The organism is Shinella sp. M31 (assembly GCF_049199205.1).
Lineage (GTDB): Bacteria > Pseudomonadota > Alphaproteobacteria > Rhizobiales > Rhizobiaceae > Shinella.
The window spans coordinates 1-57,671 of record NZ_JBLZPH010000095.1 but is presented as its reverse complement, the minus strand read 5'-3'; the positions used below and the strand labels follow the sequence as shown (position 1 = coordinate 57,671).

At 62.8% G+C, this 57,671-nt stretch carries 46 protein-coding genes and 1 pseudogene (1 of these 47 running past the window's edge); 18 read left to right on the top strand and 29 right to left on the bottom strand.

Features of this window, described 5'->3' with window-relative positions:
- Positions 1–1,534, bottom strand: partial view of a DNA gyrase subunit A gene (gyrA, locus tag ACOZKU_RS16250; protein ID WP_421579725.1) — the 5' portion only. Its footprint begins 1,253 nt before the window's first position; only the first 1,534 of its 2,787 coding nucleotides appear in the window; its start codon is at positions 1,532–1,534; its stop codon lies off the left edge, out of view.
- A 228-nt stretch (positions 1,535–1,762) separates the two neighbouring features.
- On the opposite strand from gyrA, the gene ACOZKU_RS16245 reads away from it, so the two are divergent.
- The gene (locus ACOZKU_RS16245; RefSeq protein WP_421579724.1) at positions 1,763–2,392 is read left to right on the top strand and encodes a MarC family protein; all 630 of its coding nucleotides are present in this window, start codon (positions 1,763–1,765) and stop codon (positions 2,390–2,392) included.
- A gap of 5 nt (positions 2,393–2,397) precedes the next feature.
- Here ACOZKU_RS16245 and ACOZKU_RS16240 read toward each other — a convergent pair whose 3' ends face one another.
- The 3 genes from ACOZKU_RS16240 to ACOZKU_RS16230 all read right to left on the bottom strand — a co-directional run bounded on the left by ACOZKU_RS16240 (position 2,398) and on the right by ACOZKU_RS16230 (position 4,243).
- Positions 2,398–2,931, bottom strand: coding sequence for an RNA 2'-phosphotransferase (locus ACOZKU_RS16240; protein ID WP_421579723.1), 534 nt, complete (start codon positions 2,929–2,931; stop codon positions 2,398–2,400).
- A 297-nt stretch (positions 2,932–3,228) separates the two neighbouring features.
- Complete coding sequence (locus ACOZKU_RS16235) at positions 3,229–3,630, bottom strand: cupin domain-containing protein (protein WP_421579722.1); 402 nt, start codon at positions 3,628–3,630, stop codon at positions 3,229–3,231.
- An 82-nt stretch (positions 3,631–3,712) separates the two neighbouring features.
- Positions 3,713–4,243, bottom strand: coding sequence for a single-stranded DNA-binding protein (locus ACOZKU_RS16230; RefSeq protein ID WP_421579721.1), 531 nt, complete (start codon positions 4,241–4,243; stop codon positions 3,713–3,715).
- Positions 4,244–4,535: 292 nt separating this feature from the next.
- On the opposite strand from ACOZKU_RS16230, the gene uvrA reads away from it, so the two are divergent.
- Genes uvrA through ACOZKU_RS16215 form a run of 3 tightly spaced genes read left to right on the top strand, consistent with a single transcriptional unit; the run spans position 4,536 to position 8,916 of the window.
- A complete protein-coding gene (uvrA, locus tag ACOZKU_RS16225) occupies positions 4,536–7,454 on the top strand; it encodes an excinuclease ABC subunit UvrA (RefSeq protein ID WP_421579720.1) in 2,919 nt (972 codons plus the stop codon).
- 3 nt (positions 7,455–7,457) lie between these two features.
- Positions 7,458–8,081 carry a glutathione S-transferase family protein gene (locus tag ACOZKU_RS16220; RefSeq protein ID WP_421579719.1) on the top strand — a complete coding sequence of 208 codons (624 nt, stop codon included), beginning with the start codon at positions 7,458–7,460 and terminating at the stop codon, positions 8,079–8,081.
- A gap of 31 nt (positions 8,082–8,112) precedes the next feature.
- Positions 8,113–8,916, top strand: a complete 804-nt coding sequence (locus ACOZKU_RS16215) for a DUF72 domain-containing protein (protein ID WP_421579718.1) — start codon at positions 8,113–8,115, stop codon at positions 8,914–8,916.
- A gap of 161 nt (positions 8,917–9,077) precedes the next feature.
- Here ACOZKU_RS16215 and ACOZKU_RS16210 read toward each other — a convergent pair whose 3' ends face one another.
- Complete coding sequence (locus ACOZKU_RS16210; protein WP_421579717.1) at positions 9,078–10,565, bottom strand: NAD(P)H-hydrate dehydratase; 1,488 nt, start codon at positions 10,563–10,565, stop codon at positions 9,078–9,080.
- A gap of 362 nt (positions 10,566–10,927) precedes the next feature.
- Between ACOZKU_RS16210 and ACOZKU_RS16205 the strand changes: the two genes are divergently transcribed.
- Complete coding sequence (locus ACOZKU_RS16205; RefSeq protein WP_003515720.1) at positions 10,928–11,266, top strand: P-II family nitrogen regulator; 339 nt, start codon at positions 10,928–10,930, stop codon at positions 11,264–11,266.
- 59 nt (positions 11,267–11,325) lie between these two features.
- On the top strand, positions 11,326–12,735 hold the full coding sequence (gene glnA, locus ACOZKU_RS16200) for a type I glutamate--ammonia ligase (RefSeq protein WP_244758879.1): 1,410 nt from the start codon (positions 11,326–11,328) through the stop codon (positions 12,733–12,735).
- Positions 12,736–12,837: 102 nt separating this feature from the next.
- On the opposite strand, the gene ACOZKU_RS16195 is transcribed toward glnA, so the two are convergent.
- Together ACOZKU_RS16195 and ACOZKU_RS16190 are read right to left on the bottom strand one after the other, a co-directional pair.
- Positions 12,838–13,872 carry a TAXI family TRAP transporter solute-binding subunit gene (locus ACOZKU_RS16195; protein ID WP_421579716.1) on the bottom strand — a complete coding sequence of 345 codons (1,035 nt, stop codon included), beginning with the start codon at positions 13,870–13,872 and terminating at the stop codon, positions 12,838–12,840.
- Between the two features lie 38 nt (positions 13,873–13,910).
- Positions 13,911–14,942: a hypothetical protein gene (locus ACOZKU_RS16190; protein WP_421579715.1), complete on the bottom strand. Its 1,032-nt coding sequence runs from the start codon at positions 14,940–14,942 to the stop codon at positions 13,911–13,913.
- Between the two features lie 155 nt (positions 14,943–15,097).
- On the opposite strand from ACOZKU_RS16190, the gene hspQ reads away from it, so the two are divergent.
- On the top strand, positions 15,098–15,430 hold the full coding sequence (hspQ, locus tag ACOZKU_RS16185) for a heat shock protein HspQ (protein ID WP_117371124.1): 333 nt from the start codon (positions 15,098–15,100) through the stop codon (positions 15,428–15,430).
- 75 nt (positions 15,431–15,505) lie between these two features.
- Here the strand turns inward: hspQ and ACOZKU_RS16180 are convergent, their stop codons facing one another.
- Positions 15,506–16,129 (bottom strand): invasion associated locus B family protein, encoded by a 624-nt coding sequence (locus ACOZKU_RS16180; RefSeq protein ID WP_313530373.1) that lies wholly within the window; start codon positions 16,127–16,129, stop codon positions 15,506–15,508.
- A gap of 280 nt (positions 16,130–16,409) precedes the next feature.
- Here ACOZKU_RS16180 and ACOZKU_RS16175 point away from each other — a divergent pair, with 280 nt between their 5' ends.
- Positions 16,410–18,212 (top strand): extracellular solute-binding protein, encoded by a 1,803-nt coding sequence (locus tag ACOZKU_RS16175; RefSeq protein ID WP_421579781.1) that lies wholly within the window; start codon positions 16,410–16,412, stop codon positions 18,210–18,212.
- A gap of 155 nt (positions 18,213–18,367) precedes the next feature.
- Positions 18,368–19,039, top strand: a complete 672-nt coding sequence (locus ACOZKU_RS16170) for a DsbA family oxidoreductase (protein WP_421579714.1) — start codon at positions 18,368–18,370, stop codon at positions 19,037–19,039.
- Between the two features lie 6 nt (positions 19,040–19,045).
- Here the strand turns inward: ACOZKU_RS16170 and ACOZKU_RS16165 are convergent.
- The 3 genes and pseudogenes from ACOZKU_RS16165 to ACOZKU_RS16155 all read right to left on the bottom strand — a co-directional run bounded on the left by ACOZKU_RS16165 (position 19,046) and on the right by ACOZKU_RS16155 (position 23,530).
- Positions 19,046–19,676: pseudogene (locus ACOZKU_RS16165) on the bottom strand (glutathione S-transferase family protein).
- Between the two features lie 36 nt (positions 19,677–19,712).
- On the bottom strand, positions 19,713–23,225 hold the full coding sequence (gene mfd, locus ACOZKU_RS16160; RefSeq protein ID WP_421579713.1) for a transcription-repair coupling factor: 3,513 nt from the start codon (positions 23,223–23,225) through the stop codon (positions 19,713–19,715).
- Positions 23,222–23,530 (bottom strand): succinate dehydrogenase assembly factor 2, encoded by a 309-nt coding sequence (locus ACOZKU_RS16155; protein WP_421579712.1) that lies wholly within the window; start codon positions 23,528–23,530, stop codon positions 23,222–23,224. Before ACOZKU_RS16155 ends, mfd begins: the two co-directional genes overlap by 4 nt.
- A 103-nt stretch (positions 23,531–23,633) precedes the next feature.
- Between ACOZKU_RS16155 and recG the strand changes: the two genes are divergently transcribed.
- The gene (recG, locus tag ACOZKU_RS16150; RefSeq protein ID WP_421579711.1) at positions 23,634–25,739 is read left to right on the top strand and encodes an ATP-dependent DNA helicase RecG; all 2,106 of its coding nucleotides are present in this window, start codon (positions 23,634–23,636) and stop codon (positions 25,737–25,739) included.
- Between the two features lie 88 nt (positions 25,740–25,827).
- A complete protein-coding gene (locus ACOZKU_RS16145; RefSeq protein ID WP_421579710.1) occupies positions 25,828–26,043 on the top strand; it encodes a hypothetical protein in 216 nt (71 codons plus the stop codon).
- A gap of 126 nt (positions 26,044–26,169) precedes the next feature.
- Here ACOZKU_RS16145 and ACOZKU_RS16140 read toward each other — a convergent pair whose 3' ends face one another.
- From ACOZKU_RS16140 to ACOZKU_RS16120, 5 genes are all read right to left on the bottom strand, one after another.
- Positions 26,170–26,874, bottom strand: coding sequence for a DUF502 domain-containing protein (locus ACOZKU_RS16140; protein ID WP_314095264.1), 705 nt, complete (start codon positions 26,872–26,874; stop codon positions 26,170–26,172).
- Positions 26,875–26,908: 34 nt separating this feature from the next.
- Complete coding sequence (locus ACOZKU_RS16135) at positions 26,909–27,403, bottom strand: GNAT family N-acetyltransferase (RefSeq protein WP_421579709.1); 495 nt, start codon at positions 27,401–27,403, stop codon at positions 26,909–26,911.
- The gene (gene glmS, locus ACOZKU_RS16130; RefSeq protein WP_421579708.1) at positions 27,400–29,226 is read right to left on the bottom strand and encodes a glutamine--fructose-6-phosphate transaminase (isomerizing); all 1,827 of its coding nucleotides are present in this window, start codon (positions 29,224–29,226) and stop codon (positions 27,400–27,402) included. The genes ACOZKU_RS16135 and glmS overlap by 4 nt, the downstream gene beginning before the upstream one ends.
- Positions 29,227–29,349: 123 nt before the next feature.
- The gene (gene glmU / locus ACOZKU_RS16125) at positions 29,350–30,714 is read right to left on the bottom strand and encodes a bifunctional UDP-N-acetylglucosamine diphosphorylase/glucosamine-1-phosphate N-acetyltransferase GlmU (RefSeq protein WP_421579780.1); all 1,365 of its coding nucleotides are present in this window, start codon (positions 30,712–30,714) and stop codon (positions 29,350–29,352) included.
- Between the two features lie 86 nt (positions 30,715–30,800).
- Positions 30,801–32,447: a Na/Pi cotransporter family protein gene (locus ACOZKU_RS16120; RefSeq protein WP_421579707.1), complete on the bottom strand. Its 1,647-nt coding sequence runs from the start codon at positions 32,445–32,447 to the stop codon at positions 30,801–30,803.
- Between the two features lie 281 nt (positions 32,448–32,728).
- Between ACOZKU_RS16120 and ACOZKU_RS16115 the strand changes: the two genes are divergently transcribed.
- From ACOZKU_RS16115 to glp, 5 genes are all read left to right on the top strand, one after another.
- Positions 32,729–34,618, top strand: coding sequence for a SurA N-terminal domain-containing protein (locus ACOZKU_RS16115; protein WP_421579706.1), 1,890 nt, complete (start codon positions 32,729–32,731; stop codon positions 34,616–34,618).
- A 115-nt stretch (positions 34,619–34,733) separates the two neighbouring features.
- Positions 34,734–35,756, top strand: coding sequence for an anthranilate phosphoribosyltransferase (gene trpD, locus ACOZKU_RS16110; RefSeq protein WP_421579705.1), 1,023 nt, complete (start codon positions 34,734–34,736; stop codon positions 35,754–35,756).
- 8 nt (positions 35,757–35,764) lie between these two features.
- Positions 35,765–36,580, top strand: a complete 816-nt coding sequence (trpC, locus tag ACOZKU_RS16105; protein ID WP_421579704.1) for an indole-3-glycerol phosphate synthase TrpC — start codon at positions 35,765–35,767, stop codon at positions 36,578–36,580.
- A gap of 13 nt (positions 36,581–36,593) precedes the next feature.
- Positions 36,594–37,088, top strand: coding sequence for a cyclic pyranopterin monophosphate synthase MoaC (gene moaC / locus ACOZKU_RS16100; protein ID WP_421579703.1), 495 nt, complete (start codon positions 36,594–36,596; stop codon positions 37,086–37,088).
- Positions 37,088–38,305 carry a gephyrin-like molybdotransferase Glp gene (gene glp, locus ACOZKU_RS16095; RefSeq protein WP_421579702.1) on the top strand — a complete coding sequence of 406 codons (1,218 nt, stop codon included), beginning with the start codon at positions 37,088–37,090 and terminating at the stop codon, positions 38,303–38,305. Before moaC ends, glp begins: the two co-directional genes overlap by 1 nt.
- Positions 38,306–38,467: 162 nt before the next feature.
- Here the strand turns inward: glp and ACOZKU_RS16090 are convergent, their stop codons facing one another.
- Positions 38,468–41,305 (bottom strand): beta strand repeat-containing protein, encoded by a 2,838-nt coding sequence (locus tag ACOZKU_RS16090; protein WP_421579701.1) that lies wholly within the window; start codon positions 41,303–41,305, stop codon positions 38,468–38,470.
- Positions 41,306–41,870: 565 nt separating this feature from the next.
- Here ACOZKU_RS16090 and lexA point away from each other — a divergent pair.
- Positions 41,871–42,599: a transcriptional repressor LexA gene (lexA, locus tag ACOZKU_RS16085; RefSeq protein WP_421579700.1), complete on the top strand. Its 729-nt coding sequence runs from the start codon at positions 41,871–41,873 to the stop codon at positions 42,597–42,599.
- Positions 42,600–42,741: 142 nt separating this feature from the next.
- Here lexA and ACOZKU_RS16080 read toward each other — a convergent pair whose 3' ends face one another.
- Entirely contained in the window at positions 42,742–45,270 is a 2,529-nt protein-coding gene (locus ACOZKU_RS16080) for a ComEC/Rec2 family competence protein (protein WP_421579699.1), read from the bottom strand.
- Positions 45,271–45,575: 305 nt separating this feature from the next.
- On the opposite strand from ACOZKU_RS16080, the gene gltA reads away from it, so the two are divergent.
- Positions 45,576–46,865 carry a citrate synthase gene (gltA, locus tag ACOZKU_RS16075; protein ID WP_421579698.1) on the top strand — a complete coding sequence of 430 codons (1,290 nt, stop codon included), beginning with the start codon at positions 45,576–45,578 and terminating at the stop codon, positions 46,863–46,865.
- 32 nt (positions 46,866–46,897) lie between these two features.
- Here gltA and lpxB read toward each other — a convergent pair whose 3' ends face one another.
- From lpxB to ACOZKU_RS16020, 11 genes are all read right to left on the bottom strand, one after another.
- Positions 46,898–48,076, bottom strand: coding sequence for a lipid-A-disaccharide synthase (gene lpxB, locus ACOZKU_RS16070; RefSeq protein WP_421579697.1), 1,179 nt, complete (start codon positions 48,074–48,076; stop codon positions 46,898–46,900).
- Between the two features lie 3 nt (positions 48,077–48,079).
- The gene (locus ACOZKU_RS16065; protein ID WP_421579696.1) at positions 48,080–48,931 is read right to left on the bottom strand and encodes an LpxI family protein; all 852 of its coding nucleotides are present in this window, start codon (positions 48,929–48,931) and stop codon (positions 48,080–48,082) included.
- 5 nt (positions 48,932–48,936) lie between these two features.
- Positions 48,937–49,752: an acyl-ACP--UDP-N-acetylglucosamine O-acyltransferase gene (lpxA, locus tag ACOZKU_RS16060; protein WP_421579779.1), complete on the bottom strand. Its 816-nt coding sequence runs from the start codon at positions 49,750–49,752 to the stop codon at positions 48,937–48,939.
- Positions 49,749–50,216, bottom strand: coding sequence for a 3-hydroxyacyl-ACP dehydratase FabZ (fabZ, locus tag ACOZKU_RS16055; protein ID WP_257950766.1), 468 nt, complete (start codon positions 50,214–50,216; stop codon positions 49,749–49,751). The genes lpxA and fabZ overlap by 4 nt, the downstream gene beginning before the upstream one ends.
- Complete coding sequence (gene lpxD, locus ACOZKU_RS16050; RefSeq protein ID WP_421579695.1) at positions 50,209–51,276, bottom strand: UDP-3-O-(3-hydroxymyristoyl)glucosamine N-acyltransferase; 1,068 nt, start codon at positions 51,274–51,276, stop codon at positions 50,209–50,211. The genes fabZ and lpxD overlap by 8 nt, the downstream gene beginning before the upstream one ends.
- 50 nt (positions 51,277–51,326) lie before the next feature.
- The gene (gene bamA / locus ACOZKU_RS16045; protein ID WP_421579694.1) at positions 51,327–53,678 is read right to left on the bottom strand and encodes an outer membrane protein assembly factor BamA; all 2,352 of its coding nucleotides are present in this window, start codon (positions 53,676–53,678) and stop codon (positions 51,327–51,329) included.
- Positions 53,679–53,917: 239 nt separating this feature from the next.
- Entirely contained in the window at positions 53,918–55,051 is a 1,134-nt protein-coding gene (gene rseP, locus ACOZKU_RS16040) for an RIP metalloprotease RseP (protein WP_421579693.1), read from the bottom strand.
- A 37-nt stretch (positions 55,052–55,088) separates the two neighbouring features.
- Positions 55,089–55,922: a phosphatidate cytidylyltransferase gene (locus ACOZKU_RS16035; protein WP_421579692.1), complete on the bottom strand. Its 834-nt coding sequence runs from the start codon at positions 55,920–55,922 to the stop codon at positions 55,089–55,091.
- Complete coding sequence (locus ACOZKU_RS16030; protein WP_421579691.1) at positions 55,922–56,668, bottom strand: isoprenyl transferase; 747 nt, start codon at positions 56,666–56,668, stop codon at positions 55,922–55,924. The genes ACOZKU_RS16035 and ACOZKU_RS16030 overlap by 1 nt, the downstream gene beginning before the upstream one ends.
- Positions 56,669–56,709: 41 nt before the next feature.
- Complete coding sequence (gene frr, locus ACOZKU_RS16025; RefSeq protein WP_117371152.1) at positions 56,710–57,270, bottom strand: ribosome recycling factor; 561 nt, start codon at positions 57,268–57,270, stop codon at positions 56,710–56,712.
- A gap of 60 nt (positions 57,271–57,330) precedes the next feature.
- On the bottom strand, positions 57,331–57,671 hold a 341-nt coding region (locus tag ACOZKU_RS16020; protein ID WP_421579690.1), incomplete at its 5' end, for a uridine monophosphate kinase.

Here is a 57,671-nt window from a genome sequence, read left to right as displayed (position 1 = left end):
TACCGAATTCGTCGCGCACGGCGATCAGTTCGTCCTTGACGATGGTCATGATGCGCAGGCGCGAGGAGAGGATATCGAGGTAATCCTTGATCTCCTCGCCGATCTTGTTGAGTTCCTCGTCGATTTCGTCGCGGCCGAGTGCCGTCAGGCGCGCGAGACGCAGTTCGAGGATCGCGCGGGCCTGCTCTTCGGAAAGATTGTAGGTCAGGTCCTCGTTGATGCGGTGGCGCGGATCGTCGATGAGCTTGATCAGCACGTCGACATCCTTGGCCGGCCAGCGGCGCTCCATCAGCTGCTCGCGTGCCGTCTGCGGATCGGGCGCGCGACGGATAAGCGCGATCACCTCGTCGATATTGGCGACGGCGATGGCAAGGCCCACCAGGACATGGGCGCGGTCGCGCGCCTTGCGCAGCAGGTACTTCGTTCGGCGGCTGACGACTTCCTCGCGGAAGGAGACGAAAGCGCGCAGCATGTCGAGCAGCGTCATCAGCTCCGGCTTGCCGCCGTTCAGCGCCACCATGTTGCAGCCGAAGGATGTCTGCAGCGGTGTGTAGCGATAGAGCTGGTTCAGGATGACATCGGCATTGGCATCGCGCTTCAGCTCGATGACGACGCGGTAGCCGTCGCGGTCGGATTCGTCGCGCAGATCGGAAATGCCCTCGATACGCTTGTCGCGCACCAGTTCGGCCATCTTCTCGATCATCGTCGCCTTGTTCACCTGGAAGGGAACTTCCGTGATGATGATCTGCTCGCGATCGCCGCGCATCGGTTCGATGGTGGCGCGGCCGCGCATGACGACCGAGCCGCGGCCCGTCTCATAGGCCTGGCGAATGCCGGCGCGGCCGAGGATGAGCGCGCCCGTCGGGAAATCGGGACCCGGAATGTGCTGCATCAGGTCGAGCAGTTCGATCGACGGATTGTCGATCAGCGCGATACAGCCGTTGATGACTTCGGCGAGATTGTGCGGCGGAATGTTCGTCGCCATGCCGACGGCGATGCCGCCCGCGCCGTTGACCAGCAGGTTCGGGAATTTTGCCGGAACGACGACCGGCTCGCTCATCGTGCCGTCGTAGTTGTCGCGGAAGTTGACCGTTTCCTTGTCGAGGTCGTCGAGCAGCGAGTGCGCCGCCTTCTCAAGTCGGCATTCCGTGTAACGCTGGGCAGCCGGCGGGTCGCCGTCGATGGAACCGAAATTGCCCTGACCGTCGATCAGCGGCAGGCGGAGCGACCAGTCCTGCGCCATGCGGGCCAAGGCGTCGTAGATCGCCGAGTCGCCGTGCGGATGGTATTTACCCATCACGTCACCGGTCACGCGGGCCGATTTCACGTATTTCTTGTTCCAGTCAACGCCCATCTCGCTCATCGAGTAGAGGATGCGCCGGTGCACGGGCTTCAGACCGTCGCGCACATCGGGCAGCGCGCGCGACACGATGACGCTCATGGCGTAATCGAGATAGGACCGCTGCATTTCCTCGATGATGGAAATCGGCTCAATGCCGGGAGTCTTGCCGCCGGGTGTCGATTGTTCTGTCAATTTCGGTCACGATCGTTGTTCAGAATCAGATGCAATTTTATAGCCTACCGAGGCTGGAAGCGCCAATTTCACGAGGGGTTGTGAACAGGCTTTTCCCAGGAAATCCGCCAATTTGCGCATTTTCATGGTCACTTTCCGGCCACCCTTCCCTTCCTCGCGCCGCTCGCCTAACAATGGGGCGGCAAGGCCGGCAAAAACGGCCGTTCAACGGCGAGGGGAACGCCTGACATGCTCACTATCGATCTCGTGGTCAACGCGATCACGACGCTGCTCGTCACCATTGATCCGCCCGGCCTCGCGCCGATCTTCCTCGGCCTGACGGTGGGTATGACGCGGCCGCAACGCAAGCAGGTGGCGCTGCGCGGCTCCATCATCGCCTTCTGCATCCTAGCCGTCTTCGCGCTGACAGGAGCGGGCGTGCTGTCGCTGCTCGGCATCTCTATCGGCGCCTTCCGCATCGCCGGCGGTCTGCTCTTGTTCTGGATCGCCTTCGAGATGATTTTCGAGCGCCGCAACGAGCGCAAGGAAAAAACCAGCGAAGTCGCGATCACCCGTGATCACATCCACAACATCGCCGTCTTCCCGCTCGCTCTGCCGCTGATTGCCGGCCCCGGCGCGATCTCCGCGACGATCCTGCTGTCCGGCTCCTTCCCCTCCGCGCTGGAGCGCACCGCCCTCATCGGCGTGCTCGCGCTCTGCATCGCCATCCTGTTCCTCTCGCTGGTCATCGCCGATCGCATCGACCGCTTCCTCGGCAATACCGGCCGCGCCATCCTCACCCGCCTGCTCGGCGTCATCCTCGCGGCACTGGCCGTGCAGTTCGTCGTGGACGGAGTGAAATCGGCCTTCGCGGTCTGAAGCCGCTACGGCTGAGAAAGATAGGCTGGCGGCACGGCATCCGTCAGCCAGACGCCATTCTCCGCCTGCCAGAACACGAGGCCGTCGGCCTGCATTTGTCCGGCCGCAACCGTCAGCACGACCGGCTTGCCATGCCGCTGGCCAACCTTTCCGGCCGTCGCGCTGTCCGCCGATAGATGTACCTTCTGCCGCCCCTGCGGCAACAGGCCTTGCCGCAGGATCGCCTCCAGCGCGGTGACCGCCGTTCCGTGATACAGAATGTCCGGCGGCGCGATCGGCACAAGACCGAGATCGACGGACACCGAATGCCCCTGCGCGGCCCGGATTCGCAGCCCATCTTCGGAAAGCGTGAAGCGCTGCTTGTCGCTTTCGGCGACCACGGCGCGCAGCCGCGCGTCGTCGATGTCGCGCCCGGCAAGGCGCGCCTTGGCGATCAGCTCGTCCACCGCTACCCAGCCGCCCGCATCCAGCGCGACGCCGATCGTTTGCGGCTCATGCCGGAGCACGAGGCTGAGAAACTTGCTGATATCCTTGCTCATGACGTCCTCGATCCGGGCCTGTTGCATCTTCCATCTATAGCCGTGCAGCAGGAACGCACCGTCACGCGCATCTATTCGTCAGCTTCTTCGGCTTTTGCAATCGATTGTGGAGTGCGCCATGCCATCACTCCATTCTCGCACATGCGGGAAAAGTGTCGACGAGAGCGTGCCGTAGAGGGAAGCTGACGCGTTTACCGCGCCTACCATTGGCCGCCCTGTCTCCTAAACAAAAGGCAACACGATCATTCCACAGCGACGGCCCGGCTCAAGGCGTGAAATCGTGTCAATCCATGTCCGTCAGGGATTGTCCGCAAACCATTTAACGATGGCCGGCATATTCTCCTCGAAACCGCCGGGGAGAAACACGTTGAGCAGGCCGACGCGCTCGTCCGTCCGGTTCTCGAAATCGTGCATCACGGTTGCCGGGATGCGCACGAAGCTGCCGGTCGGCGCCTCCAGCCAGTCCTCACCGGCCAGAATGCTCGCCACGCCCGAAAGCACGTAGAACAACTCGACATTCCCTTCATGCGCATGCGCACCCGGCCCCGATGACTTCGGCTCCAACCACCATTCGGAGACGCAATAGGCATTGCCCGTCTCGCCGTGATCGGCCTTGAAGACCGCGTTCATGCGCCCGAGCGGATAAGGTCGCCCCTCGCCCGGCCGGAGGAAAAGCACGTCGATCTGGGTCTTTTCCATCCCCCGTCGCCTCCCGCGCAACATCCACTATCGGCTGCACCAAAGAAAAAGGCCGGCGCTTGGCCGGCCTTTCGTGCCGTTCTCAGAACGGAATGTCGTCATCCATATCGCGCGACAGCGAACCGCCGCCACCCGAACGGTTGCCGCCGGCACTGCTGGAGCCGGAGGCACCACCCGACGACGGACGCGAACCGTAGTCGTCGTAGCTCGGCGCGCCGCCGCCGAAATCGTTGCCGCCCCGGCCCGCACCGCCGCCTTCGCCGCGTCCGTCCAGCATGGTCAGCGTCGAGTTGAAGCCCTGCAGCACGATTTCCGTCGAATAGCGGTCGTTGCCGTTCTGGTCCTGCCACTTGCGGGTCTGCAACGCGCCTTCGATATAGAGCTTGGCACCCTTCTTCACATATTGCTCGACGACCTTGCACAGGCCTTCGTTGAAGACGACGACGGTGTGCCATTCGGTCTTCTCGCGGCGCTCGCCGCTGTTGCGGTCACGCCAGGTTTCCGAGGTCGCGATGCGCAAATTGGCGATCGGCGTACCGGATTGCGTGCGCCGGATTTCCGGGTCCGCACCCACGTTCCCGATCAAGATCACCTTATTAACGCTTCCAGCCATACCCGTACTTCCCGTTGTCGCGCCGGGCTCCTGGCGCCCGACATCATTTCACTACATGAATGCGGCATCTTATCGGCTGCCGCGCCGCCGCGCCGCCCCGCAAAAGAGATAATCCACAGATCAATTGCGAAATTTCGTTCTTTTTTTGTTCTAATAATTCCCTACACTCTTGTCAACCGAATCGGAAACGGGCACGGAATCTTCTGACCGCGCAATGGACAGGCCCCGATCAATCCCTACATAGGGGTCTACCCCTTTTAAGAATGCGCAACGACTTCTGACGCTGGACACCATGAGCGAACTCAAGACTATTTCCATTCGCGGCGCACGCGAACACAATCTCAAGGGCATCGATCTCGACCTGCCCCGCAATAAGCTGATCGTGATGACCGGGCTTTCGGGCTCCGGCAAATCGTCGCTCGCCTTCGACACGATCTATGCCGAGGGCCAGCGTCGCTATGTCGAGAGCCTTTCGGCCTATGCGCGCCAGTTCCTCGAGATGATGCAGAAGCCGGATGTCGATCAGATCGACGGCCTGTCGCCGGCCATTTCCATCGAGCAGAAGACGACCTCGAAGAACCCGCGCTCGACGGTCGGCACGGTCACCGAAATCTACGACTACATGCGCCTGCTTTTTGCGCGCGTCGGCGTTCCCTATTCGCCGGCGACGGGCCTGCCGATCGAGAGCCAGACGGTCAGCCAGATGGTCGACCGCGTCATCGATTTCGGCGAAGGCACGCGCCTCTATATCCTCGCGCCCATCGTGCGCGGCCGAAAGGGCGAGTACAAGAAAGAACTTGCCGAGCTGATGAAGAAGGGCTTTCAGCGCGTCAAGGTCGACGGCCAGTTCTACGAGATCGCGGACGTGCCGGCGCTCGACAAGAAGTACAAGCATGACGTCGACGTGGTGGTCGACCGCGTCGTCGTGCGCGCCGATCTCTCCTCCCGCCTCGCCGACAGTATCGAGACCTGTTTGAAACTCGCCGATGGCCTCGCCATCGCCGAATTCACCGACAAACCGCTTCCCGTAGAGGAGACTGCGGCCGGCGGCTCCGCCAACAAGTCGCTGAACGAGACGCATGAGCGCGTCATATTCTCGGAAAAATTTGCCTGCCCGGTCTCCGGTTTCACCATTCCGGAAATCGAGCCGCGGTTGTTCTCGTTCAACAACCCCTTCGGCGCCTGCCCGACCTGTGACGGCCTCGGCAGTCAGCAGAAAATCGATCCCGAGCTCATCGTGCCGGAAACCGAGCGCACGCTTCGCGACGGTGCGGTCGCGCCCTGGGCCAAGTCGTCCTCGCCCTATTATAACCAGACGCTGGAAGCGCTTGGCGCAGCCTACGGCTTCAAGCTGTCCAACCGCTGGTCGGAACTGTCGGAAAAGGCGCAGAACGCCATTCTGCACGGCACGGACGAGAAAATCGAGTTCAATTACAAAGACGGCGCGCGTTCCTACAAGACAGTGAAGACCTTCGAGGGCATCGTGCCGAACCTCGAGCGCCGCTGGAAGGAAACGGATTCGGCCTGGTCGCGCGAGGAAATCGAGCGCTACATGTCGGCCGCGCCCTGCCCGGCCTGCGCCGGTTATCGCCTGAAGCCCGAGGCCCTGGCGGTCAAGATCAACAAGCTGCATATCGGCGAGACGACCGCCATGTCGATCCGCGTCGCCCGCGACTGGTTCGAAGCGCTGCCGGAACATCTCAATGCCAAGCAGAACGAGATCGCGGTGCGCATCCTCAAGGAGATCCGCGAGCGCCTGCGCTTCCTCAATGATGTGGGTCTCGAATATCTCTCGCTGTCGCGCAATTCCGGCACGCTGTCGGGCGGGGAAAGCCAGCGCATCCGGCTGGCGTCGCAGATCGGCTCAGGCCTGACGGGCGTTCTCTACGTGCTGGACGAGCCTTCGATCGGCCTGCACCAACGCGACAATGCGCGGCTCCTCGATACGCTGCGCCACCTGCGCGACATCGGCAACACCGTCATCGTCGTCGAGCATGACGAGGACGCGATCCTGACGGCGGACTATGTCGTCGATATCGGCCCCGCCGCCGGCATCCATGGCGGCGAGGTCATCGCGCAGGGCACGCCCGGCGAGGTCATTGCCAACCCGGCCTCGCTGACGGGCAAATATCTGTCTGGCGAACTGTCCGTCGCGGTGCCCTCCGAGCGCCGAAAGCCGAAGAAAAAGAAGGAAATCAAGGTTGTCGGCGCCAAGGCCAATAACCTGAAGAACGTCACGGCCTCCATTCCGCTCGGCGTCTTCACGGCGGTCACCGGTGTGTCCGGCGGCGGCAAGTCGACCTTCCTGATCGAGACGCTCTACAAGTCGGCCGCCCGCCGCATCATGGGGGCCCGCGAAATCCCCGCCGAGCACGAGCGCATCGACGGCTTCGAATATATCGACAAGGTCATCGATATCGACCAGTCGCCGATCGGCCGTACGCCGCGCTCCAACCCGGCGACTTATACCGGCGCCTTCACGCCGATCCGCGACTGGTTCGCCGGCCTGCCGGAAGCCAAGGCGCGCGGCTACCAGCCGGGCCGCTTCTCCTTCAACGTCAAGGGCGGCCGTTGCGAGGCCTGCCAGGGCGACGGCGTCATCAAGATCGAGATGCACTTCCTGCCCGACGTCTACGTCACCTGCGACGTCTGCCACGGCAAGCGCTACAACCGCGAAACGCTCGACGTCACCTTTAAGGGCAAGTCGATCGCCGATGTGCTGGACATGACCGTCGAGGAAGGCGTGGAATTCTTCGCCGCCGTGCCCGCCGTGCGCGACAAGCTGGTGACGCTGAACCAGGTCGGCCTCGGTTACATCAAGGTCGGCCAGCAGGCGAACACCCTATCCGGTGGTGAAGCGCAGCGCGTCAAGCTTGCCAAGGAGTTGTCGAAGCGCTCGACCGGCCGCACGCTCTATATCCTCGACGAGCCGACGACCGGCCTGCATTTCCACGACGTGGCCAAGCTCCTGGAAGTGCTGCACGAACTGGTCAACCAGGGCAATTCGGTGGTCGTCATCGAGCACAATCTCGAGGTCATCAAGACCGCCGACTGGATCATCGACTTCGGCCCCGAGGGCGGCGACGGCGGTGGCGAAGTGATCGCCGAGGGCACGCCGGAGGATGTGGTGAAGGTCGAGCGCTCCTATACCGGCCAGTTCCTGAAGGAACTGCTGGAGCGTCGCCCGATCAAGAAGATCGCGGCGGAATAGGCCATGATCCTGATCGGCCAGTACGATTCGTCCTATGTGCGCCGCGTGGCGATTGCCATGCGGCTCTACGATCTCCCCTTCGAGCACCGCCCTTGGTCGGTGTTCGGCGAGGGCGAGAAGGTGCAGGCCGTCAACCCGCTGATGCGGGTGCCGACGCTGGTGCTCGACGATGGCGACGTGGTGGCCGACAGCAATTCCATCCTCGACTATCTCGACGGCCTCGTGCCGGCAGAACGGCGGCTCTTGCCGCAGGCCGAGCCGGAGCGGCGCCGGGCGCTGAAGGTCATGACCTTCGCGACCGGCTTTGCCGACAAGGGCGTCAGCCTGTTCTATGAACGCTACCTGCATGAAACGCCCTCGGCCTATTTCGTCGAGCGCTGCCGCTCGCAGATATCGACTGTGCTTGCGGCGCTCGATGCTGAGCGTGCGGCGCGGCCGGGAGACACCTGGTTCGGGCGCATCACCCACGCGGATATCGCCGTCGCCTGTGCCTGGCGGCATATGAGCGAAGCCCATCCCGGCCTGATCGACCCCGCCGCCTATCCGGCGCTCACGGCGCATTGCGCCGGCATGGAGGTCCTGCCGGTATTCCGCGAGATTTCGCAGCCCTTCATCGCGCCCGCTTGAGAGGCGCGCCTGTCTGTCGAGGAGAACTGATATGAGCACATCCGGCACCATCAGAACCGGCATCGGCGGCTGGACCTTCGATCCGTGGGAAGGCACGTTCTATCCGGAAAAACTCACAAAGAAGCGCCAGCTGGAATTCGCCAGCCGCGAACTCGCGGCCATTGAGGTCAATGGTACCTATTACGGCTCGCAGAAGCCGGAGACCTTCGCCAAATGGGCCTCCGAAGTGCCCGATGGCTTCATTTTCTCGCTGAAGGCGAGCCGCTACACGACCAACCGCAAGGTTCTGGCCGACGGCGGCGAATCCGTCGAAAAATTCCTGACACAGGGCCTGACCGAACTCGGCGATCATCTCGGCCCGATCCTTTGGCAATTCCCGCCGACGAAGAAGTTCGAGCCTGACGATTTCGAAGGCTTTTTGAAGCTGCTGCCGGGAAAACTCGACGGCCTGACGCTGAAACATGCGCTCGAAGTGCGCAACGAGACGTTCATGACGCCGGAATTCGCCGCTTTGGCCCGAAAATACAACGCAGCCATCGTCTATGCGCAACACGAAGACTATCCTGAGATCGCCGATGTCACGGCCGATTTCGTCTATGCGCGCCTGCAAAAGGGTTCAGACGACATCAAGACCTGCTATCCCGAGAAGGCACTCGACGAATGGGCCGGGCGGCTCAAGGACTGGGCTGCCGGCGGCGAACCATCGGATCTGCCGAAGATTGACCCCGACACGAAGCCGGCCAAGACGGCACGCGACGTCTTCGCCTTCTTCATCACCTCGGGCAAGGTGAATGCGCCGAACGGCGCGCGGGAGCTGCAGAAGCGCGTGAACTGAGAAATCCGATTTGGGCGGAAAATGGCGGTGCTGGACATTGGCTCATTGATGTTTGCGAACACTAGAGAGGCGCTTGGCGAGCCCAGAGCATTTGGGCCTGCTTATCGACACGCATCCATTAAGACGTGAGTTCGCGTCCTCTCGACAGCACCAAGCCATATTCATATATCCAGCCAGGCGGGAATGGCTGCTAGCAGATTTTCCGCCGTCAACCCCTCGCCTGCCCGCTGGCCCGCCGCGCCGTGGCGCCAGACAGCGCTCGCGGCAGCCTCGAAGACCGCCATGCCCTGCGCAAGGTGGGCGCCGACGATGCCGGCCAGCACGTCCCCGGAGCCGGCCGTCGCCAGCCATGGCGGCGCATTGTCGTTGACGAGCGCGCGCCCATCCGGGGCAGCGATGACGCTGTCACCGCCCTTGAGAATGACGACGGCGTTGCTGCGGGCCGCTGCCTTGCAGGCGCGGTCGATCTTGGAGAGCGTTGCGTCCTGCGCGAGGTCCGGAAACAGTCGGGCGAATTCGCCATCGTGCGGCGTGAGGACAAGGCGTGGGTTGCCCGCGGCGAAAAGGGAGAACAGCGCCGCGGGATCTTCGCGGAAAGCGGTTATGCCGTCCGCATCCAGAACAAGCCGGCCTCCGTGTTCGGCAATCCGGCGAACGTAACGCCTCGCCCTGCCTGCATCACCAAAGCCCGGGCCGAGCACGAAGGTTTTCAGGCGCGTATCTTCGAGCAGGCCTGCGAGATCCGTTTCGTCATCGACGACCTTCAGCATGACGGCCGTCAGGTGCGCCGCATTGGCCGGCACGGCGTCCTGCGGCGACAGGATGGTGACGAGGCCGGCCCCGGCGCGAAGAGCAGCCGTGGCCGACAGTCTTGCCGCCCCCGTTGCGCTGGCGGGCCCGGAAAAGACGGCGAGATGGCCGCGGACATATTTATGGGTCGCGCCGTTCTCGGCCGGCAAGGCGAGACGCCAGATGGCAGGCGTGTTCACCCGCATATGCCGGCCGTGATGGGCAAGGAGGCGCGCGGGAATGCCGATATCGAAAACGTCCAAAGCCCCTGAAAGGTCTTTGCCGGGCAAGAGAAGGTGGCCAGGCTTGCGGCACGTGAAGGTGACGGTCGCCTCCGCCGCGAAAGCCTTGCCGCTCACCGCCCCGGTGCGCCCATCGACACCCGAGGGAAGATCGACCGCGAGCACGGGCACGGCCGCCTTTTCCACGGCTGCAATGACATCGACCACGCCCTCCGGCACATCGCGCGACAGGCCGGCGCCGAACAGGGCATCGACGACGACATCGCCAGCGCGTGGCGCATAATCGGAAAGCGCGGCAATGCGTCCCTGAAATGCGCTCAAGGCGATCGCGGCGTCGCCCTTGAGGGCTGCGGGATCACCGAGCGCGTGAACGGCAACCACGGCGCCCGCCTCCGCGAGCGCCCGCGCGGCGACATAGCCGTCGCCGCCATTGTTGCCCGGTCCGCAGAGCACGGCAAAGCGCAGCGCTCCGGGAAACCGTCGCAGCGCTGCCGCAGCGACCGCCTGCCCCGCCCGCTCCATCAAGCCATAGCTCGAAAGTCCCGATGCGGCGGCGGCACGGTCTATTTGGCCCATATCCTCGGGCGTGACGAACAGCGTTTCGATTTCCTGGCGCATGCTGCACCATGCCCGCAAAGCACCAGGCGAGACAAGTCCGGCTGAAAATGCATGTAGAAGCTTATTTTTTCGGCATCTGCATAGTCTCTATGCTCAATTTTGCAGCTTTGCGCGCCACTTCCGCATCGCTGGTGCAGGCAGCCAGAGGCCGGCATGGAAAGTGACAATTTTTAGGCAGATGGCACTAGCCCTTTTAGTCGGAAAGCCGCATCATCTGCATGTGATGACGAGCGGGATCAGCAGAGCCATGAAATTCGTCCGATCTGGCATGCATTCTGCTTCAAGTTGGCATGCTACGTGCATTTGGAGTTCGCAGCGGGCACAACCGCGCGCGAACGGGAGAAGCGGAGAGACATTTTCTCATGAAAAAGATCGAAGCGATCATCAAGCCCTTCAAGCTCGATGAGGTGAAGGAAGCGCTGCAGGAAGTCGGCCTGCAGGGTATCACCGTCACCGAGGCGAAGGGCTTTGGACGCCAGAAGGGGCACACGGAACTCTACCGTGGTGCCGAATATGTTGTCGACTTTCTGCCCAAGGTGAAGGTCGAAGTCGTTCTGGCGGACGAAAACGCGGAGGCCGTCATCGAGGCGATCCGCAACGCGGCCCAGACCGGCCGTATCGGCGATGGCAAGATCTTTGTCTCCAACGTCGAGGAAGTCATCCGCATCCGCACCGGCGAGACCGGCGTCGACGCCATCTGATCCCGCCCGGCCGCCCGGCCGAGGCCATCCACTCGTCATTTCACACAGGGACCATACACATGACGACTGCCAACGAAATCCTCAAGCAAATCAAGGAAAATGACGTCAAGTTCGTCGACCTGCGCTTCACCGACCCGCGCGGCAAGCTGCACCACGTCACGATGGACGTCGGCTGCGTCGATGAAGACATGTTCGCCGACGGCGTCATGTTCGACGGCTCCTCGATCGGCGGCTGGAAGGCCATCAACGAGTCCGACATGGTGCTGATGCCCGACCCGGCAACGGTTCACGTCGACCCGTTCTTCGCGCAATCGACCCTCGTCATCATGTGCGACATTCTCGATCCGGTCTCGGGCGAAGCCTATAACCGCGACCCGCGCGGCACGGCCAAGAAGGCCGAAGCCTACCTCAAGGCCTCGGGCATTGGTGACACCGTCTATGCCGGCCCGGAACCGGAATTCTTCGTCTTCGACGACGTCAAGTACAAGGCCGACCCGTACAACACCGGATTCAAGCTCGATTCGTCGGAACTGCCGTCCAACGACGACACCGACTACGAGACCGGCAACCTCGGCCACCGTCCGCGCGTCAAGGGCGGCTATTTCCCGGTTCCGCCGGTCGATTCGTGCCAGGACATGCGCTCGGAAATGCTCACGGTCCTGACCGAGATGGGCGTCACCGTCGAAAAACAGCACCATGAAGTGGCCGCCGCCCAGCACGAGCTCGGCGTGAAGTTCGACACGCTCGTTCGCAGCGCCGACAAGGTGCAGATCTACAAATACGTCGTGCACCAGGTCGCCAATGCCTATGGCAAGACGGCAACCTTCATGCCGAAGCCGATCTTCGGCGACAACGGCTCGGGCATGCACGTTCACCTGTCGATCTGGAAGGATTCAAAGCCCCAGTTCGCCGGTGACGAATATGCCGGCCTGTCTGAAAGCTGCCTCTACTTCATCGGCGGCATCATCAAGCATGCCAAGTCGATCAACGCGTTCACCAACCCGACGACGAACTCCTACAAGCGTCTCGTTCCGGGCTATGAAGCACCGGTTCTGCTGGCTTACTCGGCGCGCAACCGCTCGGCCTCCTGCCGCATTCCGTTCGGCACTGGTCCGAAGTCCAAGCGCGTCGAAATCCGCTTCCCCGACCCGCTCGGCAACCCGTACCTCGGCTTCGCCGCCATGCTGATGGCCGGCCTCGATGGCATCAAGAACAAGATCCATCCCGGCAAGGCCATGGACAAGGACCTGTACGACCTGCCGCCGAAGGAACTGAAGAAGATCCCGACGGTCTGCGGCTCGCTGCGCGAAGCGCTGGAAAGCCTCGACAAGGACCGCAAGTACCTGACGGCCGGCGGCGTGTTCGATGACGACCAGATCGACAGCTACATCGAGCTGAAGATGGTCGAAGTCATGCGTTTCGAAATGACGCCGCACCCGGTCGAATTCGACATGTACTATTCGGCCTGATCGGCCGGCTTTCCTCCCGCCTTGCGGCGGGAGGTTTCCCATAAAGACGAAAAACCCGGCCATTGGCCGGGTTTTTTGTTGGTCTTCGAAATGTTGCCGGCGTTACTGCTGGAGCCGCTTCTTCAGGAGATCCAGATACTCCTCGTTGGAATCGTCCGCCCCGCCGGACGCGGCGCCGGCGGCCGGCTTGCAGCTTGGCTTGTAGTCCATCGCCATGCCGGCCTTCACGCAGACGCCGACCTGCCAACCGGGCGGCAGCGCGGTGAGATCGACGGTCTTCCATTTCGGATGGCCCGTCGTCTTCAGCTTGTCGAGGCCGCTAATGATGAGGTTGGAAAAGTCGGCGACCGTCTTGCAGCTGTCGCGGTGATAGGCATTGCGCTTGATGTCGTAATCGTAGGTCATCATCACCGCCTTCACAGCGATCAGATCGACCGGCTGGTCCTGGAAGGAATAGGTGCCGGCCTCGATGCGCGACGGCGTGTAGGTCGCGAGCAGCGGCGCTTCGGTGATCGGCAGGAGATGGAATTTCGTCTTGTCGATCGTGGTACTTGTGAAGAGCGATGCGGGCGCGCCAGCGACATAGAAAAAGGCGTCGATCTCGCCGGAGAGCAATTTCGGCAACGCCTCGTCCGGGTTGATGTCGAGCCGCTCGCCGGCCTTCACCCGCAGGATGTCCATGATGAGCGTCGCGGTCAGGAACGTGCCTGAATCCTTCTTGCCGACCGCGATCTTCTTGCCGGCAAGGTCCTTCATGCCGGCAATGTCCTTGCGCGCCAGCACGTGGATTTCCTCGTTGTAGAGCGGGAACATGATGCGCACACCCTTGACCGCCTTCTGCACCTCCGGGTCGTTCGCCTCGAAGGTCTTCAGATATTCCAGCACGTCGCTCTGCACGATGCCGAATTGCGTGTTGCGGCGGTTGCGCACGCCGACGAAGTTTTCCAGCGAGCCGGCGCTTTCCACCACGTTGAGATTCAGGCCGCATTCGGCGCCGAGCGCTGCGATGTCGCGGCCGATCTTGATATAGGTGCCCTGCGGGCCGCCGGTCATGATGTTGCGCTCGAAACTCTGCGCGGATGCGCCGCCGACAAAAAGCGCAAGGCCGAGCGCGGCCGCCAGAACAGATCGCTTCATCGAAATCTCCTTCCCAGAACCGGCAAGCGCCGGTGTGATTAACAGCCGCTGTCGAGATCGCGCATCAGGTTGCGCATCGCCAGTGCCGGTATGTGTTTGAAGACACCGCCGAGCGCAGTTGTAACGCATTCGCCGGAGACAAGCGTGCGCTCGAGTTGGTCGCGCTGGTCGCTGGAAAGCCGGTCAAGGCCCGGCATGAGCCGAACCGCCGAGGCCACCAGGGCCGCATTGCGCGGGCTGCGGCCGTCTGTTGCGGGTTTTGCGTTGTCGAGCGCCGGCTTGGTGCCGCCGTCCTTCTGACCACCCGGCTTCGTGGCGGCCGCTGCGGCTTCCAGCGCTTCGATCCGCTCGGTAAGAGCCTGATTGCGCGCGTTCAGCGTGGCGATCTCCCGTTCCTTGCTGGCGATGCTTTCCTGCAAGATCGGGATATCCTTCGCGCGCAGCTGTTCTTCCGCGTTCTGCGCTTCCTCGAGTTCGCGGCGCAGCGTATCGGCCTCCGCCTCGAGGCGCTCTGTCTCGGCGCTTTGCGTCGTGTTCCGGGTGTCGCGGGCCTCATCGAGCGCCTTCTCCAGCCGCGCGATCTGGTCCGCCTGCAGCGAAAGCCGGCGCTCGCGGTCGAGCACGGCCTCCTCGGCGCGCTTCTTCAGCGCTTCGGCATCGGCGATGCGCTGGCCGGCCAGTTCGAGGTCGTTTTCGAGTTTTGGAACCACATCACGGGTCAATCGGGAGTTTTCGGCAACGGCAAGGGCACCATCGGAAGCGCTCGTCGTGTTTTTCAGAGAATCGAGCTGGCGCTTGAGCGTGCCGTTCTCCTCGGTCAGCGCCTGTGCTTTCTGGCTGTTTTCCTCGACCTGGGCCACGCGGGCATCGAGTTCCCTGGCGAGGTCGGCGATGCGCTGGTCGCGCGTTTCAATCTCACCAGCCGGGGCGGCGCCGCCCATCATGCGGAAGGCGCCGTAGCCACCGGCCCCCCCGAGCGCCAGGCTGACGACGACGGCGAACAGGATGCCGCCGATGCCGCCGCCACCCGAGGTCTGTCCGTTGCCGCTCCTGCCCCACTGATTGTTCATGCTGCCTGATCCGCCCGAAATGCTGTTCTTCGAGGTACGCTGAAACCGCTGGAGGCGCAAGCGCCACACCCGTTCCATGAAAGACGTGTGACAGCGGTGGAACTATTGATGTTTCGGCGCAATTACCCAAATATAAGGGGAAAGGTAGGTACGCCATGAAGATGCGTAACGCAAAATTTGCCATCGGCGACATCGTCCGCCACCGGGTCTTTCCCTTCCGTGGCGTGATCTTTGACGTCGACCCGGAATTCGCCAATACGGAGGAATGGTGGAACGCCATTCCGGCCGAAATCCGGCCCTCGAAGGATCAGCCCTTCTATCACCTGTTCGCCGAGAATGCCGACAGCGAATATGTCGCCTATGTCTCGGAGCAGAACCTCGTGCCCGACGACAGCGGCCAGCCCATCCGTCACCCGCAGGTCCGCGCGCTGATGGACGTGGACCAGGGACATTACCGCTGGAAGGAAGAGACCGGCGTTTTCCACTGACAGGTTCATCCAGATTTCAGCAACAAAAAACCCGGCCATTGGCCGGGTTTTCCATATCTGGAATAAGCGAGACGCTTACTGGCTCTTGGCAGCCTTTTGGGCGTCTTCGAGCTTCTTGCGGGCTTCCTCGGCCTTCTTCTGCATTTCGTCCTGCAGCAGGCGCTGACGCTCTTCAAGCTTCGATTGTTCGATCGGCTCGCCGTCGAACACGCCGGTGAAGCCTTCGAGCGACATCTTGATCGGGTTCGGGGCGCGCTGGAAGTTGATCGAGGTCAGGACCAGCTCGCCGCCTTTCTTGAGGCTCGCGATCATCTGGTCGGTGAGCAGCACTTCAGCAACGCACTTGTCGGGCATGCAGATGGCGTAGTCGAGCTTCAGGCCCTTGCCGCCGTCGATCTGCATCTGGATGCCCGGCGGGATGAGGCGTGCGCTCGGAACCGAGACCTGCATGATCTTGCGGTTGGTCTTGCCGGTGACGGTGATGAGGCCGACAGCCGTGATCAGCTGGCCGCTGCTTGCGGTCAGCAGGTTCTGCACGATGCAGACGTCGTTGTCTTCCTGCTTGGTGCAGACCTTAAACCAGCCCTTCGGCGGTGCGGCCTGCTGAGCCAGGGATACGGAGGGAGCCGCCGCCAGGGCAACCGACGCGGCGAAAGCGGAAAGCACGGTCCGCTTGATGAGGTTCGATGTGAAGATCATACGAGTTCGGTCTCCTGAAAATCCGGTGCCGGAGCAACGACGCTCCTCCAAGCCCCTCTGGCGTGGGTCAGTCGTGCGCTCTCCTGTCGGCGAATTGAGGCATTTGCATGACCCGCTTCGGCGACACCTGTTACAATGGGCCGCGCCGGATATCCAGCCTTTCCTTGCGAAATTCGCCTATAGGACCGATTTCCCGCGCCCGCCGCACTATTGTGTCTTTCGCGCGCAGTATAAACACAGGAATCACACGGAATCGACGAGGAGAGCCCCTTTGCGCCCCATCCTGACGGCCCTCGCGGCCTGCATGTTCGGCCTGCCCGTTTCACTGGGCCAGGCCGCCCCCCTGCACGGGATCGCGATGCATGGCGAACCGGCGCTGCCGGCGGACTACAAGCACTTCTCCTACGTCAATCCGGATGTGAAGAAGGGCGGGCGTATCGCCTATGGCGTCGTCGGTACCTTCGACAGCCTCAACCCTTTCATCCTGAAAAGCATGCGCACCACCGCGCGCGGCATGTGGGACCCGGAATTCGGCAATCTCGTCTACGAATCACTGATGGTGCGCTCGCGCGACGAGGCCTTCAGCATGTATGGCCTGCTCGCCGAGAGCGTGGAGTGGGACGACGACCGCAGCTTCATCGAATTCCACCTGAACCCGAAGGCGCACTGGGCGGACGGGCAGCCGGTGACGCCCGAAGACGTGATCTTTTCCTTCGAGCTGCTGCGCGACAAGGGTCGCGCACCGTTCAGCACCCGCCTGAACGTCGTCGAGAGACTCGAGAAAACCGGCGAGCACAGCGTCCGCTTCACCTTCAACGACAAAAGCGACCGCGAGGCCCCTCTCCTCATCGCCTTCTCGCCGATCCTGCCCAAGCACGCGATCGATCCGGAAACCTTCGACCGGTCGTCACTCGCCTTGCCGCTCGGCTCCGGCCCCTACAAGGTCAAGGCGGTGAAGCCCGGCGAACGGATCGTCTATGAGCGCGATCCGAACTACTGGGGCAAGGACATTCCCTCCAAGGTCGGCTTCGACAATTACGACGAAATCTCCGTCGAATATTTCCTGCAGGACAATTCGTTGTTCGAGGCTTTCAAGAAAGGCGTCATCGACGTCTATCAGGAAGGCAATCCGACGAAATGGACGCGCAACTACGATTTCCCCGCGGTCCAGTCGGGCACGGTCATCAAGGACGCGGTGAAGTCGAAACTACCGCCCGTGATGTTCGGCTTCGTCTTCAACACCCGCCGGCCAGTCTTCCAGAATGCGGAACTGCGCGAGGCGCTCTCGCTCGCCTTCGATTTCCAATGGGTCAATCGCACGCTGTTCGAAAACGCCTATACCCGCACGGAGAGTTTCTGGCAGAATTCCGAACTCTCCGCGCTGAATGCGCCCATCGATGCGCGGGAGCGTGAGATCATCGGCACGGCGATAAGCCGGATCGATCCCGCCGTGGCCGATGGCACTTTCCGTTTCCCGGTGACCGACGGTTCCGGCCGCGACCGCAAGGTTCTGCGTCAGGCGATGGACCATTTCGAGAAGGCCGGATATGCGATCAAGGACGGTCGCATGGTCGACGCCTCCGGCAAGCCGCTCGCCTTCGAGATCATGACGCAGAATGCCGACCAGGAGAAGCTGGCGCTGGCCTACCAGCGCTTTCTCGCAGCACTCGGCGTTCGTGTGAGCCTCCGGACGGTCGATGATTCGCAGTATCAGAGCCGCAGCCAGACCTTCGACTACGATGTCATCATGAAGGCCTTCCTGTCCTCACTGTCGCCCGGCCTGGAACAGGTCCGGCGCTGGGGCACGGATGCGCGCGACCGTCAGGGCAGCGAGAATTTCGCCGGCGTCGCCGATCCCGATCTCGACCGCGTCATGGCCGCCATTCTCGCCGCCCGGACCGCGGAGGATTTCCGCTCGGCCGTGCGCCTGCAGGACAGGATGCTGCTTTCGGGCAATTACATCGTCCCACTCTATCATCTGGGTGAACAATGGATCGCCCGCAACAAACATATCGGGCGGCCAGAGATGACGCCGCTCTGGGGTTTCCAGCTTCCCGCATGGTGGGACGAGAACGCGCAGTAAAGGGGATATCCCCAGAATTGCGGTTACCTTGAGGTAACCTGTTGAAAGCTGTAGCCGGTGGGCCTATCTCGGCGGTAAGTTTGAAGTGACGGCACGAGGCCCGCACAGGACCGCGCCAAAGCCGGACATTCCCGGCCTCTCGAAAGGATACCCGGATGGAAGCCATTACGATCGACGTCGTCTCCGATGTCGTCTGCCCTTGGTGCTACCTCGGCAAGAAACGGCTGGAACAGGCAATCGAGAACGTGAAGGACGACCTGGCCGTCTCGGTGACGTTCCGCCCCTATCAGCTGAACCCCGACATGCCGCCGGAAGGTGTGGATCACAAGAAGCACCTCGCGGAAAAGCTCGGCGGTAAGGATGCCGTGGACCGCGCACACGACATGCTGGACGGTCTCGGCAAGCAGGATGGCATCGCCTTCGATTTCCCGGCCGTGAAGATCAGCCCCAATACGCTCGACGCACACCGCCTGTTACGCTGGGCGATGATCGAAGGTCCCGAGGTGCAGAGCCGCGTCGCCGTCGCCCTGTTCAAGGCCTATTTCGAAGAGGGCCGCAATGTCGGCGACCGCGCCGTGCTGCTCGACGTGGCGGAAGCCGCCGGCATGGATCGCGCCGTGGTCACGGCACTCTTTTCCGCTGGTGCGGATGTCGATTCGGTCAAGGAAGAGATCGGCATGGCGCGCGACATGGGTGTCACCGGCGTGCCCTGCTTCATCATCGACAACAAATACGCCGTGATGGGCGCCCAGTCTGTCGACGTGCTGACCAATGCCTTCCGCGAAATCGCGGCAAAGAAAGCCCAGGAACGCGTCGGTCAGAACTGAGTGGCCCTACGTCACTGCGGCATGATAGGAGGGGCGGGCTTTCATTCGTCCCAACCAGGCTTCGATTTGCGGGAATGCGGCTATGAGTGCTGCCCCTTCCGGGGCCTTTTCGAATAGGTCGAACATCGGCGCGGCATGAAAATCGGCCAGCGAGGGTCGGGAACCGGCTAGCCATTCCTGCCCGCCGAACAAATCCGAAAGCGCCAAGAAGAAGGCACGCACCTTGTGGAGGCCGGCAGCGATGCGAGCCTCTTCTGGCGCCTTGCCTTCCGGCGGCTCGACGCGCTGGACATAAACGTCCCAGACCATCGGCAGGTAAGCGTAGTTGTCGAGCATTGCGATGATCTGGTTCATCCGTGCGCGTTCATGCAGCCCGACAGGCTGAAGCGCCGGTCCGGGGAAGGCTTCATCGACATAACGCGTTATGGCACTGGTCTCATAGAGCGAAAATCCATCGTGTTCGAACGCGGGGATGCGGCCAAACGGGTGGCGGGCGAGATGTCGCTCGGCACGCCGCCCTCCGCAAACACATCTACCGGCACAAGATCGTACGCTATGCCCTTCTCATGGAGGGCCATTCGCACGATCGCACATAGACGCTATAGGCTGCACCATAAATGATGACGGATGAACGCATCCTGATTTCCTCGCTGCCGGCACAATGCCGCTTCGATCATGCCCCCTGCTTCGCCAGACCCGCCAGTTGCGTCATCACCTGCGCAGCGCCCGTCAGGCGCTTTTCCGGCGTCGGATAGTCGCGCGACAGGAACAGGCTCTGGTCGGCGCGGATCTTCACCAGCGTGCCCTGCTTGGCGATGTAGCCGACAAGCGCCGCCGGGTTGGGGAACTGCTTGTTGCGGAACTGCACGACGACGCCCTTCGGGCCGGCATCGAGTTTTTCGACATTGGCCACGCGGCAGAGCGACTTGATGTAGACGATCTTCAACAAGTGCTGCACCTCGATTGGTAGAGGACCGAAGCGGTCGATCAACTCGGCGCCGAAGGCGTCGATATCGCCAAGCTCCGTGATCTCGCCGAGACGACGGTAGAGGCCGAGGCGCAGGTGCAGGTCCGGCACGTAATCGTCGGGGATCATGACCGGCGTGCCGACGGAAATCTGCGGCGACCAGCCGCTGTCGGCGACTTCCTCGTCGCCCTTGATCTCGGCGACGGCCTCCTCCAGCATCTGCTGATACAGCTCGAAACCGACTTCCTTGATATGGCCGGACTGTTCCTCGCCGAGCAGATTGCCCGCGCCGCGGATGTCGAGATCGTGGCTGGCGAGCTGGAAGCCGGCGCCCAGCGTATCAAGCGATTGCAGCACCTTCAGGCGGCGCTCCGCCGTACCGGTCAGCGTGCGGTTGACCGGAAGCGTCAGCAGCGCGAAGGCGCGCACTTTCGAACGGCCGACGCGACCGCGCAGCTGGTAGAGCTGGGCCAGGCCAAACATGTCGGCGCGATGGATGATCATCGTGTTCGCCGTGGGAACGTCGAGGCCGGATTCGACGATAGTCGTCGAGAGCAGCACATCGTACTGGCCCTCGTAGAAGGCGTTCATGATGTCTTCGAGTTCGGTCGCCGGCATCTGGCCGTGGGCGACCGCGACTTTCAGCTCCGGCACGTCCTGGCGCAGGAAATCATGGATTTCCGAGAGGTCGCTGAGGCGCGGGCAGACATAAAAACTCTGGCCGCCGCGATAGTGCTCGCGCATCAGCGTCTCGCGGATGACCAGCGGGTCGAAGGGCGAGATGAAGGTGCGCACCGCCATGCGGTCGACCGGCGCGGTGGTGATCAGCGAAAGCTCGCGCACGCCCGTCATGGCAAGCTGCAGCGTACGCGGGATCGGCGTCGCCGAGAGCGTCAGGACGTGAACGTCGCTCTTCAGCTCCTTCAGCCGCTCCTTATGCTTCACGCCGAAATGCTGCTCCTCGTCGATGATCAGCAGGCCGAGATTAGCGAATTTGATCGACGATCCGAGCAGCGCATGGGTGCCGACGACGATATCCGTCTTGCCCTCGGACAGCTCTTTCTTGGTCAGCGCCAACTCCTTGCTGCCAACGAGGCGCGAGGCCTGCTGGACGCGAATGGGCAAGCCGCGGAAGCGTTCGGAGAAGGTCTTGAAATGCTGGCGGGCGAGCAGCGTGGTCGGCACGACGACGGCGACCTGCACGCCGTTCATCGCCGCGATGAAGGCGCCACGCAACGCCACCTCCGTCTTGCCGAAACCGACGTCGCCGCAGACAAGGCGGTCCATCGGACGGCCGGCGCCGAGATCCTCGCGCACCGCGTCGATGGCGTTGGCCTGGTCGTCGGTCTCATCGTAAGGGAAGCGGGCAGCGAACTCGTCATAGATGCCGTCGGGCGCCGTCAGTACCGGGGCATGGCGTACGAGGCGCGCGGCGGCGATCTGGATCAGGCCGCCGGCCATGTCGAGCAGCCGCTTCTTCAGCTTGGCCTTGCGGGCCTGCCAGGCGACGCCGCCGAGCTTATCGAGCAGCGCATCGGTGCCCTCGCCGCCATAGCGCGAGAGAAGGTCGATGTTTTCGACCGGCAGGAAGAGTTTTGCCTCGTCGGCATAGACGAGTTCGAGGCAAGCATGCGGTGCGCCCGCCGCCTCGATGGTGCGAAGTCCGACGAACCGGCCGATGCCGTGCTCGGCATGGACGACGATCGAGCCTTCGTCGAGACCGGCGACTTCGGTGAGGAAATCCGCCCCGCGCTTGCGCCGCTTCGAGCGCCGTACCATACGGTCGCCGAGAATATCCTGTTCGCCGATGACGACGACATCGCCGGCCTCGAATCCGCTTTCGAGGCTGAGCACGGCAGAGCCCGCCTCACCCGGCTTCAGTTTCGCGAGATCGCCGAATTTCTCGACCGGCACGACATTGCCGAGACCGTGTTCGGAGAGAACCTGCAACAGACGGTCGAGCGAGCCTTCCGACCAGCCGGTGACCAGAACCTTGTCTCCAGACGCGCGCCTGTCCGCGATATACTTGACAGCCTGATCGAAGACGTTGACGCGCGCGCCCTCCGCATCCTCGCTGCCCGAAGGCCGCGCCCAGCGCTGGCCAGTGCGTGCCTCGACGGTCACGACCTGCCGCGCTTCGCCTTCGTGCTCGTTGAAGGGGGTCAGGCGGATGGCGTTGCGTTCGTCGAGTTCGCGGGCAAAGCGCTCGGCATCGAGATAGAGGAGACCGGGCGGCACCGGCTTGTAGGGCGTCGATTGCGAGATCTGCCCTTTGCCGGGTGTCGCGGAGGCAAGGCGCGCATCATAGTAGTCACGCACGAGACGGGAGCGTTCGACGGCGGCCTCCCGTACGGTGTGGTCCGTGACGATACGGAAGCCTGAGAGATAATCGAAGGCGGTTTCCAGTTCATCGTAGAACAGCGGCAGCCAGTGCTCCATGCCCGCATAGCGCCGCCCCTCGGAAACGGCCTGGTAGAGTGCGTCGTCGCGCGTCGCAGCGCCAAAGGAGGAGAGATATTGTGTGCGGAAATGCGAGATCGTCTCCGGCGTCAGCGTCACCTCGCTCATCGGGTTGAGATCGAGGGAGCGCGCCTGCCCCGTCGTGCGCTGGCTGGCCGGATCGAAGGAGCGGATGCTTTCCAGCGTATCGCCGAAGAAATCGAGACGCACCGGCTCCAGACTGCCGGGCACGAACACGTCGAGAATACCGCCGCGCACGGCGAATTCACCGACCTCGCGCACCGTCGCCACCCGGTCGAAACCGTTGCGCTCCAGCCGTGCGGCGATGTCATCCATGCGGATCGTGTTGCCGGGTTTTGCCGAGAAAGCGAGGCTCTCGATGGTCGGCCGCGGCGCCGTCTTCTGCAGCATCGCGTTGACGGTGACGAGCACGATGGCCGCGTGCGGCTTCTTCTGGTGCGCGATCAGCGCCGACAGCGCCGAAAGCCGCCGGGCGGAGACTTCTGCGCTCGGCGAAACGCGGTCATAGGGCAGGCAGTCCCAGCCGGGCAGCGTCAGCACCGGAATATCCGGCGCGACGAAGCCGAGCATCTGCTCCAGATCGGAAATGCGCTGGCCGTCGGAAAGCACATAGGCGACGGGGCCGGTCTTGCGGGCGAGATCGGCGAGGATCAGCGGCTCGACGCCCGAGGGAACGGCGCCGATGGTCAACGGCCGGCCGGCGGCGGCAATGCGTTCGGGAGAGAAACCGGGGATCATGCGCTGGCGTCTTTGAAGAGCGGAGAGAAATCGGGGCGGTAGGCGGCGATGCGCGGAAACAGGCCGTTGCGGAATTCTTCCGGCACGGGCTTTTCGCCGGTCACCCATTTGACGAGGTCGTTGTCCTCTTCGGCCATAATGCGCTCCAGCTCATCCAGTTCCACGTCGGAGAGCGTGGCGATCTCGGCATCGGCGAAGCTGCCGAGCACGAGGTCCATCTCGCGGATGCCGCGGTGCCAACAGCGGAAGAGGATGCGCTTGCGTCGCGGGTCGATCTCGGCGCTCGAGCGTGTCGTTCCCGTCATGATCGTCCTGCCTTCCCTGAAATGCGGTCCGGCGCTTCTATAAACCGGCAAAAGCCGCTTGTCAGCCTTGCCAAAGGCACCATCTCCGGCGATTTTGCCCGCCATGAGACCCGCATTGCTTGATCCCCTCTTCGCACCGCTCTCCACGCTTCCCGGCATCGGCCCGAAGCTGGGCGAACTGTTCGCGCGCCTCTTGGGGCAGGAAAGCATCGAGGATTGCCGGGTCATCGATCTCGTTTTTCATTTCCCGCATTCCATCGTCGACCGGCGCAACCAGCCCGGCATCGCCAATGCCCAGCCGGGCGTCATCGTCACGATCACCGGCCGCGTCGACCGCCACCAGCCGCCACCACCCGGCAAATCGAACATGCCTTACCGCGTCTTCCTGCATGACGAAACCGGCGATCTGGCGCTTACCTTCTTCCGCGCCAAGGGCAACTGGCTGGAAAAGGCGCTGCCGATCGATGAAACCGTCATCGTCAGCGGCAAAGTGGACTGGTTCAACGGCCGCGCCTCGATGGTGCATCCGGACTATATGGCGCGGCTCGATGAGGCCGACAATGTGCCGGTGGTCGAGCCGGTGCATGGGCTGACTGCCGGCCTCACATCGCGCGTCCTGCGCAAGGCGGTGGAAGCGGCGGTCGCGCGCGTGCCGCATCTGCCGGAATGGATCGACCCACCGCTTGCCCAGCGCCAGAGTTTTCCCAGCGCCTATGACGCGATCCACCGTCTGCACGATCCCCGCGACGAAACGGATCTGGATCCGCAAGCCCCTGCCCGCCGCCGCCTTGCCTATGACGAATTCCTGGCCGGGCAGGTGTCGCTCGCCCTCGTGCGCCAGCGCCTGCGCAAGGTCGCCGGCCGGCCTGTCATCGCGACCGGCGCGCTCAGCCGTCCCGTCCTCGACGCCCTGCCCTTTTCGCTGACCAACAGCCAGCAGACGGCGGTTGCCGAGGTGCTGAAGGACATGGCCGGCGAGCAGCGCATGCTGCGGCTGTTGCAGGGCGATGTCGGCGCCGGCAAGACGGCCGTCGCGCTGATGGCCATGCTCGCGGCCGTCGAATCCGGCGGCCAGGCCGTGCTGATGGCGCCGACGGAAATTTTGGCGCGGCAGCACTTCGCGACGCTCTCGCGCATGGCGGCTCCGGCCGGCGTCACCATCGACGTGCTGACCGGCCGCACCAAGGGCCGCGAGCGCGACGCGATCCTGGAGCGCATCGCATCCGGCGAAACGCAGATCGTCATCGGCACGCACGCCCTCTTCCAGGACAACGTCGCCTACAAGGACCTCGTGCTGGCCGTGGTGGACGAGCAGCACCGCTTCGGCGTGCACCAGCGCCTGCGGCTGACGGCCAAGGGCATTTCCCCGCATATGCTCGTCATGACGGCAACGCCCATTCCGCGCACGCTGGTTCTGGCCGCCTTCGGCGACATGGATGTCTCGAAGCTCACGGAAAAGCCGGCCGGCCGCAAACCGATCCAGACCGTCATCATGCCGCAGGAGCGTGTCGGCGATATCGTCGGCCGCATGCGTGCGGCGCTGGCGGAAGGCAAGAAGGCCTACTGGATCTGCCCGCTGGTCGAGGAGACCGAGGAAAGCGAGCTGATGTCCGTCGAGGAGCGGCATGCGACGCTCGCCAGCGTCTTCGGCGATGCCGCCGGCCTCGTGCATGGGCGCATGAGCGGGCCGGAAAAGGACGCCGCCATGCTGGCCTTCAAGAACGGCGAGACGCGCCTCCTCGTCGCAACCACCGTCGTGGAAGTCGGCGTCGATGTGCCCGACGCCTCCATCATGGTCATCGAACATGCCGAGCGCTTCGGCCTTGCCCAACTTCACCAGCTGCGAGGCCGCGTTGGACGCGGTGAGGAAGCATCAAGCTGCGTTCTGCTCTACAAGGGGCCGCTCAGCGAAAACGGCCAGGCGCGGCTCTCCATCCTGCGCGAGACGGAAGACGGTTTCCGCATCGCCGAAGAGGATTTGAAACTGCGCGGCGAAGGCGAGCTTCTCGGCACAAGGCAATCCGGCACGCCGGGCTTCATCGTCGCAAGCCTCGAGGCGCATGGCGATCTCCTGGAAACCGCCCGCAAGGACGCCGCCTATGTGCTGGAACGCGATCCCGACCTGACGAGCGAGCGCGGCGAAGCGATCCGCACGCTGCTCTATCTCCACCGCCGAGACGAGGCGATCCGGTTCCTGCGGGCAGGCTGAGCTATCCCGGAAGCCACAAAATCGTGATTTCGCCGATACCGGCCATCAAGGCATACTCACGCGCGTAAAGCGAAAAAGGAGAAATGCCATGAAGACAGTTCTCGTAGTCGCAGCGACGCTCGGCCTTTCGGCACCCGCAGCCTTTGCGGACTGCGCCTGGCACACCAAGACCTCGGCGGAGGTCAAGGTCGACAAGACCATCACGACCGCAAGCGTCACCACCACGGAAAAGCAGTCCCGCCTTCCTGCCGAAGACAGCAAGGTGCTTGTAGGCGATCAGCAGCGCGCCGACAGTTCAGAGTAATGCGCTCGAGCTGTCTCGTTTTCGAGGCGGCTCGAAATCCCAATGATTCAGCTCCCTCTCCTGCGTCGCCCTCGGATCAAGCCGAGGGATGACGACTGGATGTAGTACGGGAGGCGCGAGCCGGCCTCAGCTTTTCTTCTTGATTTTCGTCTTGGCCTTGCGCTCTTCGTTCTCGATGAGCTGCAACCCCTTTTCCGGCGGCGTGACGAGGCCGACGGAGATGATGAGCTTGGCGGCATCCTCCGCGCTCATGTCGAGCGGCACGAGCTTTTCCCGGGGGACATAGACAAGCCAGCCGGCCGTCGGAAACGGCGTCGGTGCCACGAAGCAGGCGACCATATCCTTGCCCATCGACTTGAACTTCGTCGCGATTTCACCGCGCGCATCCGTTGCCACGAAGACGATCGCCCAAAGCCCCGGCCCCGGATATTCGATCATCGCGGCCTTGTTGAACGAAGACCCCTTGTCCTTCAGCACGGTCTCGAAGATCTGCTTCAGGCTCTTGTGCACCGTGCGCACCAGCGGCGTGCGGTTGAACAGCCCATCGCCGAACTCGACGATGGAGCGGCCGATCAGGTTCTTGCCGAGGAAACCGACGAGCGTGATCATCACCAGCGCGATCAACAGGCCGAAGCCGGGAATGGCGAACTGAAGGTAGCTTTCCGGGTTGTAGCGCGCGGGGATATAGGGTTTCACCCAGCTGTCCGCCCAATGGATGAAGGTCCATGTCAGCCAGATGGTGATGGCGATCGGCGCGCAGATGACGAGGCCGGTCAGGAAATTGTTTCGCAGCCGCGTCGCCAGCGACGGTCTCGGAAGAAGGTCGGTCATCGAATATCCAGCCTGGGCGAGCGTGGGAGGTCACTCAGCCGTAGAAACCCGGATGATAGGTAACGGTTCCCCCGCCGTAAACCGGGGAAAATGCCACATGCATGAAATACTCCGGGGACACGCCGTCCAGCGTGAGTCCGGAATCCGACGCAAAACCGAAACGGCTGTAATAGGCCGGATCGCCCAACAGCACGCAGCCGGCGGCACCGAGCGCCTTCAGCCGCTCCAGCCCATCACGGATGAGCTTGCTGCCGATCCCCCCGCGCTGATGCGCCGGATCGACCGAAATCGGCCCGAGGCCGTACCAATCCGCGCTGCCATCGGAAAGTGTAACAGGAGAGAAGGCGACATGGCCGATGATATCGCCATCCGCCTCGGCCACCAACGAAAGGGTCAGCGCCCCGGCCGCGCGCAGGCGATCGATGATCAGATGCTCTGTGCCATCCGCATGCGGCGCGGACCGGAAGGCCGTTTCCGTCAGTGTCCGGATCGCATCGCCATCGCCTTCGCGTTCCGGGCGCAGGATCATTCCACCGTGACCGACTTTGCGAGGTTGCGCGGCTGGTCGACGTCGGTGCCCATGAAGACGGCGGTGTGATAGGCGAGCAGCTGGATCGGCAGCGAATAGATCATCGGCGCGATGATCTCGTTGACCTCGGGCAGGATGATCGTCGCCATGGTTTCCAGCTTCGAGGCGGCCGCACCCTTGGCATCGGTGATGAAGATGATCCGGCCGCCGCGGGCCGCGACTTCCTGCATGTTCGACACGGTCTTTTCGAAGAAGCGGTCATGCGGTGCGATGACGATGACCGGCATGTTCTCGTCGATCAGCGCGATCGGACCATGCTTCAATTCGCCGGCGGCATAGCCCTCGGCATGGATGTAAGAAATTTCCTTGAGCTTCAGCGCGCCTTCCATGGCCAGCGGATAGCTGGTGCCGCGGCCGAGATAGAGCACGTCCTTGCACTTGGAGAGATCGCGCGACAGCTGCTCGATCGAGGGCTGGATCGTGTTGAGAACGCTTGCCATGATGCGCGGCATTTCGGCAAGATGGCGCACCAGCTCCTTCTCGTCCGCCTCGCTGATGGTGCCGCGCGCGCGGCCCGCGCCGATGGCAAGGGCTGCAAGAACCGTCAACTGGCAGGTGAAGGCCTTGGTCGAGGCAACGCCGATTTCCGGGCCGGCAAGGATCGGGAAGACAGCGTCCGATTCGCGGGCGATCGTCGATTCCTTCGCATTGACCACGGCGCCGATCTTCAGGCCGTGCTCCTTGCAGTAGCGTAGCGACGCCAGCGTATCGGCCGTCTCGCCGGACTGCGAGATGAACAGCGCTGCCGATGCCGGGTTGAGCGGTATCTCGCGATAGCGGAACTCCGAGGCGACATCGATCTCGACCGGCAGGCGGGCATAACGCTCGAACCAGTATTTGCCGACCAGACCCGCAAGATAGGCCGTGCCGCAGGCGGAAATCGCAAGGCTCGGCGTCTTGGCAAAGTCGATGTCGACGGCCGTCGGACGCACGGTATGCGAGAGGAAATCGACATAGTGGCTCAGTGCATGGGAAATCGCCTCCGGCTGCTCATGGATTTCCTTTTCCATGAAGTGGCGGTGGTTGCCCTTATCAACGAGATAGGCGGTAGCAGACGAAATCTGCTTGGGACGCTCGATCCTGACGCCATCGATATCGAAGACATGTGCGCCATCGCGGCCGAGGATCGCCCAGTCACCGTCGACGAGATACGTAATTTCATTGGTGAAGGGCGCCAGCGCGATGGCGTCCGATCCCAGAAACATTTCGCCCTTGCCATGGCCAATGGCGAGCGGTGGACCGTTGCGCGCAGCCATGATGGTCGACGGATCATCCTCGAAGATCACGGCGAGCGCATAGGCGCCGGTAACACGGCGCAGCATGGCATGCATGGCTTCGCGGCGGCCGAGACCGTCCCGGCGCAGTTTCGCGATCAGTTGCGCAAGGACTTCCGTATCGGTCTGCGTCGTGAAGGTGGCGCCCGATGCAGCCAACTCGTCCTTGAGCTCGGAAAAGTTCTCAATAATGCCGTTATGAACGACAGCGACGCCATCGACGAAGTGCGGATGCGCATTGCCCTCGGTCGGTGCACCATGAGTCGCCCAGCGGGTGTGGGCAATGCCGATCGTGCCGGCAAGTGGAGCATCGACCAGACGCCTCTCCAGGTTGATGAGTTTTCCTTCGGCTCTCCGACGCTCGAGCTTGCCATCAACGACGGTCGCCACACCGGCGGAGTCATAGCCCCGGTATTCGAGACGCTTCAGCGCATCGACCAGCCGCCCGGCAACAGGCTCAACTCCGACGATGCCAACAATTCCGCACATAGGATGCTCCGCTTTTCGCAACGCTTTGATTGCGCTCTTTGGTAAAGTTTTTTTTCGGCAGCGCAACGCGGCCACGCTCACTTTCGATTGCAAGCGTTAATGTGGGCGCGCCCACAGGGTGACTTATTTGCCGGCTTTTTTCTTCGCGTCCTTGATCGCCTGATTGCGCTCGCGGATGAGGACGGCGCGGCCTTCCTTGTTTTCCTGGCGCGCGCGGCCGAAGGCGACGGCATCATCCGGCACATCGGCGGTGATGACGCTGCCGGAGGCGACATAGGCGCCGTTGCCCACGGTCACGGGCGCGACGAGCGCCGTGTTGGAACCGATGAAGGCATCCGCGCCGATGCGGGTGATGTGCTTGTTGATACCATCGTAATTGCAGGTGATGGTACCCGCGCCGACATTGGTATGCGCACCGATGAAGGCATCGCCGATATAGCTGAGGTGGTTGACCTTCGCGCCGGCACCGATCTCCGCCTTCTTCACTTCGGTGAAATTGCCGACCTTGGAGCCCTCGCCGAGCTTTGCGCCGGGACGCAGGCGCGCATAAGGTCCGATTTCGGCGTCGGCCCCGACCTGTGCGCCCTCGATATGCGAGAAGGCATGGATGACGGCGCCGCTCTCGATCGTGACGCCGGGACCGAAAACGACATTCGGCTCGATGGTCACGTCGCGGGCGATTGCCGTATCGAAGGACAGAAAGACGGTCTCCGGTGCGATCATCGAGACGCCCTCGATCATCATCTGATGCCGGCGGCGCTGCTGCCAGAGACGTTCGATGACGGCGAGCTCGGCGCGGGTGTTGCAGCCGGTCAGCTCCTCCTCAGGCGCTTCGACGGCAATGGCGCGGCCGCCGTCGGCCCTGACGACCTCGACGATATCGGTCAGGTAATATTCGCCCTTGGCATTGTTGTTGCCGATACGGTCGATCAGCCCGAGCGCCTTGCGGCCGTCGATGGCCATCAGGCCGCCGTTGCAATAGGTGATGGCGCGCTCGGCCTCGCTGGCATCCTTGTGCTCGCGAATGGCCAAAAGCTCGCCGTTCTCGACCAGCAGGCGGCCATAGCCCGTCGGATCTGCGGTGCGGAAACCGATGACCACGACATCGGCACCGTCGGCGAGCCCATCGCGGGCAGCGATCAGCGGCGTTTCGGTGATGAGCGGCGTATCGCCGAAGACGACGAGCACGTCGTCATAGCCCTTGGCGATGGCCTCGCGGGCAGCCAGCACGGCATGGGCGGTGCCGAGCCGTTCGGTCTGGATATGGACGGAACTCCGGACTGCAGCGTTCTTCGCCGCGGCTTCGACCTTCTCCGCATCGCGGCCGAGCACCAGCGCGATATCCGAAATGCCGGCCTTCGCCAGCGCATCGACCACATGGGCGATCATCGGCCGGTTGGCGACGGAATGCAGCACCTTGGACTGAGCGGACTTCATGCGGGTGCTCTCGCCGGCGGCCAGGATCACGGCCAGGCAGGTGCGTTTCATCCGGTCAGCAGTCATGGAATCCCTCGTTCATCCGAATTTGACGGCGTTCCTTAGCAAAAACGCGGCAAGGAAGACAAAGGGATTTCTCACTTGGCGCTGCGCAGACGGCTTTCGGTAAGAAGGCCGTTTTCGTCAAGGATGGGATAGGCGACGGAGACGAGGTGCGCGTTGACGCGCTTCAGGTCCCGCAACATGTCGAGATGCAGCGAGCTCGTCTGGAGGCTATCGAGACGGCCGTCGCGCAGACGTTCTAGGTGCCGCTCGGAGGATTGTTTCTCCATGCGCCGCACATCGACCTTCACCTCCATCAGCTGGCGGGCAAGGCCGGCATCGCGCGTGACAAAAATAGTCTGCGCGATGCGCAGGTTCTCGATCGTCAGGTTGAAGAGGTTGGCAAGCTCCTTATAGCCGTCCTCGGAGAATTTCAGGCCATTGGCGATCTTCTTGCGCACCTGCTCCTGCAGGCCCTTCTCGATGATGTCGCCGACATGCTCGAGATTGATGGCATAATCGATAATGACGATGGAGCGCGCCGCGCATTCGCCGGTCACGCCCTGGCGACCGAGGCGGGAAAGATAGATCTTCACCTCCTGCTGCAACGCATCGACCTGACGCTCAAGCTCGCCGATATCCTTCATCGGCGCGAGATTGTTGTCGTTGAAGGCCCGCATCGTGCGGATCAGCATGGATTCGATGAGATCACCGACGCGCAACACTTCGCGCGTCGCGCCGGAGAGCGCCACGACCGGGCTCGAAAGCGCGGTATCGTCGAGATATTTCGGCCCGGTTTCCGGCTGCTTTTCCTCGGGAATGAGTTTTTCCATGAGGCGGGACAGCTGGCCGGAGAGTGGGAAGAGCACCAGCGCGACCACCACATTGAAGGCGAGGTGCACATCGACGGGCAGCTTCGAGGCGGGAATGGGCAACGTCGCAAGGATTGCTGCCACCTGCCCGGCAAAGGGCAGCACGACGATGCACCCGACGCCCCGCACCAAAAGGTTGCCAAGCGTGACCCTGCGGGCCGAGGCGGTCGATTTCAGCGTCGCGACAACAGGCGGAACCGCGCCGCCGAGATTGGCGCCGAGCACGAGGATAACTGTCAGCGCTGGCGACAGGATGCCCATGGCCGTCAGCGACAGGATCAGTACGACGACAGCAAGGCTGGAGGATGAAATGATGGCGAGCACCGTCGAGAAGGCGAGCGCGACCGGCCAGGCACCGTCAAGCAGCTTCAGAAAGGCGGCGAGCGCCGGCGACTGGCGCATCGGCTCCGTCGCCAGGCTGAGCAGGTGCAGCGAGAGCAGCATGAGGCCGATGCCCACTAACGCGGAGCCAAGCCCCTGCCGCGCGGTGGAGCTGCTCGACTTATAGAGCACGACGCCGACGAGAATGATCAGCGGCGAGACCGATTCGATGCCCGTCGCGACAAGCCACGCCGTGACCGCCGTCCCGACATTGGCGCCGAGCAGCACGATCTGCGCCATGCGCGCGCGCACCAGATTGCGCTCGACGAAGGAGGAGACCATCAGCGCCGTGGCAGTGGAGCTTTGCAGGGCAACGGTGGCGACGAAGCCGGCGAAAAACGAGCGGAACGGCCCGCGCGTGCCGAGCGCCAGCCCGGAGCGCAGCTTCACCCCGAAAGCCCGCGTCATGCCATCCTTCACCTGTGCGAGGCCAAACAGGAGCAGCGCGACCGCGCCGAACAGGTTGATCATGACAACAGTCGATTCCACCGTAATATTCCTCCTGGCCCTCGGAAGGGACTCAAAACCCGCCTCACCCCGCATCGGATCACGATCCACGCCATACCGATAGGCTATTGTGACGGGAATACGTCAATAATTTCAGAAATATTTGTTTCGCCGGCGAACAAAATCGGCAAGCGGTATCCGATCTGCGCCGGGCGTGATTTTCCCGTGGCATCAAGGCGCTCTGCGCACTTCAATTCGTGCAAACTTTCCGATAAGAGACGAACTCCGGCCGCATGGCCGCCGATATTGAGGAAATGTAGACGATGCTCGAAGCCCTGAGAAGCGCTGCCCAGACCTGGGTGGCAAAAGCCCTGATGATCGTATTGGTCGGTTCCTTTGCGATTTGGGGTGTTTCGAGCTCGCTGGTGACGGGCGCATCGAATTCCGTCGTCACGGTCGGTGATGTCAGCGTTTCGCCGACGGATTTCCGCCTTGCCTATGAGCGCCAGGTCGCAACGCTGTCGCAGCGCTTCGGCACGCGCCTCAATGCCGAGCAGGCCCGCGCCTTCGGCGTCGAAAACCAGGTCTTTGCCGAACTCGTCGCCGGCGCGGCGCTCGACCAGCTGTCACGCGACATGAACCTCGGCCTCTCCGAGGGCCGCCTTGCCCAGTTGATCGCCGACGATCCGGCCTTCAAGGGCGTCAACGGTCAGTTCGACCGCACCGCCTTTTCCGCCGTGCTGCGCAATGCCGGCCTGCGCGAGAACGACTATATCAACAACCGCAGCCAGGTCGCCGTGCGCACGCAGATCGTCGAAGCGGTGTCCGACGGCTACAAGGCACCGGAAGCGCTCACCTCTGCGCTGCGTCAGTATCGCAACGAATCCCGCACCATCGACTTCCTGCTCCTGAGCAACGCCAATATCGACCCGATCAAGACGCCGGGCGACGACGTGCTCACTCCCTGGTTCGAGCAGAACAAGGCGAAGTACCGCGCGCCGGAATACCGCAAGTTCGTTTATGTCGCGCTGGAGCCGAAGGACCTCGTCGACACGGCCGCCATCACCGAGGATATGGTGAAGGCCGAATACGAGCGCATCAAGGACAAGTACCGCACGCCGGCCACGCGCACCATCGAGCAGCTTACCTTCAAGGACCGCGCTAGCGCCGATGCCGCCGCAGCGAAGCTCGCCGCCGGCACGACCTTCGACGCGCTGGTGACCGAGGAAGGCAAGACTGCCGCCGACGTGCTTTTGGGTGATTTCACGCAGGCGAACGTTCCCGACCAGAAACTGGCCGAGCCGGCCTTCGCCGTTGCAGCCAATGGCGGCACGACGCCCGTCATCGACGGCACCTTCGGCCCGATCATCCTGCGCGTGACCAATATCCGCCCGGAGACGACCAAGACCTATGACGAGGTCAAGGAAGAGCTGCGCAACGAGCTGGCGCTTTCCGAAGCCGCCGATGGCATTCTCGCCGTTCACGATCGCATCGAGGATAGCCGCGCCGAAGGCCTGACGCTGGCCGAGGCCGCCGCGAAGAACAACCTCAAGGCCGTCACGGTCGAGGCCGCCGACGCGCAGGGCAACGACCAGAAGGGCGACGAGATCGCGGCCCCTCCGGAAAAGGCCGCCCTGCTCGGCGAGGTCTTCAAGACCGATGTCGGTACCGAAACCCAGCCGATCAATGTCGGCCGCGAAGGTTATGCCTGGTTCGAAGTGCTCGACGTGATCCCGGATCGCGACCGCACGCTCGATGAAGTGCGCGACCGCGTCGCTGCCGACTGGACGGCCGAACAGCAGCGCCAGGCGCTGGCCAAGAAGGCCGGCGAACTCGCCGAGCGCGTGCGCAAGGGCGGTGATCTTGCCGCCATCGCCAGCGAGCTGGGCCTGACCGTCGAAAACAAGACGGGCCTGCACCGCGGCGCGCAGGATGCGGTTCTGAGCCCCGCGACGATCGCATCGGCGTTTTCCGGCCCCGTCGGCACGGTCGCCAACACGCCCGGGACGGATGGCGAAGGCCAGATCCTGCTGAAGGTGACGGAAGTCAATGCGGACGCGACGACCGACGCGCTGTCCAATGACGAACAGCAGATCGAAGCGGTCGCCCGCGCCAGCGGCGACGACATCCTCGACCAGATGGTGAGCGCGCTCCAGACGTCCTACGGCGTCTCGATCAACCGCACGCTCGCCGAGCAGAACATGACGCGTTAGAGTTTGTCCGGGAAAAGTTGGAACCGGTTTTCCGACAAGACAAACGACAACAAAGAAATCGAGGGTCTGTCTGGTTCGGAATGAACCTGACAGATTCTACGGAGACGGGAGCCGCATGTCCGACCTGAAACCCTTTATCGCCAAGGTCGCTGCCGGCAATGCGCTGGACCGCGAGGAAGCCCGCGGCGCCTTCGAGATCATCATGTCGGGTGCCGCCACCCCCTCGCAGATTGGCGGTTTCCTGATGGCGTTGCGCGTGCGCGGCGAGACCGTGGACGAGATCTACGGCGCCGTTGGTTCCATGCGCGCCCGCATGCTGCCGGTCAGCGTTCCCGCCGATGCGATGGATATCGTCGGCACGGGTGGTGACGGTGCCGGCACCTACAACATCTCGACGCTTGCGGCGATCATCGTCGCGGGTGCCGGTGTCCCGGTTGCCAAGCACGGCAACCGCGCGCTGAGCTCGAAATCCGGCACGGCGGATGCCCTCTCCTGCCTCGGCGTGAAGCTCGATATCGGCCCGGCCGAAATTGCCCGCTGCGTGCACGATGCAGGCCTCGGCTTCATGTTCGCCCAGCTGCATCATTCGGCCATGAAGCATGTCGGGCCGTCGCGCGTCGAACTCGGCACGCGTACGATCTTCAACCTGCTCGGCCCGCTCTCCAATCCCGGCGGCGTCAAGCGCCAGCTGCTCGGCGTCTTCTCGCCGCACTGGCTGGTGCCGATCGCCGAGGTGATGCGCGATCTCGGCTCGGAGAGCATCTGGGTCGTGCACGGCGAAGGCCTCGACGAGATCACCACCACGGGCACCACGAAGGTCGCCGCGCTCGAGGACGGCAAGATCCGCACCTTCGAGCTGGCGCCGGCCGATTTCGGCCTGCCGCAGGTGGCGCTCGACGATCTGCGCGGTGGCGACGGCGCGCACAATGCCGCAGCACTTCTCTCGGTGCTCGGCGGCGCGCACATGCCCTACCGTGACATCTCGCTGGCCAATGCCGCCGCCTCCCTCGTCGTTGCTGGCAAGGCGGAGACGCTGAAGGACGGCATGCGGCTTGCGACCGAATCGCTCGAAAGCGGCCGTGCCCGCACCGCGCTGGAGCGCCTCGTGGCCGTTTCCAATGAAGGCGCTACGGAGTAGGATTGGCCATGACCGATATTCTGAAGAAGATCGAAGCCTACAAGCTCGAAGAAATTGCCACCGCCAAGATGCGGGTTGCGCCCGCCGAGCTGCGTGCCCGTATCCGCGACCAGGAGCCGCCACGCGGCTTCTTCGCCAGCCTCAAGGACAAGAAGGCCGAAGGCCGGTTCGGCCTGATCGCCGAAATCAAGAAGGCCAGCCCCTCCAAGGGCCTCATCCGTCCGGATTTCGATCCGCCGGCACTCGCCAAGGCCTATGAGGCCGGCGGTGCGGCCTGCCTGTCCGTGCTGACGGACACGCCGAGCTTTCAGGGTGCACCCGAATTCCTCACCGCCGCCCGCGACGCCTGCGCGCTGCCGGCGCTGCGCAAGGATTTCATGTTCGACAGCTACCAGATGCTGGAAGCCCGCGCCTGGGGTGCCGATTGCGTCCTGCTCATCATGGCCTCGCTCAGCGACGACACGGCGAAGATGCTGGAAGACGCCGCCTTCTCGCTCGGCATGGACGTGCTGATCGAGGTACATGACGAAGAGGAGATGGAGCGGGCGCTAAAACTCAAGTCCAAGCTCGTCGGCATCAACAACCGCAACCTGCGCACCTTCGAGGTCGATCTCGCCGTCTCCGAAAAGCTTGCCGGCATGGTGCCGGACGACCGCCTGCTCGTCGGCGAAAGCGGCGTCTTCACCCATGCCGATTGCGCACGCCTCGGGAAGGTCGGCATCTCCACCTTCCTCGTCGGCGAAAGCCTGATGCGCAAGGACGACGTGGCCGCGGCGACCCGCGAACTGCTGACCGGCTCCGCCGGCATGCTGGCGGCGGAATGATGGTGGTCGAAAAGTGACTGGGGACGCCCGCACGCTCACCCATATCGGCGCCTCCGGCGAAGCGCACATGGTGGATGTCGGCGACAAGGCCGAGACCGTGCGCATCGCTGTCGCCGAGGGTTTCATCCGCATGGCGCCGGAAACGCTCGACCTGATCCTCAAGGGCGACGCCAAGAAGGGCGACGTGATCGGCACGGCACGGCTGGCCGGCATCATGGCCGCCAAGCAGACGTCCAGTCTCATCCCGCTCTGCCATCCGCTGATGCTGACCAAGGTGACGGTCGATATCCGCGCGGATCACGCCCTGCCCGGCCTGCGCATCGAGGCCATGGCGAAGCTCATCGGCCGCACCGGCGTCGAGATGGAGGCACTGACCGCCGTCAGCGTCGCCTGCCTCACGATCTACGACATGGCCAAGGCTGCCGATCGCGAAATGGAGATCGGCGGCGTGCGCCTTGCCGAAAAATCCGGCGGCCGCTCCGGTGACTACAAACGCAGAGAGCCCTGATGTCCCTCCTCCCCGTTGCCGACGCCCTCGACCGCCTGCTTTCCGCGGCCAAGCCCACGCAACGGACGGAAAGGGTCCCGCTTCATGAAGCGGACGGCCGCGTGCTGGCCGAGGACGTCGCCGCCCGCCTCACCCAGCCGCCCTTCGACAATTCCGCCATGGACGGCTACGCGGTGCGCCATGCCGATATCGCCGCACTGGGGTCGATCCTCAAGGTCGTCGGCACTTCGGCCGCCGGCCATGCCTTCGAGGGAACGGCCGGTCCCGGAGAGGCCGTGCGCATCTTCACTGGCGCACCGCTGCCCGCTTTTGCCGATACGGTGCTGTTGCAGGAAGACGCCGAAAAGCTGGATGGAGATCGCATCCGCACGACGTTCCTGACGCCTAAGGGCCGCCACATCCGCCCGCGCGGCCAGGATTTTGCCGAAGGCGACGTGCTGCTTCGGACCGGCGATGTGCTCGATGCCGGACGCCTCACCGTCGCGGCCGCAATGAACCATGCGGAGCTTACGGTCTATGCCCGTCCCCGCATCGCCGTGCTCGCCACCGGCGATGAGCTTGTCACGCCCGGCACGCCGCCCGGCGCAAGTCAGATCATCGCCTCCAACACCTACGGCGTCTCCGCGATCGCGCGCGCCTCCGGCGCCGAGATCATTGACCTCGGCATTGTCGGCGATGACAAGCCGGCGATCCTCGAAGCCGTGCAGAAGGCCCTCGCGCTGGATATCGACGTGCTCGTCACGCTCGGCGGCGCCTCGGTCGGCGATTTCGATCTGGTCCAGCCCGTGCTCGGCGAAGCCGGCATGGAACTCGACTTCTGGCGCATCGCCATGCGCCCCGGAAAACCGCTGATGGTCGGGCGCCTCGGCGATGTCAGGATCGTCGGCCTTCCCGGCAATCCCGTCTCCAGCCTCGTCTGCGCCCTGCTCTTCCTCGAGCCCCTGGTGCGTTGCCTCGCCCACCTGCCGGCGAAAGACCGCATTCACAAGGCGTTCACCGCCGTACCGATCAAGGAAAACGACCATCGCCAGGACTATGTGCGCGCCCGCATCACCCGCGGACCCGATGGTGACCTGCGCGTTACCCCCTTCGACAAACAGGATTCGTCCATGATGCGGATTTTCGCCGACTCCGAAGGCCTGCTCATCCGCCCTCCGAACGCGCCCGCCGTCGAAGCCGGCACGGCCTGCGACGTGCTGCTGGTGCGCGAACCGTAGGCCGCCGGAAGCAAGGCGCCGGAAGATCCGACGCCTTGAACATTCAAGCCGATCCTATCTCGCGGCAACGCCGCTGGAGCATTTCCAGCCGAAGCGAAGTCGCTTTGCCTGGAAATGCGGTAATACAAGAACCTAAAGCATTTCCTGCGAACCGGAACTGCTCTAGACGATGAAGAAATCGGCATTGGTGATGCCGAGCCCTGCAGAAAGCGTCGCAAACAGCACCGATCCACCCGCCGCATTGCCGTTGCTGTCGTAGAACAGCTTCCCGGTATCGGTTTCGTAAATGATGCGATCGTTGGAATCGCCTGCCGTGCCGCTCGTATTGGCGACGAACTGCGCGGCACTGAGGACGCCCACACCGACAATTGCGTTGAAGATGGCATTATCCAGTTGGATCGTGTCGTTGGCGAAGTTGAAGTCCGTGATGGAATCGACGTTGGCGGCCCCGAGCGCCGTATTGAACAGGAACGTGTCGTTCCCGCTGCCCCCGGTCAGCGTGTCATTGCCGGCCCGACCGTTCAGCGTATCGTTGCCATTGCCGCCGATCAGGACGTTGACATTGCTGTTGCCCGTCAACGTGTCATTGAAGGCCGAACCGGTCAGATTTTCGATCGATGAATAGGTGTCGCCCGCCGCGTCGCCGGTATTGCTGGCCGGCGTTGTCAAGCTTGCAACCACACCGGCCGCGGCCGTCTGATAGGAGGCCCTGTCCGTTCCATTGCCGCCTGACAACGCGTCGGCGCCGGCCCCACCGATCAAGGTGTCGTTGCCATCCTGCCCGAACAAATTGTCGCTCCCGCCGAGGCCGGAGATCGTGTCCGCGCCATTGCCGCCGAGAATGCTGTTGGTGCCGTTATTGCCCGTCAGCGTGTCGTTGAAGGCCGAGCCGGTTAGGTTTTCGACCGAATTATAGGTGTCGCCAGCTGCCTCCCCGGTGTTGCCTCCCGAACTGGAAAGATTGGCGATCACGGCCGCGGCAGCATCCTCATAGGTCACCCGATCGCTTCCGGCGCCGCCGGAAAACTTGTCCGCGCCCGCGCCACCGAGCAGGACGTCGTTGCCATCGTTGCCGAAGATGTTGTCGTTTCCGCCGAGGCCGGAGATCCTGTCGTCACCGTTCCCACCGAGAATGCTGTTGGTGCCGTTCGTGCCGGTCAGGGTGTCGTTGAACGCAGAACCGGTGAGATTCTCGATAGAGTTGTAGGTGTCGCCAGCCGCTTCACCGGTATTGCCTCCCGGGCTGGAAAGGCTTGCGACCACGCCGGCCGCCGCATGGGCATAGGTGACCCGGTCGGAACCGGTTCCGCCGGACAGATAGTCGCCACCCGCGCCGCCGTCCAGTACGTCGTTGCCTCCCGTGCCAAACAATTCGTCACGCACCGACGTTCCGCGCATCGTTTCGTCGTCGTTGTCGCCGAGGATGATCAGCCGGTCGCCCTCACCGACATTGGGATTGAAATCCTGCACTTGGAGTTGTGACAGGTCGACCGAGGTGGCATCGCGCATTTCGACGCGGAAACGGTCAGCCGTACCGACAGCCGCAAAGTCGAGAACGAGATCGGCTGCAAGGCCGGCTCCGATCTGGTCGGCGCGGACGATGACGAGCTTTTCCGGTGCCACGGCCTCGAACTCGATTTCCTCGACAGAGATGATCGTCGTGTCCACGAGGCTGATGTCGCCGGTGGCCAGGATGCGGTCGGAATCCGCACCGCCGTCGATCGTGTCGTTGGCAAAGGCGTCGAGACCGCCCCCTTGGAACGTATCGTTGCCGGCATTGCCCGACGCGATGTCGTGCAGCGAATCGACCTGGATCGTATCGCTTGCACCGTCGCTGACGCTGGTGCGGATCAGTTCGTTCACTTCGCCGGTGATGCGGCCGGCGTCGCCGTCGGTATCGCCGCTATCCTGCCATACGGTGACGAATTTGCCATTTTGCAGGATGCCGAGGGCAGACAGAATGTCGCGGTCGAGACCTTCCGCCGCGATTGCGAATTCGCTCGCCAAGTTGGCCGACAAGGCATTGCCGTTCTGATCGAAGATGCGGGCGAAGATGTCATCGACAGTGCCGTTAAAGGGGCGCGTCCAACTGACGACGATGAAGCCGTTCGACAGGACGGCAATGTCGGGATCGACCTCGTCTACGGTGCTTGAGGTGTTGACCTTGATGAAACCGGTCTGGGCGACCCCGTTGGCGTCGAAAATTTCGAGCGTGATGCCATTGCCCAGCGTGCCGCCTTCTGCCCAGCCGGAGTCCGTGTAAACCACGGCCCAATTGCCGTTCGGCAGCGCCGCCAATGCTGATTGCGTGTTGTCACCGAAGCCATCGATCACGAAGTCTGCGGTGCGCAGGCTGCCGTCGGCATTGTAGATCGTGGCCCTGAGCGGCTGGTTGGCCGGGTCGGTGTCCGTATAGGTGACGACGAAGCCGCCATCGGCCAACCCGACGACGGACGCGTCGTTCTGGATGCCGACGGTCGCCGCATTGACTTGGGTGAAGCTGCCCAACTGGACGCCGGTGTCGCTGTAGCGGCCGAAGAAGATATTGCCTCCGAACGTAAAGCTGATGACGAAGCCGCCCCCGCTGAGCGCGCTGGTGATCGGGTCCTCGAAAGCGATCGACGGACCGCTCAGGGTCAGTTCGCCGCCGACAGCATTGCCGTCCTGGTCGAAGATGCGGCCGATCAGTTCGCTTTCGGCCGGGTTGTTGTCATCCCACACGACCAAGACGTTGCCATTGGCAAGCTTGGTCAGCGAAGGCTTTCCGGGAGGCTCAGTGTTGGCGTCGTCATAGGGGACGCGGAAACTGCCGACCTGATTTGAGTCGGCATCGTAGAAATCCAAGAGAATGAAGTTGCCGTTTGCGGTATTGTAAGCGGCGACGAAGCCGCCATTGTCGAGTCCCAGCACGTCCGGCAGGATTTGGGTACCCGGCGTGAACGTATTTACCCCGAACTGGGCGGTCGTGGTGGTCGTGGCGAAGGTGGTTGTGACGGTCATCGGTAACACTCCTGAACTGCTGTGATTGATCGGAATTCAGCGTGATTTCGGTAGAACCGCGGTTTCATGCGAACGCATTCAACAGCGCGCATCAGGCCACTCGACAAGAGAAAGGCCAGTGAACAAGACGACATCTTTGCTTGCGGAGTCGGGAACACGGGTGTCGTCAGCCCGTGTTGCATAGAGGAGCTGCCCATCGCAGATGGTTCGGTTCACAGAGAAGACAGAGAGGAAATCCCTTCCCCCAACGCGACGTAGTTTCGCGTTGAGGTGCTCCTTCAGTCCTTGAGCGCGTCGTTCTCAATGACGCCTCGAAATAAAGAACGCGCGTGAATCCGAGCTTATTCTATAATTATCTTTTTTTCTTACATTTGATATCCCACAGGACCCTAGTACGGCGCAAGGCAAGCCTCCCGCATCCCTTGACCGGTATCCGTGCCGTTCCTTTTGGCCAGTACGGGAGCACGGTTTCATCGCCATATTGTTTCAGCGGCCCCTTGCGGAACACATATGGAACAGATAGTGTCTGTTCTGGATTTGTTTCACGATTCTCGGTGGAGAGGCCATGCTGACGCGCAAACAACAGGAACTGCTCCTGTTCATTCACGAGCGTATGAAGGAATCCGGCATCCCGCCGTCGTTCGACGAGATGAAGGACGCGCTGGATCTCGCCTCCAAATCCGGTATCCATCGTCTCATCACGGCGCTCGAGGAGCGCGGCTTCATTCGCCGCTTGCCCAACCGGGCGCGGGCGCTCGAGGTCATCAAGCTTCCCGAAGCCTATTCGGCAAGCCAGCAGCCCCGTCGCGGCTTTTCACCCACCGTTGTCGAAGGCAGCCGCGGCAAACAGCCGGCGGCACCGACGCCCCCGCACCGGGTCGCAACACCGCAATCAGACGTCATGTCGTCTTCGGTCTCCGTGCCCGTCATGGGCCGTATCGCCGCGGGCGTGCCGATCTCCGCCATTCAGAACAACACGCATGACATCACCGTCCCGGCCGAAATGATCGGTAGCGGAGCTCACTACGCGCTGGAGGTCAAGGGCGATTCGATGATCGAAGCCGGCATCTTCGATGGCGACACGGTCATCATTCGCGATACCAGCAGCGCCAATCCCGGGGAAATCATCGTGGCGCTCGTCGACGACGAGGAAGCCACGCTGAAGCGCTTCCGCCGCAAGGGTGCATCCATCGCGCTCGAAGCCGCCAACCCCGCCTATGAAACCCGCATCTTCGGACCGGATCGCGTGAAGATCCAGGGCAAGCTGGTCGGGCTTATCCGGCGTTACAACTAAGCGAACCCTGCCGGAGGCGCTCGTGCTATAGCGCGCCTCTGAGAGTGCATACCTGCTTTCTGGATTGTGCGCCTTCATCAAGGCGCCGAGCCTGTGCGGTTCTAGGACTGGATTTGCCGGACCGGCCAACGAGGTGTTGAGCTCAAAAATCGCTCGGGCTGATCGCCTCGACGTCAATGAAGCCGCCGTGAGCGCCGCTTTGGCGACGGTCTCCCTCGGCGTTGCCGCTGGTGTAAGTTCCGGTTCGCCAGTCATAGGTGCGGTGGCGCGACCACGGGCGATCCAGCGTTTCAACGGCAGGCGTGATGCTGGCTTCGAGCATGAAGGGAGCATTTTCCTCCTCGGCGGCAATGATCTCCAGGGCTCCGGTTCGCCGCAGGTGTCGGGCGGTGATGAGCTTTGCACCGGAGCGGCACGCAGCGGTGCGAAGCGGCACCTGCGTGATGACGAGGTCTGCGAGATCGCAGGCCGTGCCGAGGAACGCGACGTCTTCCAGCGTGGCGATACGCCATTCGTTTGGTGAAACGGCCACGCAGAAAGCCTTGGTCTCGCAGACGAAACCCGCCTGCTTTGCCGCCGCGTCGAGCGCGGACAGCATGGCCGCTTTCGCCTTTTCGCGATTTGCCTTGTGGCGTGGCGATTTTCGTTTTTTCGTGGTTTCGTCAGCAGCATCCTGTACTTCGACCGTCAGCCCGGCGGTCTTTCGCATCGTCGGCTTGACGACCTCGTCCAGCCGCAGGGCCCGGCGCCATTGCGCATAGACGAAATCCGGCGGGCGGGCACGGTTCGTCGCAACCCCACTCTCGCGCAGGATGGCGACGAGGCGGCCGTCTTCCGAGACCAGAACCTCGGGCCTTCTGTGATCACCGGGCCGGAATGCGACGGCGATGCCGATCAGCACGAGCAATGTTCCCGCATGGCGAAGGCGCGTTCTGAGGATACAGACGAGCCCGCCGCCGAACCCGATCAGCAGAAAGGCGGCGAACGGGATGCGGCCGGTGACGATCTCGCCCTTCCAGCTCGCCACCCAGTTGGACAGGGCGATCATCCACTCGATCCCCTTGCCCATGATCGCGAAGGGAATGGCATCGAGCCCGAAAGGCATCAGCAGCACGGCGACGAGGCCGAAGGGCATGACGATGGCGCTGATGGCGGGCATGGTGAGGAGGTTGCCCGCCAGCCCATAGGCCGGAATCCGGTTAAAGTGGCCGATCGAATAGATCAGCGTCGAAAAACCGCCGATCAGCGAGGAGAGCACCAATCCGCCGAGGAAGCGGCCGGCCGAACCGCCGGCGGCCGGCAACACCCCGCCCCGGCTCTCCCGTTTCACCGGCCGCTCGCGCCATGCCGCATAGCCGGCGACAAGCCCCAGCGTTGCGGCATAGGACATCTGAAAACCGGGATTGGTGACCGCCGACGGCGTAATCACCAGGATGAGGATGGCCGAGAGCGCGACATTGCGCAGGCTGATCGCCGACCGGCCGAACAGCACGGCGACGAGCATGACGCAGATCATGATCCACGACCGAACCGCCGAAAGCGCCCCGCCCGAGACGAGAATATAGAGCGTCACCATGACGAGCGCCCCGGCGGCGGCGATTTTCTTTGCCGGATATCGCTCGGCAAAACCGGGGATCAGCGCCATCAGCATGCGTGCGCCGACGAGAAACGTGCCGGCCGCCAGCACCATGTTGAGCCCGGATATCGCCAGCACATGGGCGAGCCCCGCCTGCCGCAACGCCTCCACCGTTTCCGGGCTGATCGCACGCTGTTCGGCCGTCACCAGGGCGGCGGCGATGGCGCCTGCATCGCCGCCGATCCGGCCGCGGATATGCTCGGTCAGATTGTTGCGCCATGTCGCGATCTCCTGCCGGATCCGCTCCTCAAGACCCGCCGGTTTCGCCGCAACCTGTTGCGGTGCCTTATAGAAATAACCAACCGCGCCATTGCCGGCGAAATAGGCATCGAAAGCGAAATCGTTGAGCCCGGCCAAAGCGGGGCCGGATGGTGGATTGAGCCGTGCACGGCCTGCAATGCCACCGCCGATCGGGATCGATTCGTGCCGGTTGCGCGCGAGAACCGTCACCACACTGGGTGCACGCTTTAGGATGGGATCCTGTGTCGCCGTCAGCGCGATGCGGTAGCGGACAGCGCCCCGCTCGTCGCTTTCGCGCGACAGCACGCGGCCGGTAATCTGCGTGGTCACCGGTGCGTCGAGCAGGACGGTATCGAGCCGGGCGCTTTCGAAGGCTGCAAGCAGCATGCCGACAGGCACAAGAAACGCAGCCCCGGCGGAAAGCGCCCGCCAATCCTCCCGGTGGCGCAGGCGCCAGGCGGGCCAGAAGGTGGCACAGGCGAGAACAAAAAGAGCGAGAACGGAGGGATCGGAAAGAGCAGCAAACCAGAGAGCGGCTCCCGCGCCGAGAAAGACCGGTACGAACAGAAAGAAATGACCGTGTGCCCGTTCCTCGGCAAAGGCGGCGTGCATGTTTTTTGGTGGAAGAACGGCGTGCCGAAGCCGGCTTTCGATCCGTCTCAGAGCGGCAGGCAACGCGCCCCCGTGCTGCACGTCATCGAGTGCTATCGGTGGCGATGGGACGTCGGAAAACGTTCGCCAGGCGTCGGCCTCGCGCAGTGCCTCCCGTTTCTCCGCCTCCTTCACCCCGGCCATGATCCCGGCCCCTTTTTCTGCCACCATAATGCAATCGACGACAAAAAACTTCAATCAACAGTAGGCGGGAAAAATACTAAGCCAGCAAGATAGGATGCGCCCTCCGCAATTGCGCGGGCACGCGCACAGGTTGCTTGCAACTTCGTCGAAAGGGTAGATATTGCGTTGCCGGAACGCTTATTTTCGCAGTGCACAATTTGCCTTTCGTATTGCTTGGCAGGGCACCGTAAATGGGCTAGCAAAACGAGCATGTTCATGGGTGCGGCACAAATGCGTGCCACCATTCGAAACAACGGAGGATCGTCATGACAGGAACTAGCGCGGGTGTATCGATCGGTGGCAAGACAGTTGAGCTGCCGACGCGATCCGGGACGATCGGCCCCGATGTGATCGACATCGGCACCCTCTACAAGAATACCGGCGCCTTCACCTACGATCCCGGTTTCACCTCCACCGCATCCTGCGAATCGAAGATCACCTATATCGACGGCGACGAAGGCGTCCTGCTGCATCGCGGCTATCCCATCGACCAGCTGGCCGAGCATGGCGACTTCCTGGAAGTCTGCTACCTGCTGTTGTACGGCGAACTGCCGACGAAGTCCCAGAAGGACGATTTCGATCATCGCGTGACGCATCACACCATGGTGCACGAGCAGATGAGCCGCTTCTTCACCGGCTTCCGTCGCGACGCCCATCCGATGGCCGTCATGTGCGGCTGCGTGGGCGCCCTGTCGGCCTTCTACCACGACTCGACCGACATCACCGATCCGCACCAGCGCATGGTCGCGTCGCTGCGCATGATCGCCAAGATGCCGACGATCGCCGCCATGGCCTACAAGTACCATATCGGCCAGCCCTTCGTTTACCCGAAGAACGACCTCGACTACGCGTCGAACTTCCTGCGCATGTGCTTTGCGGTGCCCTGTGAAGAGTATGTGGTGAACCCGGTTCTGGCCCGCGCCATGGACCGCATCTTCATCCTGCATGCAGACCACGAGCAGAACGCCTCGACTTCGACCGTTCGCCTCGCCGGCTCCTCGGGCGCCAACCCGTTTGCCTGCATCGCGGCCGGCATTGCCTGCCTCTGGGGCCCGGCCCATGGCGGCGCCAATGAAGCGGCCCTCAACATGCTCTCGGAAATCGGCTCGGTCGAGCGCATTCCGGAATATGTCGCCCGCGCCAAGGACAAGAATGATCCGTTCCGCCTGATGGGCTTCGGCCACCGCGTCTACAAGAACTACGATCCGCGCGCCAAGATCATGCAGAAGACGACGCATGAGGTTCTCGGCGAGCTCGGCATCAAGGACGATCCGATGCTGGAAGTCGCGATGGAGCTCGAGCGCATCGCGCTGACGGACGAGTACTTCATCGAGAAGAAGCTCTACCCGAACATCGACTTCTATTCCGGCATCACGCTGAAGGCGCTCGGCTTCCCCACCACCATGTTCACCGTGCTCTTCGCGCTCGCCCGTACGGTCGGCTGGATTGCCCAGTGGAACGAAATGATCGAAGACCCGGAACAGCGCATCGGCCGCCCGCGCCAGCTCTATATCGGCGAGCCGAAGCGCGATTACATGCCGGTCTCCAAGCGCTGATCGCAGAGATCCCTAAAAATAATAAAGCCCGGTCAAAACTGACCGGGCTTTTTCGTTGCGAGAAGATCGAGGATGACCGCCGCCCCGGTCTCGCCGGGCGGCCGCACCGTCTGCATGCGATGATAGACGAGGTCATAGCCTTCCAGCATGGCGCGACGTTCCGCAGTCTCCGCCGACAGGCGTTCGAACCAGCGTGCGAGGCTACCGGGCCGAACCTGCTCGTTCAGATATTCCGGCACGACCGTATAGTCCGCAATGAGATTTGGGATCGCTGCGGTCCAGATCTTGATCTTGCGCAGGAAGAGATTGGCCAGCCAGTCGAACCTGTAGGTGGAAATGACGGGCACGCGGGCGAGCGCCAGTTCCAGAATGACCGTGCCGGATGCCGCAATCGCCGCATCCGCCTGCGCAAAGGCCTGCCACTTCTCGTCCTGCGAGATGGTAATGACGGGCTTTACCGGCCAATCGGCCGTCAGCCGCCGCACCAGCGCCTCCTGGCGCGGCACGGTGGGCACAAGGAAGCGGATGCCGGGATTGCGGGCGGAAAGCTCCCGGGCTGCATCGCCGAACACCGGAAGCAACCGGGTGATCTCCGTGGAGCGCGAGCCGGGAAGCAGCAGGCATGTTTTTTCCGAAGGGTCGTAATCGGTCCGGGCAAGCCTTGCCTCGCGAACGTGCTGGACCTGCGGATCGCTGATGAGGCGATGGCCGACATAGATGGTCTCGGGGCCGCCGAGGCGCTGCATTGCGGCGGGCTCGAAGGGCAGCAAGGCAAGCACGCGATCGACATAACCGCGCATGCGCGGTGCGCGCTCTTCTTTCCAGGCCCAGACGCTCGGGCAGACATAGTTGACGACCGGCAGGTCCGGCAGGGCCTTTCGCACGCGCCTGGCGACGCGATGGGTGAAATCCGGGCTGTCGATGATGACGAGCACATCGGGGCGCGCGGCGATCAGGGCGTCCGCCGTCTGGCGAATGCGGCGCAGCAGTGACGGCAGGCGCTTCAGAACCTGCGAAATGCCCATGATGGAGAGCTCGGAGAAATCGAACAGGGATTTCAGGCCCTGCCGCTCCAATGCTTCCCCGCCGACCCCGACGAGGTCGATAGGGCCTCTATAGGTCTCCCGCAGCGCCGCGATCAGATCGCCACCCAAGAGATCACCGGAGACTTCGCCGGCGATGATGCCGATTCTGAGCGCCTTGTCCGCCATGCTTCACTCCGTTCGCGATGGCACGATGCCGGTGACGAAAAGCCCGTGCGCATCCGCCTCGGCCACCATGGCGGCGCGCTCCAGCACCAGCGAGCGACCGGCCTCGATGGCGATGCCGGCAAGGCCTGCGGCTTGCGCCCGGCGCAAAGTTTCAACGCCAATCGACGGCAAATCGGCGCGCAAATCCTGTCCCGGCTTGCAGAGCTTGACCAGCACGCCCTTGCGACGCCGGGAAATGCGCCCCTCGGCGCGCAGTTGCGCCACGCGCTCCAGCATGCCGTCTGTGCCTTCGGCGCCCTCCAGAGCCACAACACGGCCGCCTACGGCAACGGCACCCTGCCCCACGTCCAACCGGCCGAGCGCCAAGGCGGCGGCGGCGGCGGCGGTGATATCGCCTTCTGCGGCAGTATCCGGCGCGACGGCTCCAAGCGGACCTTCCGTGCCGAGGAGATCCGGCACGATTTCATGCGCCCCGACGACGCGGACCCCCTCGCTCTCGATCAGACGGATGACCATCTTCAAGACGGTATCGTCCCCACCCTTCATGAGCGTGCGCACAATGGATGGAACGGCAAGCAGCGCCTTCCAGGGCGCATGAATATCCCGCCATTCGGGCCTGCGGCGCACGAAACCAGAGAGCACGGCACGGTCGACGCCCTTTTCCCGGAATGCAGCGCCGATACCGGCATAGTTGCCGATGGAAATCACCTCGTGGTCGAAGCCGGACCAATTCTCGCCGGATTCGTTGCTGAGGGCAAGGATATAGGGATTTTCGCCGCGGGTACGGGCGGCGTCCGCCACATAGCGCGGCAACATGCCGCCGCCAGCGATGATGGCCAGCCGGCCGTCCGCCATGCCGGTCAGCCCTTGCCCCGGTTGGGCGAAGAGAGAGCGCGATCGCTGTCTGCGGCGATGAAATCGAGGATATGCATGACCGGAACGCTGCCGGCATAGTCATCCCTGATCGCTGCAGCGTTGGTGCGGATCGAGCCCTCGCCTTCGAAAATCTGCTTGAAGGCGCGACGGACCTCGTGGATCGCCGTCTTTTCCATGCCGGAGCGGCTCATGCCGACGACATTGAGACCGCCGAGAATGCCGGGATTGCCGTTCAGCATGCCATAGGGAATGACATCGTAGGACACCGCCGAGAGACCGCCGATAAAGGCCTGTCGACCGATGCGGGTGAACTGGTGCACGGCCGAGCCGCCGCCGAGGATCACGCGATCCTCGACCACGACATGGCCCGCCAGCATCACGTTGTTCGACATGACGATATGGCTGCCGAGCATGCAATCATGCGCCACGTGGGAATTCGCCAGGAAGAGATTGTTATCGCCGATAACAGTCTTGCCGCCGCCTTCGGTCGTACCGGTGTTGACCGTCACGCCTTCGCGGAAGGTGCATTTCTCGCCGATGGTGAGGCTCGTTTCCGCCCCGTCGTGATTCAGGCTCTGCGGATCGCCGCCAATCACCGCATTAGAAAAGACGCGGCATCCGCGGCCGACAACCGTGCGGCCGGTGACGACCACATGCGCAAGAAGTTCCACATTATCGTGAAGAACGACTTTCGGTCCCACATAGCAGAAGGGGCCGACGACGACGTTCTCGCCGATGACCGCTCCGTCTTCCACGACGGAGAGCGGATGGATCTTCGCGCTGGCGGCAATCATTTTCAGGCGTCTTCCTTTTTCACGATCATCGCGCCGATATCAGCTTCCGCGACAAGTTGCCCATCAACTTTTGCATCGCAATGAAACTTCCAGATATTGCCGCGCTGCTTCTGCTTGACGACATGGAACTCGACGCGGTCACCGGGCACGACGGGCTTGCGGAAACGGGCATTGTCGATCGTCATGAAATAGACGAGGTTCGAGCCCGAACGCGACTTGCGCGCGCAGATCGCGCCGGCGGTCTGCGCCATGCCTTCGATCAGCAGGACGCCGGGCATGATCGGGTGATCGGGGAAATGGCCCATGAACTGGGGCTCGTTCACCGTGACGTTCTTGATACCGATCGCCGAATTGTCGTCGTCGATCTCGATGATCTTGTCGACGAGCAGGAACGGGTAGCGGTGGGGAAGCAGCGTGAGAATCTCACGCAAATCAGCCACGCCGAGCGTCGCCTTGGTTTCTTCACTCATCGTTGCCCCCCTTCTTCTGGACTCGAGTGCTGGACCGCATGGCGATTTCCGCCATGTCGCGCAGGAAATCGCGCATCGGGCGGGCTGGGATGCCGCCGTATCTTTCACCGGCCGGAATATCGGCAACGACGCCGCTCATGGCAGCGATCTGCACGCCGTCACCGATGGTGATGTGGCCATTGATGCCGGATGCGCCGCCGATCATCACGCCGTCGCCGATGCGCGTGCTGCCGGCAATACCGACCTTGCTGACGATACCGCAATGTCGGCCGATGCGCACATTGTGGCCAACCTGAACCTGGTTGTCGATCTTGGTCCCCTCGCCGATCACCGTATCGTCCATCGTGCCGCGGTCGACCGTCGTGTTGGCGCCGATCTCGACATGATCCTGAATGATGACGCGGCCGATCTGCACGATCTTGATCATGCCGGGCTTGAGGCCGGGGGCGTAACCAAAACCGTCCTGGCCGATGCGGGCGCCGGGATGAATGATGACATTGTTGCCGACGAGCGCACATTGGATGGTCGCGCCCGCCGCAATGGTGCAGTCGCGTCCAATCTTCACATTCGCCCCGATGATCGCGCCGGCGCCGATATGGCTGCCCTCGCCGATCTCCGCACCCGCGCCGATGACAGCCATGGGCTCGACGGTGACACCCGGTTCGAGGCGTGCGGCGGGATCGACATAGGCTGCCGGGGAAATCGAAGCCGTCGCGGAGGTGATTGCTTCCGGGCGCATGGCGGACGGATACAGAAGCTCACCTGCCCGCGCGAAATCCGTGTGCGGACGCTTCGAGACCAGAACGGCTATATGCGCGGGAATCAGGGAGACCAGCGCGCGGTCGCAAAGGATCGCCGCTGCCTCGCTCGTATCGAGTTCGGCACGAAATTTACGCGAAAGAATATAGCAGAGATCGCCTTCTTTCGCCCGGTTGACCGGCGAAACGCTGCGCACGATACGATCGGCATGCGCGGCATCGGCAAGTTCCGCCCCAAGCGCGTTCGCGAGGTCACCCAGACGAAGACCGTCGTGGGGCGGAAAAAACCGGGTATGCTCCATCGGCAAGTCTCCAGAACGTCCGTGTGCTCCGAGGTTCTGGACGGCCGTCGTCAGAACTGCGTCGCGATACCGAACTTGAAGCGCTGTACGTCGTCGTACTTTTCCTTCTTGATCGGAATAGCATAATCGAAGCGCAGCGGGCCGAACGGCGAGGCCCAGATCACGCTGGCGCCGACGGAGGCGCGCAGGCTCATATCCGTGCCCTTCAACTTGTCCGAAGCGGCAGTCTTGACATCGTTGCCGTACAACGTACCGGCATCGACGAAGACAGCGCCACGGAAGCCGGAGTCACGTGCGATACCCGGGATCGGGAACGACGCTTCGGCAGATGCGGTGAAGTAGGTCGTGCCGCCGATCGAGTCGCCCGTCGAGGTCGCACGCGGACCGATACCGCCCGATTCGAAGCCACGAAGGTCGTTGGCCGACAGCGTGAACTGGTCGTAGACCCGCGTGGTGCCGAAGCCCCACATATGGCCGCCACTCACCGCGACCGAACCGATCACATCGGCATCTTCCATAAGCGTGTGGAAGTAACGGGCCTTACCGTAGATCTTATAGTATTCGGAATCACCGCCAAGACCGGCAACTTCCTGCGTAACCTGAGCGAAGATACCATCACGCGGCAGCGTGCGGTCGTCGATGGTGTCGTACGTGAAGCTATGCGAAACAGACGAACGAACCCAAGGTCCACCACGGACAGCGTCCCAATACGGGGTGGAAAGGAGTTTCCTGTCAGCCGGGTCGTCGTAATTCAAACCAGAATTATAATCCAGCCGCGCATAGTTGTAGCGGAGCGTCGTCGACAGGTCTTCGGTGATCGGTGCCGTCACACGCAGAGTGAAACCCTTGGTGTTGAGCGTGTAGTAATCTTCGCTCTCGTCCTTGTTGCTGAAGATATCAAAACCTGCAGCGAGGCGGTAGCCAAGGAAATAGGGTTCGGTGAACGACAGGCTGTAGTCACGCGAGTTGCGGCCGGTACCGGCAGCGACCCGGATATACTGGCCACGGCCGAGGAAGTTCTTCTCCTCGATCGAAGCTTCGACCTTGAAGCCGCCGTTCTTGCCCGTCTCGTAGCCGGCACCAATGCCGAACGAGCCGGTCGACTGGTCCTGAACATCGACAACGAGCACGACGCGGTCGGACTGGCTACCCGGTGCGGTCGTGATGTTGACCGACGAGAAGTAACCGAGCGCCTCCAAACGACGCTTGGCGCGCGTGATGACTTCCTGGTTGAAGGCGTCGCCTTCACCGATATCGAACTCGCGACGGATGACGTAGTCGCGCGTGCGGCTGTTGCCGCGGATTTCGATGCGCTCGACATAGGCGCGCTCGCCCTGGTCGACGAGATAGTCGACGGCAATCGTGCCGTTGCCGAGGTCGCGGTTGCCGCGCGGCGTCACGCGGGCGAACGGGTAACCGGCAGCAGCGACGCGCTGGGAAATCGCGGACATCGAGTCCTGCACATCCTTGGCGCGGTACGTCTTGCCTTCACGGGTCTCGATGAGGCCCTTCAACTCTTCCGGATCGATCCCTTCAACGGTCGATTCGACATTCACGCCACCAAAATTGTAGCGCTGACCTTCGTCCACCGTGAAGGTGACGACATATTCGTTGGAGGCTTCATCCAGCACGGCTTCGGACGAAACGACGCGGAAGTCGGCATAACCGTTGTTGAAGTAGAACTGGCGCAGCGCCTCTTCGTCGGCGCGCAGCTTCTCTTCGCTGTAGACGTCCTTACGGGTCAGGAACGACAGGAAGTTCGATTTCTTGGTGACGATCACGGCTTGCAGGCGGCCATTGCTGTAGGCCTGATTGCCGACGAAATTGATCTGAGAGATCTTCGTGCGGTCACCTTCATCGACGACGTAGGCGAGATTTACGCGACCGTTGCCGAGCGGATAGGTCTGCGTGGTGACGGTCGCGTCACTGCGGCCGATCGAGGCATAGGCGTCACGGATCGTCTGCTTGTCGGCTTCGATCGCGGTTTCGCTGTACGGACCGAGCGACTGCGAGCGCAGCAGGCCCATCAGCTTCTCGTCCTTGATCTTCTTGTTGCCGTTGATGACGACCTGGTTGATCAGCTGGTTTTCATTGACGGTGACGACGAGCGTGCTGCCGGAAACCGAAATCTTCACGTCCGAGAAATAGCCGGTCGCAAAGAGGCGGCGCACGGAGGCGTCGATATCGGCATTGGAGAAGCTCTTGCCGGGCTGGATGGTGACGTTGGCCTTGACCGTTTCGGCGCTCACACGTTCCGCACCGCGGACCTGGATGCTGCGAATCGTGGCCGCTTCCGCGACGGATGCGGAGACAAGCGTGGCAAAAGAGCCGCCCGTGACAACCATACTGGCCGACAATGCAACGGCCGACACGGCGTTCAAAAAGTTTGAACCAGCTTTCATCTTCACTACTTACCTTCGTTTCAACGTCCCGGCGGGCGTGCGCCCGAGTCCGGTCACGTTTGCCGTTTTAACCGCTTTTGCCATACAAGCAAGGTCACGCGTTAATTTCTGTTTACTTCAATTGAAACCGTGGCCTGAAGGCCACTACCTGCGTTTCATTACGGTAAACAGACCCTTAGCATTCACACCTGCGGCAAGCGGCTCCTCTTATCTTCCTCAACCGGCCAAAGCCGGTACTCTCAGCCCAGAAGCATCGAAATGTCGTTCCAAGTCGCAAAGACCATCAGCATGAGCACCAGCGCCATGCCGATGCGAAATGCGATCTCCTGCGCCCCGGGCCCGACAGGCCTGCCCCGGATTGCCTCCACCGCATAGAACATCAGATGGCCGCCATCAAGTACCGGAACCGGCATCAGGTTCAAAAGTCCAATGGAAACAGACAGAACGGCCGCAAGCTGCAGCACGGCGGCAACACCGAGCGTCGCCATCTGGCCGGAGGCCTGCGCAACACGGATCGGACCACCGAGCTGATCGGCCTTCATGCGGCCGCTGATGAGGTTGCCCAGATAATCGAAAGTCCCCGTCACGATATGCCAGCTCTGGAGAACGCCCTGCCCCACAGCTTCGACCGGCCCATATTCGACAACGCGGAAATTGCCGGTCTCCTGATTGGTGACGATGCCGATCAGGCCGAGTTCCATCTTGTTGCCGAACTGGTCGGTGATCTCGGTGCGCTGCGGCGTCATCGGCAGGTCGAGGTCTGCGCCGTCGCGCCGGACGGTGACGGTGATCTTCAATTCCGGCCGCACACTAACATAGCGGCGAACGTCGTCGAAGGTCGCGACTGGATTGCCGTCGATTGCCACCAGCAGGTCACCCTTCTGGACGCCAGCGGCTTCTGCAGCACTGCCCGGCCGCACTTCCGCGACGATCGGATCGGCGACCTGGCGGCCGTAGATGGAAAACATCACCGCGAAGATGGCAATGGCCAGGATGAAATTGGCAATGGGGCCGGCCGCGACCGTGATGGCGCGTTTCCACAGCGCAGCGCCGAGGAAGGTGCGCTTGCGCTCGGCCTCCGGCAGGGTGGCGAGCGCATCATAGTCGGGAATGGAGGCAGCATCCTCGTCGCCGAGAAACTTCACATAGCCGCCGAGCGGAATGGCCGAAAGTTTCCACCGGGTGCCGTGCCGGTCGTTGAAGCCGATAAGTTCCGGTCCGAATCCGATGGAAAACGCCGTGATGCCGATGCCCGACCAGCGGCCGGCCAGATAGTGGCCGAGTTCGTGGATGAACACGATCAGCGTCAGCACGAGCAGGAAGGGAACGATATAGCCAGTCAAGAAAGCGACCGAGCCCGTCAGCATATCCATGTTTCAGTCCCCAGTCTTTCGTGAGTACGGGCGCCGGTTACGGGCCGAAAAGGAACACGCCCGCCGGCGCATTTGCGGCACCCGACACGATCGCATCGCCAAGCGCAATGAGGAACGCGGCGAAGCAGGCGAAAACAAGGCCGTCGACGCGGTCCATGACCCCGCCATGGCCCGGAATGAGACGGCTGGAATCCTTCACGCCGAACCGACGCTTGATGAAGGATTCGAAGAGATCCCCGATTTGGCTGCAAACGGACAGGACAAGCGCGATGACCGGGATCCACAGACCGTTGAGCGGGAAGAAGGCGGCATGCACCAGCGTACCCGCGATCACGGCCGAGACAGCACCGCCGATGGCGCCGGACCATGTCTTGCCGGGCGAGATCGGCGGCGCCAGCTTCGGCCCGCCGATGGCGCGTCCGACGAAATAGGCCAGGATGTCCGTTGCCCAGACGACGGCGAAGATGAAGATCATCGCGGCGAAACCTTCGCCGGTATCGCCTCGGATCGCAGCAAGCGAAATGGCCGTCAGGCCCGAATAGACGATGCCGCCGGCAAGCCAGCCGTTCTTCGTGACGGCAAGGGCATAGAGCACGCTGAGAACTGTCGCGGTGAGGAGCACCGGCAGTGCCAGCTCGTCGAAGCCGAAGATCACCAGGCCGGCAATGCCGGCGACGGTCGCCCAGCCAAACGCATTGCCGCGGAAATCCGAATCGGGAAGCCGCGTGATCGTCGACCATTCGTAATAGACGAGCACAGAGATCGCGGCCGCAAGCAGGCGGAACGCCAGGCCGCCATACCAGGTGGCCGCAAGAACCACGGCGGCAAGCACGATGCCGGAAAGAATACGCAGGCGAAGTTCAGTCTGCATCAGGAACCAACCGCAAGTGTGGCGGCAGGCTGCAGGCCGCCGAAACGGCGTTCGCGGGCCGCATAGCGCGCCAGGGCCGCGCGAAAGGTGTCGCGAGAAAAGTCCGGCCAGAATTCGGGAACGAACATGAGTTCGGCATAGGCGGCCTGCCAGAGCAGGAAATTCGACAGACGCTCCTCCCCGCTGGTGCGGATAACGAGGTCGGGATCGGGAATACCGGCCGTGTCGAGCGAGGCACCGATCCGCTCGGCGGTCATTTGCGACGGGTCGAGGCGGCCGGCGGCGACGTCCTCGGCGAGTTTGCGCACTGTACGGGCGATCTCGTCACGGGAACCGTAGTTGAAGGCGATGACCAGCGTGATGCCGGAATTGCCGCGCGTCGTCTCCTCCGCTTCGAGAAGCAGCGGCAGGATGTCGCTTGCCAGATTTACCCGGTCGCCGATGACGCGGATTCGGACATTCTGCTTGTGCAGCACGGCGAGGTCGCGCCGGATGAAGGTCTTGAGCAGCCCCATGAGGTCCGAGACCTCGCTTTCCGGCCGGCTCCAGTTCTCCGAGGAGAAAGCGAAGAGCGTGAGATACGACACACCGCATTCGGCCGCCGTCTTCACGGCCTCGCGCACCGCCTCGACGCCCTTGCGATGTCCCATGGCGCGCGGCAGGCCGCGTGCGTTCGCCCAGCGTCCGTTGCCATCCATGATGATGGCGACGTGTGCCGGTACGGTGCTGGGCGAAAGCTGGTTCATGGACAATCCGGAAAAGAGAAGAAATACAGGCGGCGAAAGCCTTAAACCTGCATGATTTCCTTTTCCTTCTCGGCAAGCAAGCGATCGACGTCCAAAATCGTCTCGTCCGTCATCTTCTGCACCTTTTCGGATTGGGCGCGACTCAGGTCCTGACCGATATCGCCATCCTTTTCGGCTTTCTTAAGGTCATCCATACCGTCACGGCGGACGTGGCGGATCGCGACCTTGGCCTTTTCGGCATAGTCATGCGCGACCTTGACGAGCGACTTGCGGCGCTCTTCGTTGAGTTCCGGCAGCGGAATGCGCAGGTTCTGGCCGTCGATGATCGGGTTGAGGCCGAGATTCGATTCGCGGATGCCGCGCTCGACGGCGCCGACCATGCCCTTGTCCCAGACGGAAACGGACAGCATGCGCGGCTCGGGAACCGAGATGTTGGCGACCTGGTTGAGCGGCACGCGCGAACCATAGGCTTCGACCTGCACCGGATCGAGCACGTTGGCCGAGGCACGACCGGTGCGCAGCGACGCGATGTCGTTCTTGTATGCGGTGATCGCGCCGTCCATGCGGCGCTTCAGTTCCTTCAGGTCGATACCTTCACTCATCGGAATACTCCTATTTTCTCACAGAACGGCTGCACCTATGACGCGTGCGCCGACTCAGAATCAGTTGTCGGTTACGATGGTCCCGCGCCCGCCACCGGTCAATATTTCGGCGAAACCACCCTTTTCATGGATGGAGAAGACGATGATCGGGATGTGGTTTTCACGCGCCAGCGCAACGGCCGCGACGTCCATGACGGCAAGGCCCTTTTCGAGCACTTCGCTGTGCGTCAGGCGATCGAAGCGGGTCGCGGTCGGGTCCTTCTTCGGATCGGCGGAATAGATGCCGTCGACCTGCGTGCCCTTGAAGATTGCTTCCGCGCCCATCTCGGCGGCGCGCAGCGCCGCAGCACTATCGGTCGTGAAGAACGGGTTGCCCGTGCCGCCGGCGAAAATCACCACGC

What these genes read in the sequence shown, in the direction of transcription:
- ACOZKU_RS16190 (WP_421579715.1), bottom strand. Translation starts at nt 14,942, where the DNA reads ATGAACAATCAGTGGGGCAGGAGCGGCAACGGACAGACCTCGGGTGGC.
- glp (WP_421579702.1), top strand. Translation starts at nt 37,088, where the DNA reads ATGTCCCTCCTCCCCGTTGCCGACGCCCTCGACCGCCTGCTTTCCGCG.
- trpD (WP_421579705.1), top strand. Translation starts at nt 34,734, where the DNA reads ATGTCCGACCTGAAACCCTTTATCGCCAAGGTCGCTGCCGGCAATGCG.
- trpC (WP_421579704.1), top strand. Translation starts at nt 35,765, where the DNA reads ATGACCGATATTCTGAAGAAGATCGAAGCCTACAAGCTCGAAGAAATT.
- ACOZKU_RS16235 (WP_421579722.1), bottom strand. Translation starts at nt 3,630, where the DNA reads ATGGAAAAGACCCAGATCGACGTGCTTTTCCTCCGGCCGGGCGAGGGG.
- glmS (WP_421579708.1), bottom strand. Translation starts at nt 29,226, where the DNA reads ATGTGCGGAATTGTTGGCATCGTCGGAGTTGAGCCTGTTGCCGGGCGG.
- ACOZKU_RS16195 (WP_421579716.1), bottom strand. Translation starts at nt 13,872, where the DNA reads ATGAAGCGATCTGTTCTGGCGGCCGCGCTCGGCCTTGCGCTTTTTGTC.
- ACOZKU_RS16030 (WP_421579691.1), bottom strand. Translation starts at nt 56,668, where the DNA reads ATGAACCAGCTTTCGCCCAGCACCGTACCGGCACACGTCGCCATCATC.
- fabZ (WP_257950766.1), bottom strand. Translation starts at nt 50,216, where the DNA reads ATGAGTGAAGAAACCAAGGCGACGCTCGGCGTGGCTGATTTGCGTGAG.
- ACOZKU_RS16065 (WP_421579696.1), bottom strand. Translation starts at nt 48,931, where the DNA reads ATGGCGGACGGCCGGCTGGCCATCATCGCTGGCGGCGGCATGTTGCCG.
- lexA (WP_421579700.1), top strand. Translation starts at nt 41,871, where the DNA reads ATGCTGACGCGCAAACAACAGGAACTGCTCCTGTTCATTCACGAGCGT.
- uvrA (WP_421579720.1), top strand. Translation starts at nt 4,536, where the DNA reads ATGAGCGAACTCAAGACTATTTCCATTCGCGGCGCACGCGAACACAAT.
- ACOZKU_RS16210 (WP_421579717.1), bottom strand. Translation starts at nt 10,565, where the DNA reads ATGCGCCAGGAAATCGAAACGCTGTTCGTCACGCCCGAGGATATGGGC.
- ACOZKU_RS16245 (WP_421579724.1), top strand. Translation starts at nt 1,763, where the DNA reads ATGCTCACTATCGATCTCGTGGTCAACGCGATCACGACGCTGCTCGTC.
- gltA (WP_421579698.1), top strand. Translation starts at nt 45,576, where the DNA reads ATGACAGGAACTAGCGCGGGTGTATCGATCGGTGGCAAGACAGTTGAG.
- ACOZKU_RS16145 (WP_421579710.1), top strand. Translation starts at nt 25,828, where the DNA reads ATGAAGACAGTTCTCGTAGTCGCAGCGACGCTCGGCCTTTCGGCACCC.
- ACOZKU_RS16220 (WP_421579719.1), top strand. Translation starts at nt 7,458, where the DNA reads ATGATCCTGATCGGCCAGTACGATTCGTCCTATGTGCGCCGCGTGGCG.
- hspQ (WP_117371124.1), top strand. Translation starts at nt 15,098, where the DNA reads ATGAAGATGCGTAACGCAAAATTTGCCATCGGCGACATCGTCCGCCAC.
- ACOZKU_RS16155 (WP_421579712.1), bottom strand. Translation starts at nt 23,530, where the DNA reads ATGACGGGAACGACACGCTCGAGCGCCGAGATCGACCCGCGACGCAAG.
- ACOZKU_RS16135 (WP_421579709.1), bottom strand. Translation starts at nt 27,403, where the DNA reads ATGATCCTGCGCCCGGAACGCGAAGGCGATGGCGATGCGATCCGGACA.
- glmU (WP_421579780.1), bottom strand. Translation starts at nt 30,714, where the DNA reads ATGAAACGCACCTGCCTGGCCGTGATCCTGGCCGCCGGCGAGAGCACC.
- ACOZKU_RS16080 (WP_421579699.1), bottom strand. Translation starts at nt 45,270, where the DNA reads ATGGCCGGGGTGAAGGAGGCGGAGAAACGGGAGGCACTGCGCGAGGCC.
- lpxD (WP_421579695.1), bottom strand. Translation starts at nt 51,276, where the DNA reads ATGGAGCATACCCGGTTTTTTCCGCCCCACGACGGTCTTCGTCTGGGT.
- ACOZKU_RS16180 (WP_313530373.1), bottom strand. Translation starts at nt 16,129, where the DNA reads ATGATCTTCACATCGAACCTCATCAAGCGGACCGTGCTTTCCGCTTTC.
- ACOZKU_RS16215 (WP_421579718.1), top strand. Translation starts at nt 8,113, where the DNA reads ATGAGCACATCCGGCACCATCAGAACCGGCATCGGCGGCTGGACCTTC.
- ACOZKU_RS16090 (WP_421579701.1), bottom strand. Translation starts at nt 41,305, where the DNA reads ATGACCGTCACAACCACCTTCGCCACGACCACCACGACCGCCCAGTTC.
- glnA (WP_244758879.1), top strand. Translation starts at nt 11,326, where the DNA reads ATGACGACTGCCAACGAAATCCTCAAGCAAATCAAGGAAAATGACGTC.
- ACOZKU_RS16205 (WP_003515720.1), top strand. Translation starts at nt 10,928, where the DNA reads ATGAAAAAGATCGAAGCGATCATCAAGCCCTTCAAGCTCGATGAGGTG.
- lpxB (WP_421579697.1), bottom strand. Translation starts at nt 48,076, where the DNA reads ATGGCGGACAAGGCGCTCAGAATCGGCATCATCGCCGGCGAAGTCTCC.
- ACOZKU_RS16170 (WP_421579714.1), top strand. Translation starts at nt 18,368, where the DNA reads ATGGAAGCCATTACGATCGACGTCGTCTCCGATGTCGTCTGCCCTTGG.
- recG (WP_421579711.1), top strand. Translation starts at nt 23,634, where the DNA reads ATGAGACCCGCATTGCTTGATCCCCTCTTCGCACCGCTCTCCACGCTT.
- mfd (WP_421579713.1), bottom strand. Translation starts at nt 23,225, where the DNA reads ATGATCCCCGGTTTCTCTCCCGAACGCATTGCCGCCGCCGGCCGGCCG.
- rseP (WP_421579693.1), bottom strand. Translation starts at nt 55,051, where the DNA reads ATGGATATGCTGACGGGCTCGGTCGCTTTCTTGACTGGCTATATCGTT.
- bamA (WP_421579694.1), bottom strand. Translation starts at nt 53,678, where the DNA reads ATGAAAGCTGGTTCAAACTTTTTGAACGCCGTGTCGGCCGTTGCATTG.
- ACOZKU_RS16035 (WP_421579692.1), bottom strand. Translation starts at nt 55,922, where the DNA reads ATGCAGACTGAACTTCGCCTGCGTATTCTTTCCGGCATCGTGCTTGCC.
- frr (WP_117371152.1), bottom strand. Translation starts at nt 57,270, where the DNA reads ATGAGTGAAGGTATCGACCTGAAGGAACTGAAGCGCCGCATGGACGGC.
- ACOZKU_RS16240 (WP_421579723.1), bottom strand. Translation starts at nt 2,931, where the DNA reads ATGAGCAAGGATATCAGCAAGTTTCTCAGCCTCGTGCTCCGGCATGAG.
- ACOZKU_RS16115 (WP_421579706.1), top strand. Translation starts at nt 32,729, where the DNA reads ATGCTCGAAGCCCTGAGAAGCGCTGCCCAGACCTGGGTGGCAAAAGCC.
- ACOZKU_RS16140 (WP_314095264.1), bottom strand. Translation starts at nt 26,874, where the DNA reads ATGACCGACCTTCTTCCGAGACCGTCGCTGGCGACGCGGCTGCGAAAC.
- ACOZKU_RS16230 (WP_421579721.1), bottom strand. Translation starts at nt 4,243, where the DNA reads ATGGCTGGAAGCGTTAATAAGGTGATCTTGATCGGGAACGTGGGTGCG.